At 38.4% G+C, this 47,225-nt stretch carries 41 protein-coding genes; 22 read left to right on the top strand and 19 right to left on the bottom strand.

Features of this window, described 5'->3' with window-relative positions; genetic code table 11:
* The first annotated feature begins 436 nt into the window (after positions 1 to 436).
* Positions 437 to 1,609 (top strand): hybrid sensor histidine kinase/response regulator, encoded by a 1,173-nt coding sequence (locus JW841_06975; GenBank protein MBN1960672.1) that lies wholly within the window; start codon positions 437 to 439, stop codon positions 1,607 to 1,609.
* 17 nt (positions 1,610 to 1,626) lie between these two features.
* On the opposite strand, the gene JW841_06970 is transcribed toward JW841_06975, so the two are convergent.
* From JW841_06970 to JW841_06950, 5 genes are all read right to left on the bottom strand, one after another.
* Positions 1,627 to 2,547, bottom strand: coding sequence for a hypothetical protein (locus tag JW841_06970; protein MBN1960671.1), 921 nt, complete (start codon positions 2,545 to 2,547; stop codon positions 1,627 to 1,629).
* Positions 2,548 to 2,607: 60 nt separating this feature from the next.
* Positions 2,608 to 4,248, bottom strand: coding sequence for a glucose-6-phosphate isomerase (gene pgi / locus JW841_06965; protein ID MBN1960670.1), 1,641 nt, complete (start codon positions 4,246 to 4,248; stop codon positions 2,608 to 2,610).
* A gap of 130 nt (positions 4,249 to 4,378) precedes the next feature.
* Entirely contained in the window at positions 4,379 to 4,801 is a 423-nt protein-coding gene (locus JW841_06960) for a helix-turn-helix domain-containing protein (GenBank protein MBN1960669.1), read from the bottom strand.
* A gap of 114 nt (positions 4,802 to 4,915) precedes the next feature.
* Positions 4,916 to 6,580 carry a SpoIID/LytB domain-containing protein gene (locus tag JW841_06955; protein ID MBN1960668.1) on the bottom strand — a complete coding sequence of 555 codons (1,665 nt, stop codon included), beginning with the start codon at positions 6,578 to 6,580 and terminating at the stop codon, positions 4,916 to 4,918.
* 11 nt (positions 6,581 to 6,591) lie between these two features.
* Positions 6,592 to 7,155 (bottom strand): peptidylprolyl isomerase, encoded by a 564-nt coding sequence (locus JW841_06950; protein ID MBN1960667.1) that lies wholly within the window; start codon positions 7,153 to 7,155, stop codon positions 6,592 to 6,594.
* A 285-nt stretch (positions 7,156 to 7,440) separates the two neighbouring features.
* On the opposite strand from JW841_06950, the gene JW841_06945 reads away from it, so the two are divergent.
* The gene (locus JW841_06945) at positions 7,441 to 7,812 is read left to right on the top strand and encodes a hypothetical protein (GenBank protein MBN1960666.1); all 372 of its coding nucleotides are present in this window, start codon (positions 7,441 to 7,443) and stop codon (positions 7,810 to 7,812) included.
* Between the two features lie 64 nt (positions 7,813 to 7,876).
* A complete protein-coding gene (locus JW841_06940) occupies positions 7,877 to 10,507 on the top strand; it encodes an LPS-assembly protein LptD (protein ID MBN1960665.1) in 2,631 nt (876 codons plus the stop codon).
* Positions 10,508 to 10,513: 6 nt separating this feature from the next.
* Here the strand turns inward: JW841_06940 and JW841_06935 are convergent, their stop codons facing one another.
* From JW841_06935 to greA, 3 genes are all read right to left on the bottom strand, one after another.
* Positions 10,514 to 10,705 carry a hypothetical protein gene (locus JW841_06935; protein MBN1960664.1) on the bottom strand — a complete coding sequence of 64 codons (192 nt, stop codon included), beginning with the start codon at positions 10,703 to 10,705 and terminating at the stop codon, positions 10,514 to 10,516.
* 127 nt (positions 10,706 to 10,832) lie between these two features.
* Entirely contained in the window at positions 10,833 to 11,258 is a 426-nt protein-coding gene (locus JW841_06930; GenBank protein MBN1960663.1) for an SRPBCC family protein, read from the bottom strand.
* 60 nt (positions 11,259 to 11,318) lie between these two features.
* Complete coding sequence (gene greA, locus JW841_06925) at positions 11,319 to 11,795, bottom strand: transcription elongation factor GreA (protein MBN1960662.1); 477 nt, start codon at positions 11,793 to 11,795, stop codon at positions 11,319 to 11,321.
* 175 nt (positions 11,796 to 11,970) lie between these two features.
* Between greA and ndk the strand changes: the two genes are divergently transcribed.
* Positions 11,971 to 12,387, top strand: coding sequence for a nucleoside-diphosphate kinase (ndk, locus tag JW841_06920; GenBank protein MBN1960661.1), 417 nt, complete (start codon positions 11,971 to 11,973; stop codon positions 12,385 to 12,387).
* 24 nt (positions 12,388 to 12,411) lie between these two features.
* Here ndk and JW841_06915 read toward each other — a convergent pair whose 3' ends face one another.
* Complete coding sequence (locus JW841_06915) at positions 12,412 to 13,188, bottom strand: TIGR00282 family metallophosphoesterase (GenBank protein ID MBN1960660.1); 777 nt, start codon at positions 13,186 to 13,188, stop codon at positions 12,412 to 12,414.
* A 102-nt stretch (positions 13,189 to 13,290) separates the two neighbouring features.
* Between JW841_06915 and JW841_06910 the strand changes: the two genes are divergently transcribed.
* From JW841_06910 to pgaD, 9 genes are all read left to right on the top strand, one after another.
* Positions 13,291 to 14,574, top strand: coding sequence for a serine/threonine protein kinase (locus tag JW841_06910; protein ID MBN1960659.1), 1,284 nt, complete (start codon positions 13,291 to 13,293; stop codon positions 14,572 to 14,574).
* On the top strand, positions 14,571 to 15,509 hold the full coding sequence (locus tag JW841_06905; protein ID MBN1960658.1) for a LysM peptidoglycan-binding domain-containing protein: 939 nt from the start codon (positions 14,571 to 14,573) through the stop codon (positions 15,507 to 15,509). Before JW841_06910 ends, JW841_06905 begins: the two co-directional genes overlap by 4 nt.
* A 266-nt stretch (positions 15,510 to 15,775) precedes the next feature.
* Complete coding sequence (locus JW841_06900; GenBank protein MBN1960657.1) at positions 15,776 to 16,681, top strand: sugar kinase; 906 nt, start codon at positions 15,776 to 15,778, stop codon at positions 16,679 to 16,681.
* Positions 16,682 to 16,853: 172 nt separating this feature from the next.
* Positions 16,854 to 17,591, top strand: coding sequence for an iron hydrogenase small subunit (locus JW841_06895; protein MBN1960656.1), 738 nt, complete (start codon positions 16,854 to 16,856; stop codon positions 17,589 to 17,591).
* Between the two features lie 7 nt (positions 17,592 to 17,598).
* Complete coding sequence (locus tag JW841_06890) at positions 17,599 to 17,997, top strand: hotdog fold thioesterase (protein MBN1960655.1); 399 nt, start codon at positions 17,599 to 17,601, stop codon at positions 17,995 to 17,997.
* A 196-nt stretch (positions 17,998 to 18,193) separates the two neighbouring features.
* Positions 18,194 to 23,020: a tetratricopeptide repeat protein gene (locus JW841_06885; protein MBN1960654.1), complete on the top strand. Its 4,827-nt coding sequence runs from the start codon at positions 18,194 to 18,196 to the stop codon at positions 23,018 to 23,020.
* A 9-nt stretch (positions 23,021 to 23,029) separates the two neighbouring features.
* Positions 23,030 to 24,991 carry a poly-beta-1,6-N-acetyl-D-glucosamine N-deacetylase PgaB gene (gene pgaB / locus JW841_06880; GenBank protein ID MBN1960653.1) on the top strand — a complete coding sequence of 654 codons (1,962 nt, stop codon included), beginning with the start codon at positions 23,030 to 23,032 and terminating at the stop codon, positions 24,989 to 24,991.
* Positions 24,992 to 25,072: 81 nt separating this feature from the next.
* Positions 25,073 to 26,299 carry a poly-beta-1,6 N-acetyl-D-glucosamine synthase gene (gene pgaC / locus JW841_06875; protein ID MBN1960652.1) on the top strand — a complete coding sequence of 409 codons (1,227 nt, stop codon included), beginning with the start codon at positions 25,073 to 25,075 and terminating at the stop codon, positions 26,297 to 26,299.
* 7 nt (positions 26,300 to 26,306) lie between these two features.
* Positions 26,307 to 26,807, top strand: a complete 501-nt coding sequence (pgaD, locus tag JW841_06870) for a poly-beta-1,6-N-acetyl-D-glucosamine biosynthesis protein PgaD (protein ID MBN1960651.1) — start codon at positions 26,307 to 26,309, stop codon at positions 26,805 to 26,807.
* Positions 26,808 to 26,825: 18 nt separating this feature from the next.
* On the opposite strand, the gene JW841_06865 is transcribed toward pgaD, so the two are convergent.
* Entirely contained in the window at positions 26,826 to 27,614 is a 789-nt protein-coding gene (locus JW841_06865; GenBank protein MBN1960650.1) for a site-specific DNA-methyltransferase, read from the bottom strand.
* Between the two features lie 63 nt (positions 27,615 to 27,677).
* Between JW841_06865 and JW841_06860 the strand changes: the two genes are divergently transcribed.
* Both JW841_06860 and JW841_06855 read left to right on the top strand, forming a co-directional pair.
* Positions 27,678 to 28,025 (top strand): hypothetical protein, encoded by a 348-nt coding sequence (locus JW841_06860; GenBank protein ID MBN1960649.1) that lies wholly within the window; start codon positions 27,678 to 27,680, stop codon positions 28,023 to 28,025.
* 26 nt (positions 28,026 to 28,051) lie between these two features.
* Positions 28,052 to 28,666, top strand: a complete 615-nt coding sequence (locus JW841_06855) for a hypothetical protein (GenBank protein MBN1960648.1) — start codon at positions 28,052 to 28,054, stop codon at positions 28,664 to 28,666.
* Positions 28,667 to 28,678: 12 nt separating this feature from the next.
* Here JW841_06855 and JW841_06850 read toward each other — a convergent pair whose 3' ends face one another.
* Positions 28,679 to 29,380, bottom strand: coding sequence for a hypothetical protein (locus tag JW841_06850; protein ID MBN1960647.1), 702 nt, complete (start codon positions 29,378 to 29,380; stop codon positions 28,679 to 28,681).
* A gap of 94 nt (positions 29,381 to 29,474) precedes the next feature.
* Here JW841_06850 and JW841_06845 point away from each other — a divergent pair, with 94 nt between their 5' ends.
* Together JW841_06845 and JW841_06840 are read left to right on the top strand one after the other, a co-directional pair.
* Positions 29,475 to 29,696 (top strand): type II toxin-antitoxin system prevent-host-death family antitoxin, encoded by a 222-nt coding sequence (locus tag JW841_06845; protein ID MBN1960646.1) that lies wholly within the window; start codon positions 29,475 to 29,477, stop codon positions 29,694 to 29,696.
* A complete protein-coding gene (locus tag JW841_06840; protein ID MBN1960645.1) occupies positions 29,689 to 30,081 on the top strand; it encodes a type II toxin-antitoxin system VapC family toxin in 393 nt (130 codons plus the stop codon). Before JW841_06845 ends, JW841_06840 begins: the two co-directional genes overlap by 8 nt.
* An 80-nt stretch (positions 30,082 to 30,161) precedes the next feature.
* Here JW841_06840 and JW841_06835 read toward each other — a convergent pair whose 3' ends face one another.
* From JW841_06835 to JW841_06815, 5 genes are all read right to left on the bottom strand, one after another.
* Positions 30,162 to 33,155 carry a hypothetical protein gene (locus JW841_06835; protein MBN1960644.1) on the bottom strand — a complete coding sequence of 998 codons (2,994 nt, stop codon included), beginning with the start codon at positions 33,153 to 33,155 and terminating at the stop codon, positions 30,162 to 30,164.
* A gap of 143 nt (positions 33,156 to 33,298) precedes the next feature.
* Positions 33,299 to 35,464: a hypothetical protein gene (locus JW841_06830; GenBank protein ID MBN1960643.1), complete on the bottom strand. Its 2,166-nt coding sequence runs from the start codon at positions 35,462 to 35,464 to the stop codon at positions 33,299 to 33,301.
* 128 nt (positions 35,465 to 35,592) lie between these two features.
* Positions 35,593 to 36,444: a hypothetical protein gene (locus JW841_06825; GenBank protein MBN1960642.1), complete on the bottom strand. Its 852-nt coding sequence runs from the start codon at positions 36,442 to 36,444 to the stop codon at positions 35,593 to 35,595.
* The gene (locus tag JW841_06820; GenBank protein MBN1960641.1) at positions 36,445 to 37,041 is read right to left on the bottom strand and encodes a sigma-70 family RNA polymerase sigma factor; all 597 of its coding nucleotides are present in this window, start codon (positions 37,039 to 37,041) and stop codon (positions 36,445 to 36,447) included.
* A gap of 32 nt (positions 37,042 to 37,073) precedes the next feature.
* Positions 37,074 to 38,048: a hypothetical protein gene (locus JW841_06815; protein ID MBN1960640.1), complete on the bottom strand. Its 975-nt coding sequence runs from the start codon at positions 38,046 to 38,048 to the stop codon at positions 37,074 to 37,076.
* 177 nt (positions 38,049 to 38,225) lie between these two features.
* Here JW841_06815 and JW841_06810 point away from each other — a divergent pair, with 177 nt between their 5' ends.
* The 4 genes from JW841_06810 to JW841_06795 all read left to right on the top strand — a co-directional run bounded on the left by JW841_06810 (position 38,226) and on the right by JW841_06795 (position 42,904).
* On the top strand, positions 38,226 to 39,335 hold the full coding sequence (locus JW841_06810) for a hypothetical protein (protein ID MBN1960639.1): 1,110 nt from the start codon (positions 38,226 to 38,228) through the stop codon (positions 39,333 to 39,335).
* Positions 39,336 to 39,632: 297 nt separating this feature from the next.
* Complete coding sequence (locus tag JW841_06805) at positions 39,633 to 40,226, top strand: Spy/CpxP family protein refolding chaperone (protein MBN1960638.1); 594 nt, start codon at positions 39,633 to 39,635, stop codon at positions 40,224 to 40,226.
* A 121-nt stretch (positions 40,227 to 40,347) separates the two neighbouring features.
* Entirely contained in the window at positions 40,348 to 41,571 is a 1,224-nt protein-coding gene (locus JW841_06800; GenBank protein ID MBN1960637.1) for a HAMP domain-containing histidine kinase, read from the top strand.
* Positions 41,564 to 42,904, top strand: a complete 1,341-nt coding sequence (locus JW841_06795; protein ID MBN1960636.1) for a sigma-54-dependent Fis family transcriptional regulator — start codon at positions 41,564 to 41,566, stop codon at positions 42,902 to 42,904. The genes JW841_06800 and JW841_06795 overlap by 8 nt, the downstream gene beginning before the upstream one ends.
* 1 nt (position 42,905) lies before the next feature.
* Here JW841_06795 and JW841_06790 read toward each other — a convergent pair whose 3' ends face one another.
* The gene (locus tag JW841_06790) at positions 42,906 to 44,360 is read right to left on the bottom strand and encodes a CotH kinase family protein (protein MBN1960635.1); all 1,455 of its coding nucleotides are present in this window, start codon (positions 44,358 to 44,360) and stop codon (positions 42,906 to 42,908) included.
* A 389-nt stretch (positions 44,361 to 44,749) separates the two neighbouring features.
* Between JW841_06790 and leuA the strand changes: the two genes are divergently transcribed.
* A complete protein-coding gene (leuA, locus tag JW841_06785) occupies positions 44,750 to 46,441 on the top strand; it encodes a 2-isopropylmalate synthase (protein ID MBN1960634.1) in 1,692 nt (563 codons plus the stop codon).
* A gap of 35 nt (positions 46,442 to 46,476) precedes the next feature.
* On the opposite strand, the gene JW841_06780 is transcribed toward leuA, so the two are convergent.
* Both JW841_06780 and JW841_06775 read right to left on the bottom strand, forming a co-directional pair.
* The gene (locus tag JW841_06780; GenBank protein ID MBN1960633.1) at positions 46,477 to 46,869 is read right to left on the bottom strand and encodes a PIN domain-containing protein; all 393 of its coding nucleotides are present in this window, start codon (positions 46,867 to 46,869) and stop codon (positions 46,477 to 46,479) included.
* A complete protein-coding gene (locus JW841_06775; GenBank protein ID MBN1960632.1) occupies positions 46,869 to 47,090 on the bottom strand; it encodes a type II toxin-antitoxin system VapB family antitoxin in 222 nt (73 codons plus the stop codon). The genes JW841_06780 and JW841_06775 overlap by 1 nt, the downstream gene beginning before the upstream one ends.
* Between the last annotated feature and the right edge of the window lie 135 nt (positions 47,091 to 47,225).

Raw genomic sequence — 47,225 nt, 5'->3', positions numbered from 1 at the left:
CTATAAAATTTTACATAATTTTATCACTAAACATATTATTATCTTATTTGGCTAATAATATTTTTTACATATATTTACTTTTTTGTTTATTTTTCATTTTTTAAAACGCAATCAGATGGAATAAGAAATATTCAAATTTTATTAACATGTTAGTAAAAATTTAATATTCTACTTCAAAATTGAATTGCCTCTTTGAGCGCAAGTCTATAAACGCGAAGTAGTGTTTTTTAAAATTACGTTCAATAATGAAACAGATAAGGTACGCCAATCTGCAACTACATAATCTTAAACGTAGATTACTACTTAAAAAAGCCTTATCCACAAAATTTAATTTCAAGAATAACATCTAGTTATTATTGTAAAGTGAAGTATTAGTTAGGATAAGGTATAGAGTATAAGTGTAAAGTATACGAATTAGGGGTAAGGAGAAATAAAAATGACGGTTCCTGATGGCTTGATCCTCTATGTCGACGATGAGCGCACGAACCGTATCGTCTTCGAGCAATGCTTTGGCCGACGTTTTAAAATTACTACGGTTGCTTCTGCAAAAGAAGCTTTAGAATTTCTAACCAATAATAATGTCGCTGTAATAATATCAGATCAACGAATGCCAGATATGTCCGGTAATGAATTATTACATCGAGTGAAAGATCTCTATCCAGATATTATACGTATTGCAGTTACAGCATACAGCGATCTCGATCCAATTCTGCGCGCTGTTAATGATGGTTTGGTGGTTCGTTACATAATCAAACCTTGGGATACTGCAGATTTTGAACAAGTACTAACTTGGTGTCTTGAAGCTTTTCATTTAGGTCGAGAAAATTCAACTTTACATTTACGTCTAATTCAAACAGAAAGATTGGTCACTCTTGGCAGTATAGCTGCAACTGTTATTCATGATTTAACTCAACCATTATCTTATTTAATGACTAATTCTGAGCGATTAAGTCAGCTTATCCCTGCAGTACCTGCTTTAGAAAATTTATTAAAAAATCATGCTAGTGAACTCTCAAAAGATAATAACCAACAATTAACCGAGTTAGCTGAAGAATTGCCTCATATTGTCAATGATATGCTTGAAGGATGCCGTCTAATGCATGCCCTAACTTCTAGCATGCGAAAACTATCTCGGCCAGCCAATGCCCTTGAACCAACACAATGTGACCCACTTCCGGTTATTCGCTATGCAATATCAGTCTGTAGAAATCTTGCATTAAGTGTTCGCGGTACAATAAGTTATAATGGCGCAGCAACTTTACCTAAAGTTGCAATTGGCTCCACAGAATTGAGCCAAGCGCTAATCAATGTCATTGCAAATGCCGCTCAATCTCTTGGAAGACTTAATACTCCGGGTGGTAATGTTACTGTTCGTGTGACTGATACAAAAAACGCATTGGATATTATCGTCGAGGATACCGGTCCCGGTATGACTTCTGAAATCCTTGAACGAGTAGGAACTCCATTTTTCTCAACACGACAAGATGGTACTGGACTTGGAGTGGCACAATGCCGACGTATGGTTGAACGTGTCGGTGGTAATGTTAGTATCGAAAGCACAGTAGGAACCGGAACAATAGTACAGATATCACTACCGAAGTTTATGTAAAAATGTATTTTAAAACCTTACTCTTTATTTTCATTAATTTGTTGTTCTTGTTTTAGCCTTCTATCTTTTCTATGCAGGATACTTCTTAAGGCTAAAGCTATTCCCCAAGGAGCAAAAATAACTCCTAAAGCGACAGAGATAGTCATTAAACCAGCATATGGTTGGTTAGTTGCGATACGAGCAGTGAAATACCATATTCCTGAGGCTAAAAGCATACCACTAATCAAAGACCAAGGAGGAGGTATCATTTGCGTCTGAGCTAAACCAATGCTAAACAGTAAACCTAAAATCCATAACGCAAAAACTGCTGTACCAGGATAATCTACAATTCTGGAAATGGCATAAATCCAACTACTAATTATATTTAATATATTTTTATTGCTGCTTACGGCCACATCAATTCGCTCAAGTTTTTGTAAAGTTCGTCCAAATGGTCCACTTTGATCATTACGCACACTATGAATCAATGCCTGAAAAGGTTCAAATCCTACAAGAGGGGCAATACGTTGATCCACAATGACATCATCGACTCTTAAAGAAATACTACGTTCATCAAAAGCTCTAGCTAACACCTCAACAGCTTCTGGCCAACGACCAATAGGAATCAAAGCAGCAACTTGTTCGAGTCGTGCATCAGAAGAAGGATCAAGCTTGGCGGCAAGCTCAAAAAAATTGGCTGCTTCAGGTAATTGCCCACGATCACGAGCAATCAAACCTCGTTGCCGAACCAAAGGTGCTATACCTGTTCCTAAAGTTTTCTCGGCAGCATCAGCAATTAACTCTGCGGTGTCTAAATCGCCACTTTGCCTTGCTTCATCTATTTGTTTTACCCATGAAGAGAGTGGCTTTTTAAATGGATGTAAAAAATCATCATAGTTTTGGGCTGCAGCATTGCTTACGAATAAAATTGTTACTAGAAAGCCAACTCGCCTATACATCAACACGCTCTTCATTAGTTAACCTTATGCTAGAGACATGCTTTTTTAAATAAAATAATATCAGACTGAAGATTTATATTCATTAATGAGCTGATTTGTCGATGAATCGTGGGTACTTATGGATTGCTTATCTTTAAGTTCAGGTAATATTCTTTTGGCAAGTTGTTTGCCAAGTTCTACACCCCATTGGTCATAGCTATTTACATTCCAAACAATCCCTTGCACAAAGATTTTATGTTCGTACATAGCTAATAGCATACCTAAAGATTCTGGCGATATCTCATCTATTAAAAAGCTATTAGTTGGACGATTGCCAGGAAAAATCTTATGAGGTATTAACAACTCCACTTTATCTTTTGGTAAATTTGCTGCTTCTAATTCACAACGAACCTCATCTTCAGTTTTACCGCACATTAGTGCCTCAGTCTGTGCAAAAAAATTGGCAAGTAAAATGGGATGATGATCACCAATGTGATTATGAGTTTTTGCTGGAGCAATAAAATCAGCAGGTATCAATTGGGTTCCTTGATGCAACAATTGATAAAAGGCATGTTGTCCGTTGGTACCTGGCTCACCCCAAATAATTGGTCCTGTCGCATAATCTTTAATTTCAGCACCACTTCGATCAACGCGCTTACCATTTGATTCCATATCTACTTGCTGTAAATATGCAGGCAGACGATGTAAATATTGGTCATACGGAAGCACAGCGTGAGAGGTAAAATTAAAAAAATTGTTATACCAAACCCCCAACATCGCTAAAAGCACTGGCATATTTTTATCTAAAGTTGCATTGCAAAAATGCTCATCCATTGCATTTGCACCAGCTAATAATTTGCTAAAATTTTCTGTACCAATCATACAAGCAATGGGTAGTCCAATAGCAGACCAAAGTGAATAACGACCTCCTACCCAATCCCAAAATTCAAACATATTGGCTGTATCAATGCCAAACTTGGCAACTTCTTGTGCTGCGGTACTCACCGCCACAAAATGTTTAGCTACTGCATTTTCGCTACCTAATTTTTCACACAGCCAAGCACGAGCAGAATGTGCATTAGTGAGGGTTTCCTGTGTTGTAAATGTTTTTGAAGCAATGATAAACAGAGTTGTTTGTGCATCAAGGTGTTTTAATGTTTCAGCAATATGAGTACCATCAACATTAGAAACAAAATGTGGCTGTATATCTGGATGCCAATATGGACTCAGAGCTTCAGTGACCATCATAGGTCCTAAATCAGAACCACCGATACCTATGTTTACAATATCTGTTACTTTTTTTCCGGTATAACCTTGCCAAATTCCTGAACGAACTCGTTCAACAAAATAATACATTTTTTCAACAACTGCTTTAACATTAGGCATAACATCTTTACCATTAACCTTAATCGGACAATCAAAATGATTACGTAAGGCGACATGCAATACTGATCTACCTTCAGTGAAATTAAGCGTTTCACCTTTAAACATACGATCACGTTCTCTTTTAACCTCACATTTATTTGCTAAAGCCATAAGTAATTTAATTGTTTCATCAGTAATACGATTTTTCGAATAATCGAGAAATATTGGCCCAACGCGCAAAGAAAATTTTCGTCCACGTTCACTATCGCTGGCAAACATATCTTTCATATGAATGTTACAAATTGCTTGGTGATGCAGCTTAAGTGCTTGCCATTCTTGTGTGTTAGTCAAAGACATTTTTGCCTCCAAATATATAGTAAATCGGATGAAGCCCCATTTATGAGTTTCTTTATAGGCGGCAACTTGAAGCTTTTGTTTAAAGGAGGCAAGAGGGATAATGACCCAATTTAACTAAAAACAAATTTTTTTAATTTTCACTCTGCAACTTGTTATTTAAATCACCTAATAATCTATGAAACTGTGGACATTGAGCACATACTTGTTTTTTATCTTCCCAGTTACGTAACGATTTGCCTGAACAAATATTACCACTAATTAGCCAGCACAGATGACCTTGGCGAGTACGAAAAGCCAGACACGAATTACGCTGGTTTTCAAAACAGTTCTTAATCTCCCAGCATCGTTGCGAACAAAGATTAGGTCCTCGTTCATGAGCAATACGTAAAAGTAGCAATGTTTTTTCAAGTGCGGGACTTGGTTTACGCCATCCTTGTTCACAACTTTGCACCGTACGCGGGGATACTCCTAACAAAGTCGCGAGTTGCGATTGACTTAAAGCCATTTCTCTTCGAATTTGTTTTAGGGAGAGTATATTTTCCCAATCAATCATTTTATCCACTCCTTAATTATTACATCTAAATTACAAACATAATGGATGCCTTAAGACGCATTATGTCAAGTGTAACTGTGAAAAATATAACAATAACTTTATGCCATTTTATAATTAATACAATTTTTCTAGGTATGCACCGTTATAATAATGTGCCAAAATTTGATCGAATGTATGTAAAGCCTGAGCTCGGCCAATAGCCCCTAGCTGGCACATTCCAACTCCATGACCCCAGCCAGCCCCATGAAATGCTACTTCTGTTAAGTCGCCTGCTTGGTTTCGTGATATATCAATTATGAAAGCAGCTGAATTAAGGTTATTAAAAAGGCGCCGAATCGGTAGTTCATGAATAACATCAACGCTGCCAAGTTTTCCAATTAGGCTTAAAATTATTACTTTTCCTCCAACCCCACGTCTTTTAATAACCAAATCACGCAATGCACCAATATTGCCATATTGTGGCTGCAGTAGCTTTGATAATTCATCTGCTTTAAAAGTGCGACTCCAACGAACTTTTTGAGATGCCTCTTTAGCTGCATTTGCGCAAAATGATTTTGGGGTAATATTAATCCATGCCGGTATAAGTTTTTCATTCAACCCAGCGACAAAAGGAGCAAGTTCGGGATGTTCGTGAACATCAAAATCTGGCCGACCACGTAATGCTGGATCTGGCTCATCACCCCAGACCGCGTCATTATCTTCAGTATATCCACCACAACTAGCTGAATACACACAATCAACAAGCCGGTTATTTAAAAACAACACCTGGCCTGCTGTCTCCTTTATAGCCTCTTTCGAGCGTGGATCTTCACGTGATGTGCCAGCATATACTTGACAATGTTGAAAGCTACACAATTGAAAGGGATCAGCATGATGTCGACGCCCAAGCTTAGCTAACATATGATTGCGTGCTGCTACTGCCTGAGCCTTTAATGCTTCTTTAGGTGAGGAAGCATAAAGTTCAGCAGGCACGGTCCCTTCTAATAAATTTTCTATCCCTAAAACATTAATAACCGCTAAATTACCTTCAGGATTAATAGCAATATACAGTTCTCCACGATAACTACGGTCTTCATAGCCATGCCAGCGATAACCCCGACCATATTCAACTTTATCGACTTGCAAAATACCTGATGCAGCTTGCAGATGGATATAGTCTGTTGCAACTCCTAAAACACGCTTAGTTGCAAATACTTCTAAGTTTCCATGTGGTAGTTTTGTTAACTTTGTTTTAACTTCTGCATGCACACCAAAACGATAAAAAAAATCGGTTGCTTGTTGTTGAGCTTCTGCTTGATTAGTAGCATTTATGTATAAACGATATTCACGATTATCAATAGCTCGATAGCGCAAAGGTAAAATCATTCCTTCAGTATTCACCTTGATCTGCTTTATACCTTTATTTGTCCAGGTTGCTAAAACTTGCTTTAACTTTATTTCATCGCCATAAGAAGAACCTGCAAAATCGACGTAATACTGTCGTGTAGCTGTGGTTGCTTGATTAACTTTTATTCTGATGGATTCGCCATTATTTATAGTATAATGTCTTTGTTGTCCTGCTTGCCAAAAATCAATATCGACAGTTGAATCAGCACGCAGAGTTACTTGCTCTGTATCATTAACGACCCCTACAGTAATTAACGGCTCACTATTTTTTGTTAAAGTAACTTTTTTATCATAAAGCTGCGTGAATACATCTGATGAATTCGGAGATAATGGCGGCTTACTTGCAAAAGCCATTGCAGCAATAGCCGCCATTATCAAACCAATTGTGGTCATTTCTATCAAAGCTATCTGATATCAATATTAATACTTTCGATTACAACTGGTTTTGCCGGTCTATCGTTTGCATCTACTTTAGTGCTTACTATTTTCAAAACCACATCAAATCCATCTGTGACTTCACCAAATACTGCATGTCGACCATCAAGATGAGGTGTCGGGACTTCAGTAATAAAAAACTGAGAGCCATTGGTATTTGGGCCAGCATTGGCCATTGATAAAATGCCTGGTTTGTTGTGTTTTAAAGAAGGTATAATTTCATCAGCGAAACGATAGCCAGGACCACCGCGACCATTACCTTCTGGATCACCACCTTGGATCATAAAATCTTTAATAACTCGATGAAAAATAGTGCCATTATATAATGGCGTACCTTGCATATTACGACCATTTTTATCAATCCAGGGCATTTCTCCGCGAGCTAAGGCAACAAAATTGCCAACCGTAATTGGACATTCATTAGCAAATAAGCGGCAAACAAAATTACCCAATGAAGTCACAAAGGTAGCCGATACTGTAGCATCTGCTGAAAATTTAGGAAGAAATGGAGGGGTAGCATTGTTTAAAGACATATGTCCTCACTAAGTTATGTGGTTTTTAAGTACCTTAGAACGATTTTTTACTAACCATACCAATAGTCTGTACTGCGCTTGTAACGCAAGTGACTACCAGTCCGTACCGCGCATGAAAATTTTTTTAGCTAAGCAAAATTTTTGCTGTATATTTTTCAATATGTTAGCCTTCTTTTGCCTATATAAACTTAAAAACTAGGGGCAGTTAACATGTCTTCTTTGTACACTTTACTAAATTTATTTTTTCGACATTTATTTGCGAAGATTGCTTTTTTTACAGTCGCGATGTTTATATTCGTTAGCAGTGCCAATGGACAAAATCTTGATGGAGAAATACAAGATCTCACATGGGTTGGTTTTCAGCAGTTTCAAGACGCCTCTCGAGTGTTCGTGCGTACAAGTGATAAGGCTCATTATAAAGTTGATAGCTCTCGTGATAATCTGGTCATTTTAATTCTTGAAAATGCCAAAGTACCCCTATTCAATAATACCCGTCCATTATTAACCCAGCATTTTGCTGGCCCAATTACTTCAATTGTTGCCAAACCAATTGAAGGAGCTTCCCCAAGCGTAAATATCGAGATCCGTTTGCTACGTAAAGTTACTTTTAATGTGTCGCAAACCGATACCATAGTTGCATTGGACTTCTCGCGCTAGTAAGAGCACATCAGTTATGCAATAGGGTGTAAAAAAATGCACTATTGCCTTAAGGCTAAAACTGATGCTGCATCTTTGGGGAAATAAAGTAATTCTAAAAAAAATTCGACCGCTATTTCTTGCTTTTTTGTGCAATTTATCAATTTTTGCGTTTACTGCCCCTGCCGCGGCAGCAGAAATTAGCACTACACCAATGTTGCAAGGAATTACTAATGGTGGTCCTTGTACAAAACTTGAACTTGCCTCCGAAAACATGGATTGTTCGCGCAAATCATGCATATTACGCCAACGTGCAAGTCTTTTTTGCGAAAGTATTCGTCTCTGGGCAGATGAAATCGAAGTGCAAATCACCGAGCAAAATAATTTTGCTGGTGCCATTGCTCGTAGCAATGTTCTACTCGTAGAAGATAAAAAATTAATTACCTGTAGCAGCGTAGTGCTTGGTGCTGATCGAATTAAAGCTAGCATGAATGATGCTGTTATACGTGTTAAAGCTGGCACTGATATTAGATCAGATTCAAAAATACCGCTTGGGCGTAATGACATGGTCATCGCTGGTAAGCAAATTGAACGCCTCGGTAAAAACCAATTGCATATTGAACAAGGTAATTTTACTAAATGTGATTGTGGTGGTGACCTACCCTCTTGGAGTTTAAGTTCTAATTCTATTGACGTTACGATGGGTGAACGCGCTACTATTTGGTGGCCGGTTTTTCGTATATCTCCATTTGGCAATCTGCAAATACCCATCACCCCCCCAATGCCACCTCTTTCAATACCATTAAAAAGCCGTGCTACTGGGTTTCTGCCACCCAAAATCATGTTTTATAAGCCACCATGGCCAATGTTAGATCTACCATTTTTTATTCCGCTAAGCGACTCCTGGGATTTAACCATCATTCCAGGTATTCGTACCGATTGGTCATTAGACCATAAGTATTCACCAGAAACTTGGGGTGCACCACGCTTAGGTGCAAGATTACGATATGCGCCAATACTAGGAACTGAAGGTGAATTTACAATTTCTTGGACACATGATGGCGACCATGCCATGGTAATTAAAGCCTGGAAGGACGATTGCGATGCTAGACTTAAAACAGCAAAAGAAGAAGCTGATCCAACCTTAAAACAAGAATTATTAAATAATTGGCAGAACGATTTATATTGTAATCCAACCAACAAAAACGCTTTTAATACCGCGCTTGCAAATAAAATTGCAAATGACCCTCGCTACGATTTAGTTGAACGCTATGCTTTGTCTTGGTCGCATAAAACAGATTTTTCTAAAAATCTGCGACTGCTATTACGCGCTGATTGGATATCAGATGATAATTATCGTTTAGATTTTGGTGAGACGCTAAACCAACAAGTCAGTGTCTATATCCCTTCGCGCCTACAATTGCAATGGCGTTCTGCATTGGTCTCTGCACTTATTGGTGCTGATTATTTGCTACGTGTTGGCAATACTCCACAAAAGCTAACAAATCTACAATCTACTGAATATCGCTCACCACAGCATGGTCCGGTGATGCGACTTAACCTATTGCCTATCAACGTGACCTCGGGTTTTTATTTAGATGGCTCGTTTAGTTTTGAACGTATTGGCCCTTGGAGTGCTTATGCTGCTCCTGCTTATGCTTCGTATATCAACTATGAACCAACTTTATTTATAACACGTGCTGCACCAGCATTGGCATTTTCTAGGCAACTAGGACCGTTGGCATTATCTGCTCGTAGTAGGATCGATACCGCAATTTTAAGTGGCAATGGTCCACTTGATGACGCTAGGGAAAATACTGCCATAATAAATGAAGCTGATGCTTCAATACAGTTTGCAGGAAAATTTGGACAATATATTCATGTATTAACCCCACATATAAGTTACTTAGGTATCCCTTGGCGTCGAGGCAGGCGTGTCAGTGACCTTATGTATCGTGTTGATGGTACAGTCTCATTAGATCAAATAAATGCTCTTCTTCGTCGTGACCATATTTCGCATCAAGGTATAGTCTCACTCACTCAAGATCTCTCCCAGCAACAGCTAAATGGCCTTAATCGTTTAGTTACATTAGATATAAGTCAACCATTTAATTTAGAAAATCAAAGTTTATTAGCAACCAATCTTTCTTTAAATTTTAACATCCCTGGTTTAATGAGTGGTGGTACTGAGGCTAGCTTGTATTTGCTTGGTCTTGCAACCAAAGATAATCCTGACACCACAAAAATAAATGAAAGTTTAGTCTGGCGTCAATTTGTTGCTTGGGCTTCGCCTCCGGCAGTTGGTCCGTTTTCATTATCTGCAACTTATCGCCGAATAGCCCCTAATTCTGGCCATCTCTTACGTAATATTTATCAATTCGAGTCGTTACCTAATAAATATATACCCGGTGCAAAATGGGTTCATTATGTTGATACCAACATTAACTTGTCTTTACCACCCCGTTTCTTTCTTTCTTACAACACCTCCTATTACTTACATAGCCCAAGAGAAAATGACGAAGCTGATTTAGAAAAAGAAGGATTAACTGCTCATAATTTTTCAGTACGGTATCATTCACCTTGTGAATGCTGGGACCTAACAATATCCGGCAGTAAAAGCCTTAAAGCAATAAATGCTGTCGACCGTAACTGGCGATTAAATATTTTAATTAGTGTTGGCGAATATAGTTTGGGTTCGGGCTTAAGTAATCAATAACTGCTATTAAATATCAATAATCACCACGCCGCGCTTTTGACCTTTATCCTCTTTGTCATGATTAGATTTTTTTTCACTCGGTATATGTGGCTTAGGATCATTAACAGGTAGATCTAACCTTGGCTGTTCATGACGCGCACGTTGACGCTCACGCTCTTCGCGCTTTTTTAGTTCTTCAATTATAAAACTGTCGAGCATTAGCCCAACTCCTGCCAAGCAGTCTTGGCAAACATACTCAACTATATAAAAAAACCTCTACTTATATCGTAGGTTGGCTAAACCAATTCTGCAAGAAATTCTATAAATTCAGTAGTTCTATTTATATTTACCGTATATTTTCTGCGTGGTTACGAAAACGTTGGAGCATATCTGGCAAAGTTGTCCCTAAAAGTCTTGTACTGACTGATTTTGGGATAAGCCCTCGTAGTTTGACTTCAAGAGCGTAACGAGCCAAAGTTTTGTCATCTTTTGGTTCAAGTTCCCAGCTGCCATTATTTAAAGAAATCATTTTAGCATAATGTAGTGTCCACGATAAACGTCTTGGTGGTTCTTCAACTAATCTCAAGGTGTAACTTACGCGCATAATTAACTCTATTTCAAAACGCACTAAAGCTATGCCATCTTTGCGTGATTCAACTGTAACTGATTTCATATCTGGCAAAAAATCGCTATAGTTTTCATAATCAGTAATGATATTAAAAACACACTCTATTGGTGCGTTAATTAATATTTCTTGCTGCACTTGCGTCATTGCTGCACTTTCCCCTTAACTAAAACTAGCTTGGTAAAATTAATCTATTAGTTAATGCAATTAGGCACCGAATGAAACATCAACTATTTCGACTAAACGTTTTTTACTTTTGCCCGGTATTTGTACTTCATCGCCAATCTCTTTACCTACCAAAGCTTTTCCTACTGGCGAAGTAATTGAAATGCGGCCATTTTCAACATCTGCCTCAACTTCACCAACTAAATGGAAATTTAAAGTTTCATCAGTTTCGACATCAAGTAATTCAACTTTTGCGCCAAAAACAACTCTATTCCCAGAAAGTTTACTGGGATCAATAACTTGTGCGCGCGATAGCTTGTCTTCGATATCACGAATTTTCGCCTCAATAAGACCTTGACGGTTTTTTGCTGCGTGATATTCAAAATTTTCTGATAAATCGCCCAATTCTCGAGCTGCACCGATTTCTTGGCTTATTTGGCGACGATCTACCGTCTTTAAACGATGTAATTCTTGTTTAAGCTTTTCGTGGCCAGATGGTGTAATTGGAAAGCTGCTCATAACCTGCAAGTTATTCTACGAGACCCTTAATCGGCAAGAGGTGAACTTCTGAAATCTAGCATTTTTTTAAAACTAAATACACATAAAATTATATCTTCTTATTGCATATTTAGTATAGCTCTGGCACATCGGCGGCATAAAATTAACTCTCGCAATTTAGGAGTTTATCAAAACAATGATTGAACGAACCCTTTCTATTATTAAACCTGATGCTGTACAAAAAGGTCTCATCGGCACCATTCTATCCCGCTTTGAGAGTGCAGGGTTAAAAATTATTGCTACGCGTATGGTCTACTTATCTAAAAATAAAGCTGAAGAATTCTATATGGTTCATCGCGAAAAACCATTTTTTAACTCTCTCGTAGAATTTATGACCAGCGGCCCAGTAGTTGCCAGCGTGCTTGAAGGTGAAAACGCTATAGTAAAAAATCGTGAATTAATGGGCGCTACCGACCCTGCAAAAGCAGAACTAGGCACTATACGCAAAGATTATGCACAAAGCGTTGAACGCAATGCAGTACATGGTTCGGATGCAAAAGAAACAGCAAAAATAGAAATTGCCCATTTCTTTTCAGGCATTGATATTTTTTAACTTAGAATATTTCTTTAAGTAGGGTCACCCCCTGAATTTGCGTTTTACTCTTTCTATGCTACGCGCCTTTCCACTTTCATCATCAATATCTATTACTACACCGCAAAGCCATATATTGTCTTTAGCTACCTCATGTGGAGTACGACGTTGTGTTAAAAAACGCTCAATAGAGGTTCGAATTTCCATACCAATTACAGAATCATATGGCCCGGTCATTCCTGCGTCAGTTAAATAGGCCGTACCATTCGGCAATATTCGTTCATCAGCAGTAGGAATATGAGTATGGCTACCAATAATTGCAGAAACTTGACCATCAAAATACCAGGCTATTGCTTGTTTCTCACTGGTAGCCTCAGCATGTATATCTACAAATATATATTTTATATCAGCCATTGTTTTAAGTTCACGTTCAATTGCAGCAAAAGGGCATTCAAGATTGCGCATAAAAACACGACCCTCCACTTGAATGATTCCTAGTTTTTTATCACCAGGCAAATTGATAACCGTAGAACCACGCCCTGGTGCATTTGGGTAATTTGCTGGGCGTATTATTCTTGATTCGCGATCAAGATAAGGTTCAAAATTACGGTAGTGCCAGACATGATTGCCGGTTACCAAAACTTCGGCTTTGGTTAAAAGCATATTAGATATTTCTGGGTTAACCCCTTTACCTGCCGCAGCATTTTCACAATTAATAATCACCACATCGAGCGATAATTCAGAACGTAGTGGCGTAACCAAATTCATAACCGCATTACGTCCAGGCTTGCCAACCACGTCACCAATATAGAACAAACGCATGCTACACCTCAAAAAACCCAATAAAAATATTGCAAATAAACCTTCTACTTTATTGCAGTAACGGTTGAAAACAAAACGCAGCCGGAATAACGTCTTACCTTAATGGCTGCTGAAAAACATATTAGCTCATTTAAAATCCTTGAAGAAATTGGCTCCGGCGGTATGGCTGTGGTTTATAAAGCCGAACAACCCTCCTTGTCACGTTTGGTTGCAATTAAAGAGCTACGTAATTCACTTACATCAGACAAATCAATAAGCAAACGTTTTGAGCGTGAAGCAAAAAGTGTAGCACAGCTTGCACACCAAAATATTGTTCATATTTATGATTTTATTTCTCGTGCGTTATCCATGTATATCGTTATGGAATATGTGGATGGCATCGACCTCTATGCTTTATTGACTAAAGTAGAGCGTTTACCACCAGATATTGCCGGCATTATTGCGCTGCAAGCAGCGCGGGCTCTTGAATATGCGCATTTCCGTGGTGTGGTTCACCGTGATTTTAAACCCTCAAATTTAATGATAACCAAACAGGGCGATGTAAAACTAATGGATTTTGGCATTGCCCGTGATGAATCCTTTGATGACTTAACACGACCTGGTACTGCGTTAGGCACACCCGCTTATATGTCACCTGAGCAAATAATGGGACAAAAGGTCGATCATCGCTCAGATATCTTTTCGTTTGGAATTGTACTGTATCAAATGTTAACCGGCCAAAAGCCTTTTATTGAAGATGACACAAAAAGTGTAATGCAACGTATACTTACAGAGGCATATATACCACCAAGAAGGTTATATCCTGATGTACCCTGGAGTTTAAATCGCATTTTACGTAAATGCTTAGAAAAACGTCCTGATAAAAGGTATCGTACCACTGAATTGCTGCGTCGTGATCTTGAAAGTTTTGTAGCAAAAAAAGTTAGAATTAATTACAACGGTCGTTTATTAATTTATCTGCGGCATCGTGATCTCATTAATGATAGTGAAGCAACAACTTATGTTCCAAAAGAAGAAATAGAAACTCAAGGTGCCGCGACCGACACAGGTGGTATAGATTCACGTAGTGCGGTGTTAAAACCATTGTTTACGTTTAACAGCATATTACTTATTATTTTTGCACTGTATGCATTCTCAATTTCTCATTTTAACATTGGTTCTGGTTTTGCAAAACTTCAAATAAATGCTGTGCCTTGGGCCGAAGTATATATTGATGGCCGTTTGCATGATACTACACCTTTTGCTGAACCAATTATGTTACCAGCTGGACAACATGTTATTGAATTTCGCAACACCTATTATCCTACTGAAAAACGCATAATCGAATTACAAAGCGGCGAAACCAAACAACTTAATATCACGCTTAAGAAAAGGCGTAGACCATGAATAGCCGCAGGCTAACTATTAGTTTGATATGTATATTGATATTATTTTCGCGTTTTGCCACCGGTACGACTTTTCATAATTATAACAATGAAAATTTAAACAGCATTGCGAGTCAATATTATGGCGCTGCTTGGAAGTCAGTTTATATTCTGATAAAAAATTCAATAGATAATGAAAGCAAAATAGCTACAGGAACGCGCTTATCTATCCCTGCATGTTACACCTATAAAATTCGCCGTGGCGATTCAGTTGCCGAAATTGCTAAGCGTCACTTAGGTGATCATGAACGTTATAAAGCATTAATGAGTGAAAACAATATTCGCAATCCTAATGATCTTAAGATTGGTACAGAGCTGTTAATGCCTTTTCATTTACGTCATAAAGTCATTGCTGGTGATACTTGGGCAAAGATTTCTCAAAAATATTATCGTACTACAAAGAAAGCTAATTTAATCAAAGATTACAATCCAAACATTAAGACGCTTTTAACTGGGTCAAAAATTATTGTACCAATTTTTGACAATGCTACGCTTATGGCTTCAAAACGACATTTTGCTACGCACAATGCAAATGAAAACAAATCAAAAAATGACGAAACTATAGATAACTCGATAAATTCATTATCAAACAGTAAAAATTTACTAAATGATACCATAGAAATTTATAAGAATGGTGAATTTGCAAAGGCACGTAGTAATCTTGAAGATCTGTTGGCTAATAAAAAATTATTAATAAGTGATCGCGCAACTGTTGCACGTTATCTCGGTTTTTGTGCAGTTGCTGAAAATGACGATAAAGCTGCTTTTGATTATTTGCTTACATCATTTGAATTAGAACCCAATTATCGTCTTGACTCAGTTACTACCTCACCAAAAATACTTGCTATTTTTCAAGAAGTCCTCGATAGCAAAAATTTGGCAAACAACGATGATTAGAACGCTTTCCAATTGGGTTGAGCGTATACGAGGGTGTGTAGACCGTCGCCGAGTTAAGCACCCGAGGACCAAGCAGCTTAAGGAATATTGGACATATTTCGAGCAGCGGCGGGACGAGGCTGCTTAACGCAAGGCAGGTATGCACGCTCGCAGTAGCTCAATGCGATTGGAAAGCGCTCTAAGTAAGGCTGTAGCTATATTCAGCTTAACTTAACCTATTTGTATTAATTTAGGAAAATTGATTTTATAATTTTTTGGAGATAATCATGGAGATCTTAGTAGTAGGTACTTTAGCTATAGATTCAGTGCAAACTCCTTTTGGTCTGCAAGAAGAAATTCTGGGTGGTTCTGCATCATATTTTGCTACTGCAGCTTCTTATTTCAGTCAGGTTGGTATTGTTGGTGTTATTGGTCATGACTTTCCCCAAGAACATCTTACTTTTTTCAAAAGTCGCAATATCGATACCACAGGAATATGCACCCTCGATGGCAAAACTTTTCGTTGGAGTGGCCGCTACGATGATAATCTTAACATTGCTCATACTCTTGAGACACAGCTAAATGTTCTGGCGCAATTTCGTCCTGAATTACCGCCAAATTATCGTGACGCTGAATATATTTTATTAGGCAATATTGATCCCGCATTGCAATTAATGGTGCTTGAACAAATTAACAATCCTCGTTTAGTCGTGTGCGATAGTATGAATTATTGGATTCAAAATCCGCAATATCGCAAACAACTAGAACAAGTTTTACCACATGTAAATGTATTATGTATTAACGATGCGGAAACGCGCCTTCTAGCTAATGAATATAATCTCGTAAAGGCAGCCAAAATCATTCGCAATATGGGTCCACGTACTCTCATTGTAAAACGAGGTGAGTATGGCGCTTTATTATTTGATCAAGATAATATTTTTGCGGCACCTGCCTTTCCTCTTGAAGAAGTTCGTGATCCTACTGGAGCTGGAGATTCATTCGCAGGAGGCATGATTGGCTTTCTTGCAAAGAATCAAGAAATAAATGCCAATATATTAAGGCAAGCTGTTGCAATGGGTAGCGTCATTGCTTCATTTGCGGTTGAAGATTTTAGTCTTGAAAGATTTAAACGCCTAAATTTAGATGAAATAAATAAACGTTTCGCGGATTATAAAAAATTGACTGTTTTTTAATGGTCATTTCTCGATCCACCTAACGTTGCAGTTTTTACTATTAAAAAAAATAACTAATGGAAAGGAACAAATATTATACGTCAGCCATGATAATGATGATGGTGCACACAAAGAGATAAACGCAACTCAACTTGGCGGCGAAAAAATTGGCGTTGACCCTAAAGATATCTTTATGGTCTCAGTAATGCCTTGCACTGCAAAAAAATTTGAAATTCAAAGACCCGAAATGTTTATTGATGGATTGCCAAATGTTGACGCTGTACTTACGACTCGCGAATTAGGTCGCATGATTCGCGAAGCTGGCATTGATTTTGCTGAATTAACTGATAGCGAATTTGATAATCCTCTTGGTTTCTCAACTGGCGCTGCTGATATTTTTGGCATTACCGGTGGTGTCACCGAAGCAGCATTGCGTACTGTTTATGAAGTTATAACTGGACGAAAAGTACCATTTGAAAATTTAGCAATCACACCTGTTCGCGGTTTTGAGCAAGTTAAAGAAACAGCCGTTACTTTTGAAAATGTGCTGCCAAAATATAAAAAACTTGAAGGCACCACCGTACGTATTGCAGTTACCAGCGGGCTTGCAGGTGCCAAAAAGCTAATGACGCAGATAGTCGAGCAAAAATCGCCCTATCATTTTATAGAAGATATGGGTTGTCCAAGTGGTTGTATTGCTGGTGGTGGTCAACCGCGACCAACTACATTTGAAATTCGCGAAGCTCGTATGCATGCAATTTACCAAGAAGATATGAATAAGCCAAAACGTAAATCACATGATAATCCATTCATTAAACAGCTTTATGATGAATATTTAGGCGCTCCGTTGGGTCACAAATCTCATGAATTATTGCATACTCATTATGTTGAACGTGGTCGTTTCAATGAGCGACTAGCTGCTAACTTATGAATATAACATGAATATTAAAAACCTGACTTTTACCAATACTATAATAGATTATCTCGGTATTGAGGTCAGGCAAGCAACTTGTGACTTAGTAATTATGACAATGCCCGTCGGCCCCAAAGTGCATCAACCTTTCGGTATATTGCATGGAGGAGCCTCGGTTGTTTTAGCTGAATCTGCTGCAAGTTTAGGCACATGGCTAAATATCGATCAGCAAAGGCAAACAGCCGTTGGCATTGAAATCAATGCCAATCATTTACATCCAATGCAATCAGGATTACTAATCGCTACAGCTACACCTCTATATTGTGGCCAAAAAAATATGGTTTGGGATATTAAATTACATGATGAGAGTAATAAGTTAATCTGTGTGTCGCGCTGCACTGTGGCAATAATTACTAAAAAATAGCATGCATCTTGTTAAAACACCAAAACCCTCGTATTATTAACTAATTATTAGTTTTATACATTTCTATGAATTTGCTCTATAGAATGCCAATTTTGTATAACTTTTGTAACCACTTTACTTTATTATTGTGAATGAAGATATGTTGCCCCTAGTGAGACACACACAATAAAAAGCAAGACATTTTAGATTAAAACCTATGTTGCAACGAGCGCGCGAACACACCATACGAACTGCAGTGGTCATATGCCGCGCCGTACCGCCTCTTGTAATTGTTGCTCTTTTATTAACCAATGACATTCGTGAATTCATAAATTCTACTGTACATAGCAATATAAGTGTTCAATATCGAGAAGCAGTTCTTGCAGCGCGTCAAGGCAATTATCAGCACGCATTTGCATTATTTGAAAATGTCTTAATTAGTAACCCAAACAATAACGAAGTATTAATCGACTATATTCATGCACTCTCTTGGGCTGGTGAACACCAAAAACTTATTCAATACTATCAAAAACTACCACAGAATTTAAAACATAATGCTGAAATTTATCGTGCTCTTGCTAATGCAAAAGCCGCTACGGGCAATTTAGAAGAAATAAGCGAAATTTTATCGTTGATATTGCAACCATTAGACGCAAACGCTGCAAACCAATATTTACGGGCAGTCAATTCAAATCATCCGCGTAGCGCTATTAAATATATAAGTCAGGGATTAGCTGCAGATCCTGATACGATGAAATGGGCACAACAGTTAACTATTCAAGTATTACATCAACAAGCACTATCTTTGGCTCGCGCAGAAAATTATGATTTAGCTATTCAAAGTCTCAAAGAATTATCACTGATACAGAGACAGATAATACCATTTGATGCTCCAAATTTAATAGCGGATCATATTGTTGTACTTTGTTGGGCACATCGCTGGGACGAAGCCATAGAAAAATATCTCTCATTACCTGCAAATTTTTCTTTGCCAGCTTATGCTTTATCTGAACTTTATCATTCTTCAAATGGCTCTACGAATTTTCCAGCTGCTAACATTGATTCTTTGGCTCGTTTTGTCGAACGTGATATTGCTACGTCAAAAACTGTGCAAAATTTAATTGATAATTGTCATTCTATTTCAGATCTACAACAACTCGAACAAGCATTAGCCAAAATACGAAATCGTCAACCAGAATATAAAAATCAACTTGAAACTTATTCTGTAAAAATTAAACATCAAAACGCTATTTTATTAGCAAGATTAGGACACTACCAACAGGCATTATCTCTTCTTAAGCAGTTACAAATTCAACATGGTCACGACCTTGCTTTACTATTTGATTTTATTACTGTTTTATCTTGGTCTGGGCAACATCAACGTGCTCTTAAAACGGCTAACCAATTGTCGCCTCTTACCACTTTACCTGATTATTTAATAAAAGCTTTATCTTATTCACGCGCCACGCTTACGCTAAAAACACCCCAGCATACTCAATATATTAACAACATCCATGAGCGTGCAGTTAAATTAGCTCGCCAAGGCAACTACAGCGCAGCAATACCTTTAATAGAACAAGTTTGTTCTTCTTCTGAAGCAAACATAAAAGCTCATTATGACCGTATTGTAATTTTATCTTGGGCTGAAAAATATCAAGAAGCGAGCAAACTTTATTTTTCATTGCCAAACTATAAAAAACGCCCCGTATATTTTCTTACAGCTGCAGCATTATCTTTAAAACGAACTGACAAACTTGAAGAATCCTTACTGATTTATCGAGAAATATTAAGCAAAGAATCAGATAACCGTGTAGCGATTGAAGCTAGTGTAAACATTTTAATGCAATTACATCGTTATAATGATGCTATCGCTTTAATAGATGAACTCGAACAACAATACAGCGCTAAGACCATAAATATAAAGTCTTTAATCCCTATCACCCAACGTGTTTCTAAAGAAAACAACAATATTTGGGACGCATATCGTTTGCGCATAAAATATAATGAGGCATTATCATTAGCTCGAAGTGGACACCATGCCTCGGCTATTGCTGAACTGCGTTCTTTGTGGCAAAAAGAAGGCAAATTAGAATTAGCTCAAGATTTAATCGTGGTAAACACTTGGGCAGAAAAATATCTTGACGCCATCGAGATATTTGAATCATTACCAACAAACAAACATTTAAAATACTACGTAATATCTAGTATCGCACGAGCTTATGAAGCGACACATCATCCTCAAGAAGCATTGTCATTATATGTTAACACTTTATTGCGAAATAAAAATAATCTTGACGCATTACAAAACTATCAAAAATTATTAAAGAAAGAAGCTGAGTATTTTTTTGCACTTGGATTTCGCCAGCTAAATCACAATATTGACCATGAGGAAGAACCTCAATGGTTTAAATCTTTTTCATGGCAATCTGCCAATCATTTGCAGGCTATAAAATTAGCTTATAATGGTTCTCTTCAACAATCGTTGTCTCAGATACGTTCTGAAAAAAATATTACCTTTAAGACCAAAAAGTTTCTACTTGATTATGCAGCATTACTCTATATATCTAAACACTTTAAAGAGACCGCAGAACTTGGTGAATTATTAACAGAGACAATGCCTGGTTCAGTTGCGGCAGCTTCTTTTGCTTGTAAGGCTAATATCGCAAGAAAAAACTACGACCTCGCTTTAGTTTATGCAAAAAAATGGCTAGCTTTATCTCCAAAGCAAAAATTTGCGGCCTCGGCAGTTATGCATAGCTTTTTAGCGCAAAATAATTTAGAAGAAGCACGCAACTTTGTTAATACCCTGCCATCTACAGCTACATGGAAACAACTTTTAACTGCCGATTTAAATTTATATAAACATAATTGGCATCAAGCTAATGAGCAGTATCAGAATTATCTAATTAATCATCCCAAAGATGCTGAAGCTATGCTGGGTCAGGCAGCAGTGTTAATGCAACTTGGAGAAAATACTATTGCAGCGGATCTAATAAATAAAGCGATGCAGATAACATCAATGCATGACTATGCCATACGACACACTCTAACAAATGATGTGTTATTGGGACTTATTGAAGGTTTAATTCTTGCTGACAAAAAACTGCAAGCAAATAACACTATTGATGAAATATTGAGAAACAATAACTTTAAACAAGAGCAACTGATTAGACTAGGTAATTTGTGTGAAATTCTTGGTCGTAACCTAGACGCTGTTAACATATATACGACAGCTCTTCAATATTTACCTAATAATGATGATGCACTAATTGGTCGACAGCGTAGTTTGCTTCGTTTATATGCTGTAAGTGTTGTTCGCGAAGAGCTTTCATCGACTAACGAGGTACAAAAACCACAAGAATTATTCGCAACCCTATCACAACAAGAAGCCCTCCAGCATCTTTCGTGGCGCAATAGTGCACTTGCTGAACCATTAATGCAAACATTTGCAACTGACAGAATTAATATTACTTCAAGAAGTGCCGCGCTGGTGACTTATCAAGTTAAGCAACAATATGAATTAGCAATCTCTAAGTATGAAGACATGCAACGGCTAGGGGTTGATTTTGATTCTACTGCCTTAAGAGCTGCAGCCGATGCTTATTTTGAACTTGAACAACCAGAGACTGCCCTAAAACTATATCGTCAACTTGAGAATCGCCTGCAGCAACAACATAACGGTTTCTATCCGAAAAACTATACATTAAAAATAGCACAATTAAATTGTTTATTTCAGTTGTCGCGATATACAGAGATAGAAGATCTGCTAAATAGCTTAGATACAGAGGTACCTTCGTTTTTTAAATTTCGCCATGCTTATTATCCTAATTGGGATAAAGCATCCGTAGTAGCTGAACGTGGCTGGTGGTTAATAAGCCAAGATAAGTTAGCTGAAGCGGAAACTTACTTTAAAGATATGTTAATTAAAGCTCCACGCAATAGCGCAGCTTTGCTAGGTCTTGCGCAAACACATCAATATCGCGGTTGGCAACGCCAAGCTCTGCTGGATTTTGATATTGCGGTAGCTGCTCACCCAAACGATTTGGGATTACTGATAGGTTACGCTGATTCACTAGCTCAACGTGGGCAAAAAGACAAAGCTCTACAAATATCACAAAAATTGCAAACGCTTTACCCTGATAATCGGCAGGCACAAAATCTTGATCGACGTCTTAGCTTAGATAAATTAACTGAAGTATATACTACTTCAAAGGCATCTTTTGGGAATAATGAATTAAGTGGTTTACAAATTACGGTTGGTGTAAATCAACCTATACGCTCCAAAATCTCTATCGCCGCTACCGCTGGATTAAAACAAGAAACTGCACAAAATCATAGTGCTGACCGAAAAAAAGCTACGCTTGGTATACTTGCTAATCCTACGGTAGATATTAAATTATCAGCTGCTGCCTCAACTATAGTACCAAAAAATAAATTCGGTATAATTTTAGAAGCTGAGTATGCACCACTCGATGAATTATCTTTTATTTTACTAGCTGACACCAACACATGGTCTTTGCCACCTAAAGCCATTCTGGCTGGTGTTGATGCTCAATTATTTACGGCTTCTGGTAAATATCGTCATAGTGAGTTATTTTCAGCTGAAATAGCAGCAACAAGTTTGATACTTACTGATGGAAATTACATTTATAATAGCAATGCCTCTATATTAAATCGTATTTTTGCTAGCGGTGATCTAAAACTGTTTGCTCGCCTTGAAGGCGACATAAGCCATGCAAGTCTTATTGACCCAGCATATTATGCACCAAGACAATATTGGACTATACTTATTACCCCAGAAATTGAACATACTTGGTTGCAAAGTCGTGATTACAAACTTGTTGATTTTATCTCAGTTACTGCAGGCATTCAAAAAGAACATGGTTATGATATAAATGAACGTTGGCGTATGCGATATGCACAAACTCATCATTTTGCATATCGTGGCGAAATAACTTTTAGCGGCAACTTCGCAAGACAATCTTACTCAGGAAAGGATGAGTATGAATGGGCGATTGCAGCTGAAGCAAAAGCATCATTCTAATGTCAGGTTATGACTAAAAAATTATTATCTTTATCATTTACTATTTTCTTAGCTGCTATCACTCAAACACCAGCAAAAGCATCACAAAGTTTTATATCATTTTGCTATCATGATATACCCCTACGAGCTACCAATGGCAGCGGTGCTGTACCGATAAATAATTTCATACAACAAATAGAATATATGCGTGGCAATGGAGCTCATTTTGTTTCTGTTGATGATATACTCAAAGCAAAATCTGGTGAGCAACCCCTACCATCGCATGCGGTTTTATTAACTTTTGATGATGGCTGCTCAAGTTTTCGTCAAAATGTTTTACCAATTCTTCAAACTTATCGGATCCCTGCGGTACTTGCGGTGGTGACTTCTTGGGTAGGCACGACGCTCACTGCTGATTGCGAAAATAATACTTTATTGTCTTGGGAAGATTTGCAAGTTATACGTGACAGTGGATTAATTGAGATAGCCAGTCATAGTCATGACATGCATAAAGCTCTAACCTTTAATCCACAAGGTAGCACTGCTGCTGCAGTTATTTCACACCAATATTTATCAAATCTAAACCGCTACGAAACGCTTAAAGAACATCAACAACGAATTAAGCAAGACTTAAGTAGTTCAATCTCTATGATGCAACGAAAACTCGCAATTACACCACGGGTACTTGTTTGGCCATATGGTGAATATAACCAAATGGCTATTGAACAAGCAAAAAGTCTCGGGTTTTCTATGATTTTTAATGCAGATGCATTTCTATTTGATGGATTAGGAGATCTTGAGCATTTATATGAAGTACCACGACATATGCTAAGTGGGAACACTCCAATTGATCAGTTTGCACGAGAATTCTGGGCCGGAGGTGTTGTCCCTCATCAGATAATAAAAACTTCTACACGTATCATTCATGCTGATCTAGATTTGCTTTATGACCAAGATCCAGCCAAGCAAAAACAAAATATCGACAATTTTATTGAACGCATAGTCTCAATTAAACCCAGCAGCGTATATTTACAGGCATTCTCTGATCAAGATGGAGATGGTGTAGTCTCAGAAGTTTACTTTCCAAATAGTGTATTGCCAATGAAGGCCGATTTATTCAGTTTTGTAATGCGCGCTTTACAAATACGTGGCATTCGTGTTTACGCCTGGATGCCTAGCTTAGCAATTATTTTTCCGGATAGTGATTTCACTATTAAGTCTCGTGTACGTGAATTAGTAAATAACAAAATTCGACCCGTGCAAACTGAGTATTTGCGATTGTCACCATTTGATGAAAAGGCATTAAAAAAGGTGAAAACTCTATACAACGATTTATCGTATGCAGCGAAAATTGACGGCATTCTTTTTCAAGATGATGCTTATCTATCAGATCATGAAGACTATCATCCTGCGGCTTTAAATGTTCTTAACAAAATAATTGGTCAAAAACTAAGCGAAAACCATATACCCAAGCTAAATTTGAAACAGCAGCAACAATGGACATCGGCTAAAACCCAACAATTAATTTATTGGACACAAGAACTAATTAATACCGTTCGTACTAATCGCCCATTAGCATTATCAGCACGCACCATTTATGCCCCTGTATTACTTAACCCTGAAAGCGAAGCTTGGTTTGCGCAGAATTATCTAAAAAGTATCAAAGCATACGATTATGTAGTAGTTATGACTTATCCGTTCATGGAAAAAGTTGCTAAGCCAAACAAATGGATCCGACAACTAGTACAAATTGCGCAGAACACTAAAGACGGCATAGACAAAACTGTATTTAAGCTACAAACCGTTGATTGGCATAATGATAAATGTATTAACAAAAATACAATACGTAAATGGATGCAAACATTGATTTCGGCTGGAGCGCACAATATTGCCTATTACCCTGATAATGTATTTGATGATTGCCCGAACCAACACGCAATACATGAATATATGAGCACTGAAACGTTTCCATTCAAACGAAATCAAAGATAAACCATGCGTAGCCTAAAAAACTTTAACCTATTAAAACACACCGGCAATATCAAGATGCCATGCTAAATCGTTGGTGAAAACATGGAATGGTTATTTAATTTTGTTTTCTTTTATCCTTTATTAATGTCATTCGTTTGGATTGCTGGTGCCTGTATTTTTATTATTTTTCGCATGGACCGACAAAAAAAGCCCCCAAAAATAGAAGGCAATCCCTTAGTTTCAATTTTGATACCTTGTCACAATGAAGAAGCCTCAATAAATGAAACTATCAATGCGGCAATGCAACAAGAATACCCAAATTATGAAGTCATCGCCATTAATGATGCTAGTACAGATCGCACCGCTGTATTATTAACCATATTACAACAACAATATCCACGCTTGCGTGTTGTTACTCTAGCAACCAATCAAGGTAAAGCCGTTGGTTTAACAATGGCTGCCATAGCTAGTCGCGGTGAATATCTTGTATGTATTGACGCGGATGCTCTCTTAGATCCCCAAGCACTACCATGGTTGCTTTCTCATTTTGCAGGCCCACGTGTTGGGGCAGTCACCGGAAATCCGCGAGTACGCAATCGCACCACCATAATTGCTAAAATCCAAGTTGCCGAATTCTCTTCTATCATAGGTATGATAAAACGCGCTCAACGGGTTATCGGAAAAGTTTTTACGGTTTCAGGTGTAGTTGTTGCCTTTCGCAAACGTGCCTTATTAGATGTCGGTTTTTGGTCAAACAATATGGTAACTGAAGATATCGATATATCTTGGAAATTACAGCTTGCCAAATGGGATATTCGTTATGAGCCAAGAGCATTATGCTGGATCCTCATGCCTGAAATGCTACGTGGACTATGGCGTCAAAGGTTACGTTGGGCTCAAGGCGGCATAGAAGTATTGTTAAAATACGGCAAAGACATGTTTCGTTGGCACAACCGTCGCATTTGGCCTATCTATACTGAATATGTATTAAGTTTATGTTGGTGTTATAGTTTTTTAGTTACTCTATTATTATGGCTAGCCGGTTTCTTTATTAACCTACCTCAGTCTATAATTGTTCGTACAATGATCCCAGGCTGGACCGGAATAATTATTGCCACAGTTTGCTTAGTACAATTAACCGTTGGTATTGGTATTGATCGTCGTTATGATAAACACCTTAGCAAGTTATCAATTTGGCTTTTGTGGTATCCCGCTATTTACTGGGTGATTAATTGTTTTGTAACCATCGCTGCTTTTCCTAAAGCCCTGTTTAAAAATCGCCAAAAGAGTGCGGTATGGACAAGCCCTGATCGCGGCTTTGGGAGGTAAGTTTCTGATGATGAAAGAAACTGATGGGCTAATTATTGATGTTCCATATAAACTTTCGCACTTACGTCGTTCAACTGAACGCCTATTAACTATTCTTGCAACTATTGTTTGGTTAGTAGCACTACGACCACTATTAGCAATTGGTCTTTGGTATGTAGGATGGGATTTAGCCTATTTGCATATGGTAGAACTTGAAGGATTTAACAATTTAGCATACTTCGCTTTGTTAGGTGCTTTAGGATTAACCATAACTTTAAGTTTATTTTCTTGGAGTCGCTATAATTCCTATCGTTTTGGCGGTCTTGACCGACGTAAACATCGAGGTCATGTTGCAGATGAAGAAATGGCAGCATTCTTTTGTTTGTCGGCTACAGCAATGCCTCATTTACAGCAAACTGCTAATATAACGGTAAATCGAACCGAGCGTACCCATATTAAAATTATCTGTAATAATGGCATAAGCGTAAGCGGCTACCACGAACCTTCGGGACCCCGATTAAAACGATAAATACAAGCTACAGTGTTGCTATCGCAGACGTAATTTTACCTTATCTACCCACTCGTTCTCTAACTCGATTGTGGCTGCGTAACGATTTAATCTACATGCAGAAGCCGCAATCGAACCGCTGCCTGCAAATGGGTCAAGGATCAAATCACCTGGTTGAGAATAATTTCGCAATAAAGGTTCGAGCACACTAAATGGTTTATGATGTGGATGATTACCATAAAGCGTTGCTTCACCATCGTCATCGTAACCAGCTACTACCGCCCAAGCTTGTGCATGATCAGTTGGGCTTAGTGATACTGATGGTTGACAACCTAAAACTAACGCGGTTTCATAAACACGTAACAGTTGTTCGCTGCCAGTATTTTTTGTAGTACGTTTGGCCCAAATAAATTCTCCCCACAAGTGATTATAGCCAAGTTCACTTGCAACCTTTATAATCACAGCGCGACCTAAAAAATTTGTCCAAATCACAAGTGGTGATGTTGTTTTAATATATTTAACTGCTAAAGGTAGCCAAGTCTTAGTAAATTTCGTGTAATCACGCACCGTGTCAAAACGTACTACAGGTGCGCGGTCTATTTTTCGCCCTTTAGGGTCACGTAAATCTCCATGTTTACGTCTACGGGTTAGCAGGCAATATGGGGGATCGGTAAGTAATAAATCGGCCTTTTTGCCTTGTAAAACTTCTACATAGGCGCTCTCTAGGCATGCGTCAGCGCAAATTACATGCGCAAGTAGTGATTTGTGCGGTTTTTTATCAAACTTTGATTTTTGCAAATTGCTATCCTCGCTTGGCGACAGTATCATTATGCTTTTATAGCAGCCCAACAGATAGTGTTGTGGGTAGGTATATCTTAGATGGAGATACATGTGTCGACTGAAAAAAATTACGAAATGCTATTTAATTCTATACAAAAAATTGTCGATGAAAATCCACAATCTACTCCACAATTATTAGCAGTCATTTTAGCAGGTGGCCCATTCAGACCTTTTCTTGAAAAACAAGAATTATTAAATAAAGCAGTAATAATGGCTAAGCAGTACGTAGCAGATAAAAAAAGTGAAACTGCCAAACAAGTTGGTAATGACCAAGCAAATAATAATGCAATTCGTTCATTAGCTAATCCTCAATCAACCACAAATAGCTCTCAACCAACTGGCGGTCGGGTAATGTCACTTAGAAATTTAGCGCCACCTTCGGGCCCGGCGAAAGCTTAGGTTATAAATACCTTTGGAGAATATTTATGAGTAATATCAATTCAGTCGGTGATTTTTCAGCACAAGTTGCTGCCTCTGCATTGCAGCAACCAAACAATAATAACAGCCAAATAACTAACGATGACAGCATTGCAAGCGCAGCAGTAACCGGTGCTGATCAGGTCAAAAAAAGCGAAGAAAAACAAGACGAAGTTGCACATCAGCTAGAGCGTATGTATCAAGCGCACTCGCAAATGCAGGCTGCTAATGCAACACAAGAAGCTAATACCCAACAAAATGACGATGCCATAAAAGCTTTGGATAATGCAGCCAACTCAAATAAATGGACGAATGACTGCGGCGCAGATCCGACAAACTGGTCTTTTGAAAAAGACCTAGACCGCGCTGCCAAAGAAGCTGCCGATGCCGCTGATTGGGCTTATACTAATGCTTTTCGTCCAACTAATAATGAACCCACTGCTGCAGAGTTGAATCAACAAGATCAAAATAAAGACGCAGCATCAGGTGTTGGTGGGGTTAACGCAAGCAGCGGTTCAACGGCAGCGGGCATTCAAATGCAAGGCAATGCCGCGCCAGCAGATAACAATACTAATGCTCAAGAAAATGCGGCTGAAGACCAACGCCGTAATGGCATATCTTAATTAAACACAAAGTTACACCTCACCCAAATGACCCTTAGGTGAAGTCATACGGTCGAATTCTGGGAAGGTTTTACGACGATTTTCAACTCGACATGAACGATTTGAAAAAGCTTCACGAATTACTTCGCCCCGCACTTTAGCTTCAAAATATTCTGGGTGCGGTTTATCTTCAATATTTTGCAAAAATTCAATTAGTGGTTCGCAAGATAATCCTAATTCAGCCAAAGCTTTGCCAGCAAAAATATCAGCACGCGTTTCTTCGTGACGACATAATTCTTCAATCTGTTCTTGGCTTAATTCTTGATCGCTGATGTAATCTTGCCAACGCTTTGGCCGATGCCCTATTTCGTGCGCTAATACACCAACGATTACATCAAGTTTATCGCCAAAATCGTGTAACAATTTAGCACCAAGGTAGATCACCCCAAATTCGTCAATCATGCCAATAGTGCCATCCGCCAATACTATAATATAATCTTCGTCTTCATCGCCGCCTATTACTGCGAGTTTGCGTTTGTAGCGATAAAGCTGCGCTATCATAGCAGCTAACTCCGGGAAATTTGCAGGGTCGAGCAAAGCTGGTTTGGTATGACCAAAAAGTTTTGCTTGAACTTGCTGTGCAACTGTGGCGGCTTTATCTACTTTGGGAGTATTCCAATTCGGCCCGAATGGATTTAGTTGAGTAGATATTCCACTGCCTTCAATACGTACCATAGTTTTAGTTTAAGGTTTTAGTGCTGATCATGCAATGGTAAGCATATTGTAAATTTAGCTTGTCAGACTAATTTTAGTCATATAGACTAGTTTGATGACTTCAGTAACCGTTCATGAAGCAAAAACGCATTTATCTGCTTTACTTGCACGTATTGAGCGTGGTGAGCGAATAGTGATTTGTCGACATGGTAAAGCTGTAGCTGTACTTTCACCATTACCTACAGGCTCGCGTTTAGCAACTTCACAACTGCTCAGCAAAACAATAATTAACGAAGACCCAACTAAACCGACTATAGATGAGTGGCTTGATGTATAAACCCTGTGTTTTATTAGATACTTGTGCCCTTTTATGGTTAGCTACAGGTAGCGATAAACTTAGCGACAAAGCATTAAATGTAATTGAGGCAGCTTCTATAGTTTATGTATCTGCAATTACTGCTTGGGAGATCAGCCTAAAAACAGCACGAGGCAACTTAACCCTACCAATCAAACCATCACAATGGTTTGCCACAGCACTTGAGCAACATAAGCTAACCTTAGCATCATTAGATGTTGATATATTACTAGCAGCCAATGAATTACCTTGGCTGCATAGAGACCCTGCAGACCGTTTTATTATCGCCACGGCATTAAAACTAAATGCTACCATTGTCACTACTGATAAGCTTATCGAGCAGTATGATATCGCGGTGATACATTGAAAATATACCAGGTCAACTATCTAATCTACCGCTCGCTTTGCTATACCAATAATCTCTAGCACTTCTTAACATTTAGGAAACTACAAATTAATAACTCGAATTGAATTATTGCCAGAATTAGTAATGTATAGATTTGATTTATAAATGACCAATCCTGTGGGATGATTAAAATGACTTTCTAAATCATCACCGTCACGACTGCCTCTTGTTCCTGCTTGCCCAGCAAAAGTTGAAACTTGCATTGTAGTTAAATCAATTTTACGAATAGTATTATTATTGCTATCAGCAACATATAAATAATGACCATCAAGCGCTAAACCTTGAGGAGTGTCAAATCGTGCGGCATTACCTTCGCCATCGACACTGCCTGCTTCACCTGCTTTACCAGCTATAGTGGTAACCTCTTTGGTGGCAATAACGATTTTGCGGATAGTGTGATTTGCAACGTCAGCAACATAAAGGTATTGCCCATCAGTAACGATACCGGCCAAGTAATTGTAAATATTTGGTTGCTTAAAATTAAATCGCGCAATAGCACCTGTACCGTCTGCAGAACCTGATTCTTTATCAACACCGGCAAGGGTAGTTACCTCAGCATTAGCAATTGTAACTTTACGAATAGTATTACTATCAACATCTGTAATAAATAAATTCTCACCATCTGCAGCAATACCACTAGCATTCCTAAAACGTGCCGCGTCACCAACAGCATCAATATAGTCAAGATTTGTATTGTTCCCCACCAAGGTCGTAATTTCAGTTGTGGTAATATCTGCCTTACGGATTGCAGCATTATCAGCTACATATAAAAAATTGCCCACTACTGTTATACCTTGACTATTATTAAAATATGCAGCAACTCCTATGTCATCATAAAGAGTTGTTTCGAACGGATTATATCTTGAAAATGGTGTACCCGCGAACACCTCAACATTTTTATTGTTAATATTAATTTTGCGAATGTTACCTCGACTATAATTTAATTTATCAATCACATATAAATCATCAGCGACTGCAACTATTCCGGTTGGTAACCCAAAAAATGCAGCATTTGATGTTTTATCAATAACAATGTAAGAACTGCCACCAGATAATCCAGCAAAAGTTGTTACCTGTTGTGAATTAAGATCAAGCTTTCGTACTGTATTATTATCACGTTCGGCAATATAAAAAACATTATCGACTTTGGTAATACCCGAAGGATACGCAAAGCTTGCAACAGAAATATCACCATCAGCAAAACCGACTTTATAAATACCAGCAATTTTTTGTGCCTTTCCATCAACCAATGATATTTTAAGAATCGCATCGTGCCGATATGATACGTAGATATATTCGTTATCTATTAAAATACCTTCCACATAATTATATGACTCAGCAAAACTTGATACTGTTTTGCTATCAATCGCAATTTTTCTAATTTTAAAATTAAAAGGTTCCACAGCGTATAAATAACCATCAGCTATCGCTAGATCTTTCAATGAGCCAAAACCGACCTCTTCACCAATACCATCTCCAGCTGTTTTGTTTGTATTGCCAACAAAAGTGCTTACTTCTGCAGAAGCTATAGCCACTTGGCGAATTAAATGATTGCTTGAATCCGCCACAAATAACAATTCACCGGCAACAGCCATGCCAGTAGGACGGTTGAATCTGGCAGCCGCCCCAGTACCGTCAATATAACCACTGGTGTCTGCCGTGCCTGCAAGAGTAGTGACTTCACCAGTCGCAATAGCCACTTTACGGATCGCGTGCCCATCATCGGTAACAAAAACATATACACCATTAGTTGCAACGTATTGCGGCTTAGTAAATTGCGCCTCTGCCCCAAATCCATTAGCATATCCGCTTTGTTTTGGGTTACCTGCCAAAGTAGTAACTTGACCAGTGGCTATAACTATCTTGCGAATTACATGGTTGTTAGTATCAGCAACATATAAATTATCGCCATCAGAGCATATATCACTAGGCCCATCAAACCGTGCTGCTTGACCGATATCATCAATCCAACCATTACCCCCTAAAGGACCAACAAAATGGCTAACTACGGTTTTTTTAATGCCATCACCATCATTATCGCAGTGATCAACAACTTCTTCGGCACCCGGATAACTTACCTTTCCACATTCAGTAGGACTATCATCAAAGTCACCATTTTTGGTAGCAGTATATGTGGCTATTGGTTGGCAGAAGCACTTTGCTTCACCAACCCCATAGCCATCTCCGTCAACATCAGAATAATAATTTGTGCACCCCAATAAATTTACCCCTTGGTCTACTTGAGCGCTGCAGCTATAATTAATGCCATCGCAAATCTCAATAACGCCAGGGTTTACTTTAGGGTTATTGTCATCACAGTCATCACCAACCAAGGCAATTTTTTCTTCATTAGGAGAACCGCACAAACACAAAGGACGTTTGGGATCACCATGTTCATCTTGATCATGGTCATAAAAAAATGGCGTACAACCTTGCGGATCGTTTGTTATTGTACCTGCTATTACTGCTTTATTAATAGCTTGGTCGCAAACTGTATTGCCCGCTTCACTGCATACGCCACTTGCAATATTACACTCGCAACCATTGCTATTTTCTGATTGCATATCATTGTCAGCATCAACAAAACCACTAGGGCATTTTACTGTTGGTAATTTGCCGATATCAGCATTACAACTGCCCCAAACTAAGTCTTCAGGTTGGCACTTATCCAATATCGGTGAGTTGGTGTCACTGGGATTTTGCCGCGGGCAATCACATATGGCGCAGCCACCATCACAATTTGTCGCGTTGCCACTACAAGGTGTAACAGCGGCATAATTATAGGCGCAGCTTTCACCTGCAGTATAGGGCTTGCAGTTTGCGTTTGCCCCTGAGCCATTATTACAGGCGGGTAAAACCAGTTTAGCGCAGTACCCGTCACTTAAACAGACGTATCCAGCACTGCAAATGCCGGTAGTGCTACAGTCTTTAATAAATTCTTCTTCTTCTTTTTGCTTTTTGCAAGAAGATGCCAATGATAATAGTGCCAACACATTGACAAATAAGAATAATTTTTTAGCGAATGATGGTACCATGTTCTCCCCCTATTGGTGAGGATTGTGACTCAAAACAATATTTAAAAATTGTTTTTTTACTTTTTACCATCAATATTACACAGAAGTGTTAATATTTGGTTAGCTAGTAGATTTTTTTTACTTATTGATATTATACGCAGGAACTAATAGCCATTAATTGCAAAAGATATAAGCACAATTGTGCCGCTATCAATATGCTGACCACTAATAGGAATTTGAGTTAATGTTGTATACTCGCCATGGCCTTGATAAGCGCCGATATTAGGCGAAAAGACACAGGTTTCATTCACTTCGCATAATATATTGTCATTGCCGATATGATCACCGAATAATTCAACAGCATTAGGTAGAAAAACTGAAAAGCATTTGTTGCTTAAAAAATCGCCGCCTGCTGCTTCGCATGCTACTTGCGTATCATATCCTGGAAGGTCGCATATTTGATTAGCCCAAATAGCCCCAGCAATCTGTTGACACTCTGTTGATGTTTGAATTTTCCAGCGATGATAAATAAGCTTGGTGTCCGAAGGTTGTTGATTGCGATTTTTTAATGCTGTATCTGTTGTGCGCAGGTTGAAATCCCAAAGTCGACATGTAGTGTCATTAACACAATTGCCTTCGTTGTCAGGGTTAGGAAAATTACCGCCTTCTTTGCCCCAAAAACGATATGGTCTTTCAAAGTTTAACCAATCGTTTGCAGATAGTTCTTGGGGATTAGATAATTCATTTGCTTTGCCAACAAACGATGAGGAAAGATGAATATTATCTTCTTTAAGAGTTTGGGCGCTATGGCTAAATTGACAATTTAAATCTATACCAGGATTACTGCCATTTATATAGCAATCCTCAGCGTTATCACCAAAGGCAAATAAACTACTGAAATAATTGTTATCAGAATTTTGCAAAAGTATTCCGATATTATTGTGGGCGCTGACAATATTATGAAAATACATCGCACCATAATTCTGCGCGCGTAAACCAGCACAATATATACAGCTTGTCGATCTACCGTTATTTGCCGAAACTGTATTAAGTATAGTAAAATCATGGTTGCAAATGATACCAAATTGCTGATTATTTACTGAAGTTGCATTCATTAAGACATTATGTTGGCCGATTAGTATACCGTAATTATTATTTGCGGCGGCAACAATATTGGCAAAACGATTATTGTAATTATTTTCACTGTTTGAGATTAGCCCACTGTAGTTGCCAGTGGCGGTGATATTATAAAATGTATTGTCATTAACAGGGCCGGTAGCACTGATAGCTCCGATGTTAATACCTAGGTCATCGTTGTTAGCGGCTATAAGGTTATAAATGTAGTTGTGGGTGATAGAACTAAGTCTAATGCCATCAATAGTAAACCCAGCAGCATTTATGTTGTTTATAAATGACCGCGAAGTATACATTACATTTAATTCAACTTTAGAGACGCCATTAGTTGTTAGAGTGATATTTCGTGCGTGCAAAAAGCGTGCATTTTGGATATCAATAGTTTCATTTTCATATTGAAGATAAAAAGTACCTTCAAGCCATAAATAATCTACGGTGCCATCGGCTTGTAAAGTTCCTAGGGCTAGTATAAGTTGGTTATGATTATTTATGCGATTAGAAACTACTGCAGGTGGTAAAACGGTAAAGGCAATTTTATCTGACAGTACTCTAAAAAATGGGTAGGGATCATCTTCATCAATTTCGACGGAATTAGTTACCACATAAACTGTACCTGCTTGATCAAGATCTTGACCACCTTGTATGTGTACGATTGGATTATTAAACCATACCTGTTCTAAAGAATGCGCAACTTCTTCTTGTTGGTAATATACATATAGAGATAAAGTACGCCATTGTGGCAGTCCATTACTATCGATAGTTATTAAATTTGCTAGACCAAAGCCATCGTTAATTGCAGTTGATACTAATTCAATTGAACCGATAAGTTCTCGACACTGCCATTTAAATACACCTTGAGAGTCTTTTGCCGTTATTCCATTACAGCTATTTCGATTAGAATTAATTATATGTCGCATTTGACCACCATGGATACATTCATAATATCCACGGCTAACTTGGGTTGAGTTCGCATCACATGGTGAGTCACTAGCATCAAAAATTGTGACACCATCGGCTGCCACATAATCATTCCATTGTGCACCGTGTTGGGGATAGAAAGGCTCGATTTGCATGCCCAACAATTCATTTTGTGAGCCAACTAAGGCGCCTTGACCAGATTTGAGTTGATCACAGCTTGAATTAGTAAAAAAAATAAGTATAGCTATTATGTATTTAATTAAATTTATTACATTCATTATCTTTTTCGTCACTCCCGCGAAAGCAGAAGTCCATTTACACAACGGCCAAAACCACAAGTAGGATAGAGCGGATTTTAGATGCAAAAACGCAATAAGAGCTATTGACATAGGGCAGTAAAATTTTTTTAGGGTGAATCCTTCTGACAATGTTTTATTCCCTCACGTGCGCGATCAGCTTCAGAACCGGTTGCTTCTAAATTTAAAGTTTGCTGGTAAGCTTGTATAGCTTGTTGGCAGTCATTTGTCTTAATAAAAAGGTCACCGAGTATGCGGTTAAGTTGCGCTTTGCGGCCTGTATGAGCATTATTTTGCAAGGCTTTTTGTAGAGCCTTGATAGCTTGTGGATTTTTTTGACCTTGCAAGAGAAAATGTATGCGGCTGAGTTCAATTTCAGGTTTTAATATAGTTTGGGGATAACGTTCTTCGAGTTCACTTAACAACTTCAGAGCTTGTTTAATCTCTTGATTTTGAGCAGCTTGTTTGGCTTGGGAAAAAAGGTTGAGCTGTTCTTCGATTTTATTATCTTTGGGTTGAGCCTGATTTTGTACCGTCTCTCTTTTTAAAGAATGATGTGGTTTTCGAACTATTGGTTTTTCATCGGTATTCTTAGGTGATTTGATAACATCATTGTTTATGCTTGGACCATTATTTATAGAATAAGCAGGCAGAACGGCAGGTGTAACAGTAGCTACTAATTTTATGTGCCGTGATTGCTTAATATAGACAGCAGTAGATATCGATGATAACACCACAATCGGTGTAGCAATTTTTAATATAATAGATTTATGCAGTATTAACTTTGCAAGCCATGAAACACTAGCCGTAGCAGTCGGTGTCTTAAGGGCGTAAGCGGCTACAACTACACCGCCTCGTTCTAAGAGATTTTTATCAAGGTTTTGTTGAGCGACACTTTTAAGCCATGGCTTATAGTGCTTATCATCAATCAAGCGTGGCGGGTCACTAGTGCTCTTGTTCACTTATAGCCTCTTCATCTCTTTATCAAATAGATTTTTAAATAATTTATGTGCATGAAACAAACGGGTGCGAATAGTCGCCGGTGGTACGTTAACAAGATTGGCGATCTCTTCACCACTGTATTGCTCAAATTCGAATAAAATAAATACTTCGCGTAGTTTAAATGGCATTTTATCCAAAATTGCAAAAACGGTTTGCACCATTTCTTTATTTTGTAAATTACGCGCAGGGTTATCGCTATTTGCTGAAATAGTATCAATAGTTTTGATAGTGCTAACCAATTTTTTACGAAACTGTAAAAAGCGAAAATTGCTTCTATGGTGGCGTTTACATAAATTGGCGGCAATTGAGTATAACCAGGTTTGCACCGAAGAGCGGCCCTCAAAGGTATGCATTTTTTTAAAGGCGCAAATAAAGGTTGCTTGTAAGATATCTTCAACATGGGGGCCTTCGCCGGTGAATTGCCGAATGATACGAGCGATAAAAGCTGAATATTGTTTATATAATGCAGTAATATCCAAAACTGGTTGTGATAAGGCATCATGGTTTTCCTTATGAATACATCCTGATGTTTTCTCCTTATGAAGAACTTTATTCATTAGTCGCCAATGCCTTGAATGTTGTTCAATAATTATTGCGCAAAGTCAGTAATGATTCCAATAGTTAAACCGGCTCTTAAATTTGCATGCTTACCTGTTTGGCTGCGGCCATTGATATAAGCCCAGTGACGTAAGGGAGATAAAGCTATTTTGGGCCCGAAAATAAAGCGATTATGGCGAAAAGTCATCTCAGTAAAAGCCTCGTACCAAAAAAGCTTGGTTGTGCTATTTGTTGAAAAATTAATACCTTTAAAAAATATCATACCACTAGATAAGCCTAAGCACATGCTTAACGTAGGCAAAGGTAAATACCACCCTAGGCTTAGCAATGGAGTTATGGTGATAAACTTTCCGGTTGCTAGATTTTTAGGATAAGAGGTGCGCACTAACAGCCCTAGCCAGAAAGCATGTTGTTGTTTACCAAAACCAGCTGCAATATTCGCTTCGAGTTCAGTATTAGTGGGATTAATGGCAGCTAGAGGGGTTATGGTTGTTTGTAAAAAACGCATATTCCAAAGCTGTTGCGTGTCGTCAATATTGGGTGGTTGAGGTAGCGGTTGAGTCTCAGGGGGAGGTTCACCATCATTATTATTAGGTTTTGCCACACTATCTAAATTAGCCGTCATCTCCTTAAAAGCGTCGGCAAAAGCTATTTGCCAGGTATAAACCGGAAATTGGGTCAGAAACAAATCAATGACGGTTGTTATAATTTCTGTAGTGCTTTTACATTCGTGAGGTTGAAGTTGATAAGAACGAGTCAGCAATGGGCGTGAGTTATTAAGACTTACCGTTATTTCAAGGGATATTTGCTTATCATTATCAGATTTAGTGCTGATTTGTATGACCAAATCGTCAGGAGCTTGGTGCTTTTGTAGCAAATTTTGCAGGCTATTAGTCATTGTTGAGCTATCTATACAAGCAGCATTGTCTAAAATATTAATTGCAGCTTGCGCCAAAGGCATAAAGAACAACTCAGCAGCTAATATTATGAGAAGAATTTTTTTCATCAAGCTTGTAAATATAGTAATTGCTCCTCAATTAAGATTCTATATCTATAGCATTTTAGTTATGGCTTACCAAAAATGAGTTCGATCTAATTCAATATTTGTTAGTGGTATACATTTTTTTGAACATTTTTGCCCATCATAGAAACAAATAGACATAAGAGTTAGAAGGATTAGTTCATGAATAAACTCAATAATCACAAGCGGTTGGTTGCGCAATACCTTATTAAAATCCTTGGGGATATCAGGCATTCTTTGCGGCTATATATAGTTGCTCAATTATTATGTGTTTTTTTTATTAATACGGCTACGGCTGAGATACAAACAACGATTTTCGTAAACCAAAATAGCAGTGCAGCTACTGAAGAAAATGGTAGAGGTGATGCAGTATCACATTTTTATTTGCGAAATAACGTATTTGCTTCATCATTTAATCAAGGTTTGATGCCAAACATGACGCAATACACATATTTTGAAAATAATATAATTACTGTTACAAATGGTGCGCCCCTTGCATTTTCTGATCCAAATATACCTAACGATGCAGCACCACCGGTGTTTGTGCGCAATAATATTTTTTATAACAATCTTGATACTAATGGTAATTTTATTGGCGTACAACCTAATGACCCTGAAATCGAACCGGGCACTATATGGCGATACAACATTTATTATCCTGATTTTTTAAATCCCAAATGTCCGAGCTTAAAATTTCCTGATTCATGTAAAGGATTTGATGAGGGTAGTTTATTTGACCTAGAACCATTATTCATTAATCAAGATAAAGTGCTTGGTGATGACAATCGTCCTTTTACTAACGATGATGGATTTTGTTATGTGTCAGGTTCGCCAGGTATTGGCAAAGGTGAAGATTTATCAGGCGGTAATGATCCGCTAGTAAAATTTGATACCGATATTTTGGGAATAAAACGCCAGGTAGGTGCTTGGGATATTGGCCCGTATGCGTTTGATTGCGCAAATGCGAATTCAAGCATTACTGTAGGCTGCAATAAAGATGGTTATAAAGGCACGGCGAAAGATGATTGGTATTTATTTATTGGAAATGAAGACAAAGAAGATATTCATGATGACGAACAAAGTACTACACAAGATGAAATAGAACAAGACGCTATAGTAGCAGAAAAAAATAATCCAAATAGTTCTTCTAACCCTGCAGAAAGTTTAGGTTGTAATAGCCAAAATATATCGACAAGAAACCCACTATACATAGTAATATTAGTAGTTAGTTGCTTGATATTACGTAAGCAAAAAATAGCAAAAAGATTATAAAAAAACTATGAAACACCTTAATGCCTTACCCCGGCTCAGCATGGGACAGTAATATGGTGTATTTGCCTAAATAAAAGCGTTTTTTTATTTAATGACGCTCGTAGCTTGCAACCTATACTTATTTGGTGACATGCGAAAACTGCAGAGGTAAAATGCAATTTCTGCATCTTTAATATAAAAAAACATTCGCTTTAAATATAAATTACCGTTAATAATCATATAGATATTAGGATTATTAGCGATTGGCATCAATGTTGCTTATTTTATTAGCATCACTTTAACGAAAGGTTTTTAGCCATGAAAAGGCAATTAGCAGTGATGTTAATCAGCGCAGTCACCTTATTAAGTAGCAGTGATGTTTTAGCACGTGGCGGTGGGCGTCACGGTTTTGGCCCTGGTCCTCATATGGGTGGACCAGGTTGTGGCGCAGGCTTTGGTGGCCCGGGGATAGGTTTGTTCATGGGTTTAGGTCCAAGAGTAATTAGCGCTCTCGGGTTAAATGAAGACCAACAAAAACAAATCGAAGCTTTGCGAGCACCTCTAGTTACTGAAATGAACACGGTCAGAGAACAGATGCAAACTAAGCACAACGAATTAATTACGCTTTGGCAAGCCGTTACTCCTGATCGCAACGCTATTTTGGCTAAAACTTCAGAAATTAATACGTTGCGTGAACAAATACATACAGCACATATCGACTTTCGTCTTGCGGTGCTAAAACTACTTTCAAACGAACAACGTGAAAAATTAAATACGTTTGTTGGTAAAATTGGTAAACGCGGTAAAGGCTTACGCGGCAATTACCCGTTTGCAAACCGAGGTGGGCCAAATAATCAACCTGGTAATGTTGGTCCATGTCCATATGCAAATGAGACCTATGGTGAGTTTTAATGCAAACAATACTATGACCCGCAATAAACTATGGCGCCATAGCTTAAATGCGGGTCATGCTAACACGTTAGCTCGATGGGGGTTACTTGCCACTACGTTTGCAATGGGGGTTACGCTCGTAGTGGCGAGTTGTATTAACTACCATAGTACTTATCAAACTTCTGCAACTTTGATCCGTGCACGCAGTATCGACTTAGCTATGACGATTCATCATAGTTTAAATTTCATGCCTGATAATAATCGAACATCTTTAAATGAACGGGTAAGTGATTTACTTGATAATGGCATTCGCTACATAGCTCTGCTTAATGACAAGGGGTCAATAATTGTTTCAGCTGGCACTACCGCAAATCCATTTACAATTGCTAATTTACCAATCGCACACCATAGACCCCCAATGCCATATATTAAATGGAATAATTCTGGTGATACTGTGCAAGTAATATCCGCTTTGCCTCGTCGTGGGTTTCGTCATCGCATGATGTTAAATCGCTGGCTAGCAAATAATGCCCCGGCCTATTTACTCTTTGAGCTTACGCCAGAAACAGCTCTTGCAATGCAGACACGCGCATTGATCACTTTAATTGTTAGCTGTGCTGCAGCGTTGCTATTGGCAGCAATAGCGCTACTTTCTTGGAGAAAAAATCGTCAGGCCGAAGGGTTGGCAATAGCTTTATCACAAGATCAACACTTAAAAACTCTGGGGCAAATGTCTGCAGTATTGTCACACGAATTACGTAACCCATTAACCGCACTTAAAGGTCATGCGCAATTATTACTCGAGAGTTTAACAAACGAACATAAAGGTTACCTTGGTGCCAAACAGATAGTACACGAGGCAAAACGCTTAGAAGAATTGGCCAATCAAATATTAGACTTCGCCCGCTTAGGTACAATTAATCTTGCAGAGGCAAATCCCGAAAAAATAGCCCGTGCTGCCATAGAAGCAGTAAATCATAACAACATCCAATTAACCGTTGCCAAAGATCTGCCAAGTTGGCAACTTGATTGTTCGCGCATTGAACAAGTAATGGTTAATCTCATAAGAAACGCCACTCAGGCTTCTCCATCTAACTCAGCTATTGAAATTTATATCACACATAAAACCGATTATCTTATTTTCAGTGTAAGAGACCATGGCCCCGGCATTAACTCTGAAGTCGCCAATCATATCTTCGATCCATTTTACACCGGAAAAATCCAAGGTACGGGTTTAGGTTTAGCAATAGCCAAACAAATAGTTACTGCACATGGTGGTCAAATAAAAGGCATGAACCATCCACAAGGCGGCGCAATCTTTCGCGTTATTTTGCCCAAACTAGATGAGTTACAAGCTAATGAATAAAATACTGGTTGTAGACGACGAAGAAGGTATTCGTAGTTTTATTGCTGCGGCCCTAGCCAGTAAAGAACTACGCATTACTACCGCTAAAGACGGTCAAGAAGCTGCCGAGTTACTCGACCGCCAAAGTTTTCATTTGGTTATTACTGATTTAAAAATGCCAAGGCTAGATGGTATGGCATTATTACAAAAAATACGCAAAGAAACCCCAGAAACTGAAGTTATTGTTTTAACTGCCTTTGGCACTATAGAAACAGCGGTGGCTGCAATGCGTCTGGGGGCACTTGATTATCTGGCTAAGCCCATTAGTAGCCCAGATGAATTACGGCTGTTGGTGCAACGTGCTCTTGAAACTCGTTCGCTGCGCACTGAGCGAGATAGACATAAACGCAATCAACAAGAAAACAGCCCGGCTAATTTTGTGGCTCGTGATCCAACCATGCTTGCAATACAATCACAAATTGACAAAGTTGCTAATACCGATGCTATTATTTTACTTTCAGGTGAAAGTGGTACCGGTAAAGAAATTACTGCTCGTGCTATTCATGCCGCTAGCAAACGCAATGCGGGACCGTTTGTTGCGGTAAATTGTGCGGCAATTACTGAGTCATTACTTGAAAGCGAAATCTTCGGTCATGAAAAAGGTGCCTTTACTGGCGCCACTGATACACGTCGTGGGCGTTTTGAGTTAGCTGATGGCGGTACATTATTCTTAGATGAAGTTGGTGAATTAGCACCAAAATTACAAGCAAAATTGTTACGGGTATTAGAAGAGCAAACTTTTGAACGGGTTGGCGGCACTCGCGCCATAAGTGTAGATACACGTGTAATTGCTGCAACTAATCGCAACCTTATGCATGAAGTTGAACAACAGCATTTTCGTCTTGATTTATATCACCGACTTGCAGTGTTCCCGATAACGCTGCCGCCATTACGTGACCGCCAGCTTGATATAATTCCAATTGCTTTACATTTGCTAAGTAGAATTGCAATAGAACTTGGTCGACCACAATTAACTCTTAGTAAAACAGCGCAACAAGCTATACAAAAACACAATTGGCCAGGTAATATTCGTGAGCTAAAAAATGTGCTCGAACGCGCCAGCATTATTGCTGATCACGATGAAATCATAAGCAAAGATTTATCTAATCTAACAAATACCACGACAGAACCTTCTTTAAAAAATAAGCTAGGGCCTCGCCCACTGCGTGAAGTAGAGCGTGAAGCGATTATAAAAGCTTTAGACGCCACTGATGGTCATCGCAAACAAGCAGCCGAATTGTTGGGTATTGGCTTACGTACTCTTTATGACAAAATTAAAGAATATAAGTTATAACTCATTGCTCAGTATATTCTTTTTTCAGATATCTTACAAAATCATTGCGAATATTTGCAAGTTGTCTATTTTTAAAATCATAATATGCGTTTTTCCAATCACTATATTCTATATATGGATCTTCTTTGATTGTTGGTTCAATTAACCATGACCATGCTTCTATCTTTGTAAGCATATTTTTACGCTGCAAGGGGCCGTTAAGCAGTTTTTTACCAATTTCAATAAATTGCGGCCAGCTAGTAGCCGCCAATAAGTTTAAAAACTTATCACAACCAGGCGGTACCACCCATGAATCTTCCCAAACTCTAGTTTTTACATCACAATTGCGTGGTTTAACATTCCAGTCAGGTATTGCTGTTTGCGCACCATAACCATGAGGATCCATATACGGATCATATTCGTGAAAAGTATTATCTAAATCCCATGGGACAAAATGAAAAATACCATTTTCACTAAGGTCGTGATACCAATAAAAATTATGCGGTGTTACTGAAATAGCTTCTGGTTCTGGACCCGAAGTATACCAAGCAGTGACCCCATCCCAATTTTTAGCAGCACGATCAACAGCCATATAATGTAAAATATTATCAATATCTACCCAGGTTGCCATATCCTGTAAAAATGATTGCTTGTTAGTAGCAACAACTGCTTCGGTAAATGCCAAAAAATCACTAATATCGGCAGGATCTTGTTGATTCTCTTCAACCCCTTCTAAGAAAAATTCGGTTGGATCAAAATCATGGTCTACCCACTGTGTACTAGGCCAAATTTCTTTGTATAGATTACCATCATCATTTTCTGGTAAATGGTCTTTAAAATATCTATCATCAATACTTTCAACAGCAATCATTAATCCCATAAACTTGTTATTTATATATAATCGAACCGGTGCTGTACGTGGTGCATCCACACCAAAATCATTATAAAGACTATATGCCAACATTTCCCGCAATCTAGTGGGGTCGGTGTTGCTCGTATGCAGATTGAGTTTTTTTAAGCCAAACAAACGCCGGTCTTTTGCAAATTTGAATTTATAAGAGAGTTTATTACAGCGCCCATCATAGAGACGCCTCTGGGTTAACATTTCTTCCCGAGTAGTTACTTCTGGATCACCATCAAGATCTTTTGGTGGACCAAAACACATTACTAAAGAACCATAGGCTCCTTTGTGTCGAAAGCCAACTTCACCTAAATCGAGTTCGCCGATTTCACCACCAGTAATACGTAAACTTGCATTATGCCATTCTTCTAAAATACCGTGCTCTTCAATATCCTCAATATCTATCGGATCAATAGTAACACGATATTCAAGGATTTGGCCTTGCTTAAAAATTATATCATTTTCAGTACCTGTTAATTGTACTGTTGGCCAAACATTTGGCGGCTCAGAAATTTCTTCTTTAAAAACTTCACATCCTGCAATAAAACTTATTGGTAGAAATACAGATAGAGCCATCTTAAAAAATAAATTCAAAAGAAGTGGTTTCTGCCTTAATAACTGTTGCATACGAGTATACAAATTTAATTCCTTACGCTTTGCTTTAAAGTTTTATTAACAAGAGAAACTAATAGTCAAACAGTAAACTGTAAATACAGAACAATTTATATTATTTACTCTTGACTAATCACTGTTTTCATGGCCACTATACCTGCAACATGTTCACTAATCTAAATCTGCTGACCCTGTCTCTGCTGGCGCTGTTACTTAACGGCGCGGGAGCGGCTTATTAGCAGCTAGATTAGCATCGCTTTTAACCCTCTCCCATTAGCCGATGGAGAGGGTTCCTGACAAAAATAGGGCCGTCTCCAAAAGCAAATATGGAGAATTTTATTCAGAGGTGCCCTATGTTTAACGTTAGTAAGTACAAACCATTACCAGTTATTAGCTTTACTGAGCGTACTTGGCCTAATAAAACCATTACTAAAGCCCCAATTTGGTGTAGCGTCGATTTGCGTGATGGTAATCAAGCGCTTATCGAACCAATGGGCCAAGAGCGTAAACTTCGCTTTTTTGAAACCTTGGTACGTATTGGTTTTAAAGAAATTGAAGTTGGTTTTCCGTCAGCTTCGCAAACCGATTTTGATTTCGTTCGTCTTTTAATAGAACAAGAGCGCATTCCTAAAGATGTAACTATTCAAGTATTAACCCAAGCACGAAAGCACCTTATCGATCGTACTTTCGAATCTTTAAAAGGTGCACCTCGTGCAGTTGTACATTTGTATAATTCAACTTCGCCGGCACAACGCAAATTTGTTTTTAATAAAGGACGTAAAGATATTCTTGATATTGCTATAGGCGGTACCCGCATGGTGCAACAGGGTGCTCAAACAATACCAGATACTGAAATAATTCTTGAGTATTCACCTGAAAGTTTTAGCGCTACCGAACTCGACTTTGCTGCTGAAGTTAGCAATGCTGTTATCGATATCTGGCAACCAACAGCAGAACGTAAAATGATTCTTAACCTTCCAGCAACCGTTGAGAGTGCCAGTCCCAATGTTTATGCCGACCAAATCGAATGGATGAATGGTCATATTAATAAACGTGACGCGGTTATTGTTAGTGTTCACACTCATAATGATCGTGGTTGTGCAGTTGCTGCTGCTGAGTTAGCAATGATGGCTGGCGCAAAAAGAGTTGAAGGAACTCTTTTTGGCAATGGAGAGCGTACTGGCAACGCTGATATCGTGACCATCGCCATGAATATGTATGTGCAAGGTATTGACCCCAAACTTGATTTGTCAGACATGTCATCACTTGTAGAGGTATTTGAAAACTGTAATCTTATGAGTGTACCACCTCGACACCCTTATGCTGGTGAATTAGTTTTCACTGCCTTTAGCGGCTCTCATCAAGATGCTATTCGTAAAGGTATTAATGCACGCAGCAAGGACCCTAATGAAGTATGGCAAGTGCCCTATTTACCTCTTGACCCTGCTGATATTGGCCGACAGTATGAACCAATTATTCGTATTAATAGCCAGTCCGGTAAAGGTGGTATTGGTTTTGTGCTTGAGCATAATTATGGTTATCGTGTACCCAAAGGTTTAGCTATTGCATTCAGTCAAGTTGTACAAAATATTACTGACCAGACCGGCAAAGAATTAGAACTAAGTGCAATTTTTGAATTGTTTGATCGCGAATATATCCAGCAAAATGGCAAATGGTCTTTAATTTCTTATACAGTTGAACATATTATGAGCAATTCTAATTCTTCAAAAATTTCGGCAAACGAGTCGGATACTCTCTGCCACATTAAAGCTGAGATTTCTACTATAGATAATATTGTTAAGATTAATGGCACCGGTACTGGTCCGTTAGATGCTTTTATGCACGCCTTGCATCATGGTTTAGATCAAAAAGTTGGCATTGTTGATTATAGCGAACATGCTCTTGGTGATGGCGCTGATGCCGAGGCCGTAGCCTACGTTGAGTTAAGTTTCGCCGATAAACAAAAGCAATTTGGTGTTGGCCGTGACCGCGATATTGTTAACGCTTCTTTGCAAGCGGTAGTTAGTGCGTTAAATCGTTACTAACTTACTTTGACGGTACCTGTTTACAATATCAACTATTATACTGACTGTTGTCTAAGTGAACTCACTAAAGCTAAATTGCTAAAATCTCTATCACGATGCAAAACTAAAACATCATTTCGTAAAGCACATGCTGCAATTAAACAATCTACCGATGAACGAATAGTATAACCCTGTCGCCTTGCAATACGATACAGATCTACAGCTTCTTCAAAAACTACTTGCGAAATTGGCGTTTCTAAAATTGGCAGGCTAAATAATGAAGATTTGGCTAAACGATAAACCCCTTCGTCACTAAAACCTTGTAAAATCTCTTGGATCACCGGCAAACAAGTTACAATTTCATCAGGTTCAACATACATACTAAGGTCTAAAGGATTGTCTCTTTTAAAAAAATCAATCCATACAGATGTATCAACAAGAACTGCCATTACTTACCCTTGCGCACTGATTTGACTGCATCGCCACGCATTAGCTCTAAATCGCCTTGCCAGGCGCCACAACCACGCAACTCAAATATTCGACGAGCATGTACTGATTTAACATAGTGTTCTAACGCCCTACTCACAGCCGCAGAATAGGTTTTTTCGCCACTAAGCCGAGTAGTTTCTTGCAGCAGTTGCTCATCAAGCACAAGATTCGTACGTTTCATGTGTTTATTGTGCCATTCAAGTTATATTTTGTCAATGATATTAGCTATACGTGTTACTGATACGGTATATGTCCGCAGTATAAGCACGGGTAAATGTCCGCGATCAACATGGGCAAGGTGTAGTAGTTTGTCATG

The organism is Deltaproteobacteria bacterium (genome assembly GCA_016931625.1).
Lineage (GTDB): Bacteria > Myxococcota > XYA12-FULL-58-9 > XYA12-FULL-58-9 > JAFGEK01 > JAFGEK01.
This window is presented reverse-complemented; position numbering and strand designations above follow the sequence as displayed.

What these genes read in the sequence shown, in the direction of transcription:
- JW841_06975 (MBN1960672.1), top strand. Translation starts at nt 437, where the DNA reads ATGACGGTTCCTGATGGCTTGATCCTCTATGTCGACGATGAGCGCACG.
- JW841_06970 (MBN1960671.1), bottom strand. Translation starts at nt 2,547, where the DNA reads ATGTATAGGCGAGTTGGCTTTCTAGTAACAATTTTATTCGTAAGCAAT.
- pgi (MBN1960670.1), bottom strand. Translation starts at nt 4,248, where the DNA reads ATGTCTTTGACTAACACACAAGAATGGCAAGCACTTAAGCTGCATCAC.
- JW841_06960 (MBN1960669.1), bottom strand. Translation starts at nt 4,801, where the DNA reads ATGATTGATTGGGAAAATATACTCTCCCTAAAACAAATTCGAAGAGAA.
- JW841_06955 (MBN1960668.1), bottom strand. Translation starts at nt 6,580, where the DNA reads ATGACCACAATTGGTTTGATAATGGCGGCTATTGCTGCAATGGCTTTT.
- JW841_06950 (MBN1960667.1), bottom strand. Translation starts at nt 7,155, where the DNA reads ATGTCTTTAAACAATGCTACCCCTCCATTTCTTCCTAAATTTTCAGCA.
- JW841_06945 (MBN1960666.1), top strand. Translation starts at nt 7,441, where the DNA reads ATGTTTATATTCGTTAGCAGTGCCAATGGACAAAATCTTGATGGAGAA.
- JW841_06940 (MBN1960665.1), top strand. Translation starts at nt 7,877, where the DNA reads ATGCTGCATCTTTGGGGAAATAAAGTAATTCTAAAAAAAATTCGACCG.
- JW841_06935 (MBN1960664.1), bottom strand. Translation starts at nt 10,705, where the DNA reads ATGCTCGACAGTTTTATAATTGAAGAACTAAAAAAGCGCGAAGAGCGT.
- JW841_06930 (MBN1960663.1), bottom strand. Translation starts at nt 11,258, where the DNA reads ATGACGCAAGTGCAGCAAGAAATATTAATTAACGCACCAATAGAGTGT.
- greA (MBN1960662.1), bottom strand. Translation starts at nt 11,795, where the DNA reads ATGAGCAGCTTTCCAATTACACCATCTGGCCACGAAAAGCTTAAACAA.
- ndk (MBN1960661.1), top strand. Translation starts at nt 11,971, where the DNA reads ATGATTGAACGAACCCTTTCTATTATTAAACCTGATGCTGTACAAAAA.
- JW841_06915 (MBN1960660.1), bottom strand. Translation starts at nt 13,188, where the DNA reads ATGCGTTTGTTCTATATTGGTGACGTGGTTGGCAAGCCTGGACGTAAT.
- JW841_06910 (MBN1960659.1), top strand. Translation starts at nt 13,291, where the DNA reads ATGGCTGCTGAAAAACATATTAGCTCATTTAAAATCCTTGAAGAAATT.
- JW841_06905 (MBN1960658.1), top strand. Translation starts at nt 14,571, where the DNA reads ATGAATAGCCGCAGGCTAACTATTAGTTTGATATGTATATTGATATTA.
- JW841_06900 (MBN1960657.1), top strand. Translation starts at nt 15,776, where the DNA reads ATGGAGATCTTAGTAGTAGGTACTTTAGCTATAGATTCAGTGCAAACT.
- JW841_06895 (MBN1960656.1), top strand. Translation starts at nt 16,854, where the DNA reads ATGGTCTCAGTAATGCCTTGCACTGCAAAAAAATTTGAAATTCAAAGA.
- JW841_06890 (MBN1960655.1), top strand. Translation starts at nt 17,599, where the DNA reads ATGAATATTAAAAACCTGACTTTTACCAATACTATAATAGATTATCTC.
- JW841_06885 (MBN1960654.1), top strand. Translation starts at nt 18,194, where the DNA reads ATGTTGCAACGAGCGCGCGAACACACCATACGAACTGCAGTGGTCATA.
- pgaB (MBN1960653.1), top strand. Translation starts at nt 23,030, where the DNA reads ATGACTAAAAAATTATTATCTTTATCATTTACTATTTTCTTAGCTGCT.
- pgaC (MBN1960652.1), top strand. Translation starts at nt 25,073, where the DNA reads ATGGAATGGTTATTTAATTTTGTTTTCTTTTATCCTTTATTAATGTCA.
- pgaD (MBN1960651.1), top strand. Translation starts at nt 26,307, where the DNA reads ATGATGAAAGAAACTGATGGGCTAATTATTGATGTTCCATATAAACTT.
- JW841_06865 (MBN1960650.1), bottom strand. Translation starts at nt 27,614, where the DNA reads ATGATACTGTCGCCAAGCGAGGATAGCAATTTGCAAAAATCAAAGTTT.
- JW841_06855 (MBN1960648.1), top strand. Translation starts at nt 28,052, where the DNA reads ATGAGTAATATCAATTCAGTCGGTGATTTTTCAGCACAAGTTGCTGCC.
- JW841_06850 (MBN1960647.1), bottom strand. Translation starts at nt 29,380, where the DNA reads ATGGTACGTATTGAAGGCAGTGGAATATCTACTCAACTAAATCCATTC.
- JW841_06845 (MBN1960646.1), top strand. Translation starts at nt 29,475, where the DNA reads ATGACTTCAGTAACCGTTCATGAAGCAAAAACGCATTTATCTGCTTTA.
- JW841_06840 (MBN1960645.1), top strand. Translation starts at nt 29,689, where the DNA reads ATGTATAAACCCTGTGTTTTATTAGATACTTGTGCCCTTTTATGGTTA.
- JW841_06835 (MBN1960644.1), bottom strand. Translation starts at nt 33,155, where the DNA reads ATGGTACCATCATTCGCTAAAAAATTATTCTTATTTGTCAATGTGTTG.
- JW841_06830 (MBN1960643.1), bottom strand. Translation starts at nt 35,464, where the DNA reads ATGAATGTAATAAATTTAATTAAATACATAATAGCTATACTTATTTTT.
- JW841_06820 (MBN1960641.1), bottom strand. Translation starts at nt 37,041, where the DNA reads ATGAATAAAGTTCTTCATAAGGAGAAAACATCAGGATGTATTCATAAG.
- JW841_06815 (MBN1960640.1), bottom strand. Translation starts at nt 38,048, where the DNA reads ATGAAAAAAATTCTTCTCATAATATTAGCTGCTGAGTTGTTCTTTATG.
- JW841_06810 (MBN1960639.1), top strand. Translation starts at nt 38,226, where the DNA reads ATGAATAAACTCAATAATCACAAGCGGTTGGTTGCGCAATACCTTATT.
- JW841_06805 (MBN1960638.1), top strand. Translation starts at nt 39,633, where the DNA reads ATGAAAAGGCAATTAGCAGTGATGTTAATCAGCGCAGTCACCTTATTA.
- JW841_06795 (MBN1960636.1), top strand. Translation starts at nt 41,564, where the DNA reads ATGAATAAAATACTGGTTGTAGACGACGAAGAAGGTATTCGTAGTTTT.
- JW841_06790 (MBN1960635.1), bottom strand. Translation starts at nt 44,360, where the DNA reads ATGGCTCTATCTGTATTTCTACCAATAAGTTTTATTGCAGGATGTGAA.
- leuA (MBN1960634.1), top strand. Translation starts at nt 44,750, where the DNA reads ATGTTTAACGTTAGTAAGTACAAACCATTACCAGTTATTAGCTTTACT.
- JW841_06780 (MBN1960633.1), bottom strand. Translation starts at nt 46,869, where the DNA reads ATGGCAGTTCTTGTTGATACATCTGTATGGATTGATTTTTTTAAAAGA.
- JW841_06775 (MBN1960632.1), bottom strand. Translation starts at nt 47,090, where the DNA reads ATGAAACGTACGAATCTTGTGCTTGATGAGCAACTGCTGCAAGAAACT.